This window comes from Ruegeria denitrificans, from assembly GCF_001458295.1.
GTDB classification, from domain to species: Bacteria; Pseudomonadota; Alphaproteobacteria; order Rhodobacterales; family Rhodobacteraceae; genus Ruegeria; species Ruegeria denitrificans.
Window position 1 is genome coordinate 167830 of sequence record NZ_CYUD01000009.1, and the last position, 56358, is coordinate 224187.

Consider the following 56358-nt stretch of genomic DNA (forward strand, 5'->3'; position numbering starts at 1 on the left):
GATAGACAGGATGCGCAACCTGATCGAAGCGCAGCGGGACGAAACTGTTTTCCGAGATAGGCTCGTTCACGTTCTGACACGTTACCAGCGCTATCTTGCCGTAACAAAAACTGTGATGCGTAAGGAACGACGAAAACAGATATCCGCACTTCTTGGCAAGGCGCAGGGTTTTCTTGTCACCATGGAAGCACTGCATCCTGAAGTCAGGCAGTCTCTGGAAAGCGTCTTAGATGCCAACACACTCGATGACAGATGGGAAGGATATGATTTTTTCGACCTCGATCAACCGATTCCAAGCCACGATGATACCTTAGATCAAGCCCAATCGATGACACGCAAGATCATTGAAGCCTGCCATTTAGAACTGGATTTGCTGGACGAGAGCAAGAGTGACAAAAGGGGCAGCCGCAAGCCATCGCTTGATCAGCTGTTGATTGACTTGGCTGGACTTTTCGAAGCAGAAACTGAGCAGCCAGCGGCCTCGAACTGCTATCGCGACGAAACCTCAAAGGACGCGTACAACGGCAAGTTTTTTAATATGGCGAAAACTCTCTTGGATGAGATTGATCCGGGTAGTTACGACACATCAGCGGCGCTCGGTATAAGGATTTTACGTGTAATATAAAGTGCTTATCTGAACCCAACACTAAGGGTCAAAAATAATCCCTTAGTGTTGTTACACTTTGACCTGAAAACGCTGCAGTCTGCCTTCAACGCATTTCAAAACAGTGAGGCCAAGATGCAGACACAACCTAACCCAGACTACTTTGATCAGCTGATCGACGAGAAAGCGGCTGCTGACTACCTGTGCTATTCAGTCCGCGCTTTGCAAAACTGGCGTGTACGCGGTGGTGGACCGCTCTTCATCAAAGTGTCTGGCCGCTCTGTCCGTTACACGCGTGGCGATCTGCAAAAGTGGATTGCTGAAAAGCGCGTCGCCAATACCAGCGCCGCACCTTCCTGACATTCGAGTTTTGCCCGCTCAGAGTTGGCAGCGCTGAGCGGGATTTTGGGGCCGGATGGCTCTAAGGGGCGCGGGGTGTCGCCACCTCGCGCCCTTTCTGTGTCTGTCAAACTATTCAAAGAAGGAGTTCACCATGACACAACAACCTGCATTCAAATTCAAAATCGGGCTGATCACTGCAACGATCTGGGACAATGACGGGTTCTTTTCCGTCGATATCGCACGGTCGTACAAGAACGGGGAAGGCGATTGGTGCACCACCAGCGCGTTCTCTCACAATGACCTACTCAACGTCGCTAAATGTGCAGAGCGTGCAGAAAACTGGATTTCGCGGAAGCAGGCCGCATCTAGCCAATAACATCCGCCGGGCTCGCAGCCCGGCCCCAAAACAATAGCTGCCCCGCCGGAGGCACTATCGAAGGGCGCATCAGCGCCCGCACTTTTCCAAACCTAAACCAAATCGCGCGGCGTCCGCCGAAAGAGGGGGGTGATTGTAGCACCCCCCTCTGGAAATACCGGAACTCAAGGAGACCCCAAAAATGCAAGTTGTTCATCGCGGTTTCGATACCATCGCACTGTCGATTCAGGCGAATATCTCGCAGGAGCTATTCGACCTGCTGAGTAGCGAACGTGACAGAGCCGAGGAAGAACGGCATTCGGTTCCCTTTAGCTATGGCGGTGCAGACTTTGACTTGCTACCCCATGGCGGCAATGGATACCGATTTATCCTCAAAGGCGGGCCATTGGACGTTACTTGGTTTTTCAAGAAACCAAATGCACGCGACCCGTGGGGCATTAGGGTTTCGGTTGGCTCAACGCTTCTTGCGACCCAAGGCCTCGGATACGCGCGATCCTACATCGACAAGACCCTAACAAGGCTCGGAATCCGCTTTGAGTCACATCAAGTTAGTATCAGCCGCGCCGATTTCTGCGTTGATATCCTTGCACCAGAATTCGAACTTGTTCCCGAAAATTTCGTCATTCACAGCCACACCAACCGCGCGGATTATCTGACGGCTCAAGACGACATACGTAGCAACGGAAAGTCAGGTCAGTTTACATCTGTCACGGTCGGCAAAATGCCGGGACGGCAGGTCATCATTTACGACAAGCGCCGTGAAGTTATCGACAAGAAAAAGCCGATTTGGTGGGACATCTGGAACGCCAATCTTGAGCGGTATGATTTGCCCCCTTTGGACTCTTCTGACCCGTCCAGTAGCCGCGTTTGGCGCGTGGAGGTACGAGCCGGGAAGGATTTGCTCAAGGATCGTTGGCAGATCAGGACATGGCCCCAATTCGACGCCATGTTCGGCGATGTCATTGCCGAGGCGTTAAAGAAGATACGTTACTGCAAACCTGATCTTGATGATGGAAACCGTGCGCGTTGGTCCAACCACGAGATTTGGGACTTGGTTGTTGGATCGTCGGATGACGACCTTTTGGAAATGCGCAGCCACATCGATGCCACAAGCGTAAAGCACGTACATCGCGCCGAGCAAATCAGGTTGATATCGACGCAAATAGCGGGCCTTGGGATCACGCTGGCCGCGCTGGAAGATACTCAGGAAAGTGAGCTGGGTAACTACATGGATAGCGTTGGAGGCAAGCTCGCAGAGAACATAAGGGCTGATCCTGAGCGTGCCGCAAACAAGCTGCATGAAGCCAAGAACAGGTATAGATTTATTAGCTAAAAAAATGACTACCCATATCAAAGCCGCACTACTGTACATTTGATCAACGATAAGGAGCGACCTGTAGTCGCTGCCTTATGTCGATCACGCAGAATTTCCTGCAATTGAGTGGAAATTTCAGTCCTCAGAAGAATTCGCTCGAACAAAAAAAGGCGTAAATGGAAGCCAGTAACCGAGTTTTCTTTTTCCGTTAACCACGTTGTTGACGGCTTCGAAGAAGGATCGATCACGTTCTGCCTTCGAAAAAATTTCCATGCATCCTTTGAGCATGTCCTTAGTCGGATCGTCAGACATCTTTATGTAGTCAGCAACTTTGGTGCGGCCGAGCTCAATGAACATGGCCAAAACCTTTTGGTTGTTCGTTTCGAGAGCTGTACAAAGTATATGCCTCACGACATTCCCTTTCTCGACAGATCTAATGGGTCCTCCTTCCGAAAGAGACGATTTCAGTAGGCCTGGAAACGCTTCAGCGGTTCGTTCCATACCGGCAGGGTCCACGTCAGACAATTTCTCGCGAATGCTACGAAACAGGTCTGAATGGAACTCTTCAGGAATTGCAAGGAACATTGCATCGAAATCGACATCTTTCTCCACGGAAGTCAGCTCGCCACGGAGAACTCGAAGGAAAACGGTCAAATAGTTCTTTCGATAGTCGGGTGAACTAATTTTGAATGTTCCTGAAGAAAGCAGTTCATCAAAAACAGCAAGTTCATGTGGTTCCTCTTCGAAGGTTTTGCGCCAGCCCTCTACATCTTTAGAAGTAAACGCGTCCTCAAGGGTGCGACGAAATTTCTTCCACCCGTTTGATTTTGAACCTTGGGTGGCGGTCAAAATTCCGTGGGGTGTTGCGGCAACCTCAATTTCAATAAAATCGTCTTTATGAATGGCATTAGATGCGTACTTTTCTAGCGCCTGAGGGAGATCAGCGCCAAGGAGGCCTTTAAGATACTCAAACGATGTTAGCAGGGTGCTTAGCTTAGTGAACTTTGGCACATTTTCGCTAAACGTTTTTTGGATTACATTGTTTATCAACGCATCGCTACTAGAAGTGGCTTGATTGATCCATGCGGTCACCTGTAATGCTGCAATTACGTTTTCTGCAATGCGGTTGTTAGCTTCATCTCCAAGAATGATGTCTCCAACCAACACTGATTTGAACCAGTCAAATCCTTCACGAGCTTCTTCGGATATACTACCCGAAGCGTGTTCATTCGTTTGAGGGAGTTGGCCATCCAAATGTTGTTGGCGTGCAATAAAAACAGCAGAACCCAGCGAGGTATGTGAAACATCCGCCCAAAAATGCGCATGAAGGTTTTCGTATAGGTTGGCTGATTTAAGGAAATTGGAGATAGATATTTCGTTACGTTTCTTGCTGTCCGTATTGAGCCACACAGCAGCTAGAATATCCAAATAGTCCCCGAACTTCGTACTTTCTTCGAATTCGTAATTTTTGATTTCGTCGATAATTAGGTTACCTACATCAATCCAGTCTTTAGGCTTTGCAAGTTTTGCACGCGCCAATTCCGATACGGACTTAACACCCAAGTGGCTATAGCTGGACACGAAGTTGATGATTTCGTTGTCTTCGTCAGAAAGGCCAAAAAATACATGCTTGTAAGAGACCAACGGTACATCAATTTCACCTGCCATCGAGGCGACACCCAGAGTGAAATTCGTACTTTTGGGCAGACTTATCGTCTTGAGTGCATCACCGAATTGACCGTCAGTTTTGACGAGTCCGAGCTGAGAACGGAGTGTGGAAAGAAAGTCCGACCACGCAAGCCCATCTGAGACGTCCAAACTCGCTACATCGTCTTTCGAGGGCAAACTCTTTTTTATGACTTTCCCAACGAGGTCCGGATGTTTCCGCTCATTCGTCATTGACAACAGCAATAAGTACGGCTCGAAAGACCGGTTTAGAAGCGAGATGGATGTGACCTCTTCGAAGGCTTCAATCATGCTATTGATGATCTGCTCTTTTGAATCGCCTTTGTACTCAGAAAGTAGTTCGGCATAATTGGTAATTGCTTGCTCGAAATCGCCTGCACTAATCCACTCGGAAGCAGTATTCTGAACGACCTCATCTACGCGTAAGTCAAAACCCTTGGAAATGGACAACTCGTAGAGTTCCGCAGATGTTGTTGATATCGACGCAGCGGCAATTCGACTGTCTAGCAAAAGCTCGAGCGCAAGATCTGCGTCAACATTATACAGAATTGCGGCTAGGTTGGCCTCAATATCCGCATCAGGTGCTAGCTTTCTGAGTTTTCTGTCAAGGAAGGAAGGTTCAGTTAGGATCGCAGGATTTGTTTCGATCTTTTCTCTGAAGCAAATATAAACTGCAACGGTGGTCAGCGGGAACTCCCCTTGGTGCATGGAAAACATGCCAGCCGCATCGTTGATAAATGAAATGATCTGCCTAGGAGTGAAATGACCGTTCTTACCGGTGAGTACGGCGCTGAAGATTAGATAGGTTCGAAACAACTCGTCACCGTTCTTGTAGTGAGGAAGGGCTTGGGCAATCTTGGTTTCGAAAAAATCGCGCGAATTCGACATCACAGGTGGAGCAACATACAAAACCTCGTCAAAGGTCTTGGAAAACAGCTCGCGTTTTTCAAGTGAAATTGCGGCATCTGTTTTCGGACTATCGGCGTGACCCCCATCGTCTATATCGCTGCTTTTTAGCAGGTGCTGTCTATCGTAGGGAACAATTGCTGTGATGACCGAGTTTTTGTGCTTTGGCTTGCCGTGCGAGTTGTTAGAGAAGATTGACCTGACGGCCGACCAATATTGGGAGATTTCCTCGGTCGGTAGACGGTCAATGTTGTCCAGCACCATAACGATCTTGTTTTTGTCATTCTGTACGGTCTCAAGAATTCTGTGCAGAGTTTCCTGAAACTCAAAGTCGTTAGGGTCTGTTTCGCGAATGTGCTGGGTAATAGTTTGGTTTTCATACTGCTTGGACGCGATAAGCAGCGTTCTTGACAACGCGTTCCAGAAACCACGAGGCGTCCATTCTGATACTGCTGCCTGCTTGAAGACTGCGCGAACCACCGTGAGAAACAGGAACCCATAAAGGAACAGCATTGGCCAAGAGTAGAGGAAACTGCCCGTTTCAGGTTTCGTGTACTTTTCGTACTCGGTTCTGGCCCAAAAGTAGAAGATGGGAAGGAAAGGCAGCGTCAAAAGGACCAGCACACCATACCAATCCAGCAATGTCTGATTGTCCGTACTAAGTTCGCGCTTTTTGCCTTTCACCTGTTTCTCAATTTCCTCGAGATTAGTCCTTTTATTGGGAAAATTCTGCTTCGACCAATCTAATAGGTGCTCGAGAAAAGTTCGGCGGAAAGCCGTCCCTTGAGACTTCCATATGTCAAATGTAAAAAAATGGAATTTCGTTCCACCCGATTCCGCTTTACCAGCGAGAACATGTTCGGCAATTTCCACGATGCTTGATTTGCCGCTGCCCCATGGTCCGTCCAGGCCAATAGCTCGATCTTGCGATTGAAACTCTGAGATTGCTTGCGACAGAGCCAGAGCTGTCTTCTCGTGCCCTTTTCCTTGGAACAAGTCCTGATCAGAAGGCTCATCAATCAAAATTTCGCGTTGATAATCAGTTCTGTTCATTTTCATGTCCCTTTAGTTCAGCGCAACTATGGAGAAACTAGAGAGACTTTCAATCGCTTCTTGGGAACTTTCTAATTGAGAGATGGTGCAATGTGGTCATACGTGTGCGTCAACCCTTCGCGGGTTACTGACTTTGACACTCCCTGTGTGTTGCCTATCCGAATTTTGGACCTCAAATCTCTGGGCAGATCGGCTATGGGCTTGTTGCGTGATTGCATCACGAATGCAGCACCAAAGTTATTGGTCACGCTGCTTCCGTATTGCTTCCGGAAGGCTGACGGCTCCGGTTTCACTACACGCACCATCCCGCAGAACATTGATTTTATTGAAAAAAGTGGTGAGCCGTGCAGGATTCGAACCTGCGACCCACTGATTAAAAGTCAGTTGCTCTACCAACTGAGCTAACGGCCCACTCTTTTGTTGGATCTTGTTGATCCGTGGCGCTCTGTAAGGCATTTTCCCGTCCGGGTTCAAGACCTTATTTTGCACCTCGTTTCGCCGTCACTTAACTTGTTTCCGGCGTCCCGATAGGCGGCCTAATTAGGCAGGTGCTGCGGAGGGGTCAACCCCTTTTTTCAGGAATCTTCACAGCAGGGTAGATTCCTTTCCAATGCAGGGTTATATGCCCGCCATGCAAGGATTACGGAACGCCGGATTGCCCTTCATGAAGATGCACGGGCTGGGCAATGACTTTGTCATTGTGGATGCGCGCGCGCAATCTGTTGAGATTTCGCCGGCCCTGGCGAGGGGAATCGGGCACCGGCAGTTCGGCGTGGGTTTCGATCAACTCGCGGTGATCGATAACGGCAGCGCGGACGCGCATCTGGTGTTTTATAACGCGGACGGATCGACGTCGGCGGCGTGCGGGAACGCCACGCGCTGTATCGCCCGTTTCCTGATGGAAGAAACCGGAAAAACGGAACTGACGCTGTCCACTGAACGCGGAACGCTTTATGCGCGTGACGCCGGGGATGGGCAAACCTCGGTGAACATGGGGCAGCCGCAATTGGAGTGGCACGAGGTTCCCTTGTCCGAAGAAGTTGACACTCTGGAGTTGCCGATCGAGGGCGCACCAACTGCGACCGGCATGGGCAACCCCCATTGCACCTTCTTTGTCGAAAACGCCGAGGCGATTCCGCTGGAAGAATTCGGCGCGCGCTATGAATACCACCCGCTTTACCCCGAACGCACCAATGTGCAGGTGGCGCAGGTCATCGGACCGGATCATATCCGCATGCGCGTGTGGGAACGGGGTGTGGGGATCACGCTGGCTTCGGGGTCGTCCTCTTGTGCGACTGCGGTCGCGGCAGCTCGTCTTGGCCTGACCGGACGCATGGTGCAGATAGATTTGGACGGTGGCACCATCTGGATCGACTGGCGCGAGGACGGGGTCTGGATGACCGGACCCACCTGCCATGTATTCTCGGGCACTCTGACACCGGAATTTCTGGAGTCGCTGGGATGAGTGCGCCCAAATTCACTACGCTGGGATGTCGTCTGAACGCCTATGAGACCGAAGCGATGAAAGAGCTGTCGCAACAGGCCGGTCTGACTGACGCAGTTGTGGTGAATACCTGTGCAGTGACTGCTGAGGCCGTGCGCAAGGCCCGGCAAGAGATTCGTAAGCTGCGGCGGGAAAACCCCAACGCACGTCTGATCGTAACAGGCTGCGCGGCGCAGACCGAGCCCGAGACCTTTTCCCGGATGGAGGAAGTCGACGCAGTTATCGGCAATACCGAAAAGATGCAGCCGAACACCTGGAAAGGCATGGCGGCGGATTTCATCGGCGAGACCGAGGCGGTGCAGGTTGATGACATCATGTCCGTGACCGAGACGGCCGGTCACCTGATCGACGGGTTCGGCACCCGTTCGCGTGCTTATGTACAGGTCCAGAACGGCTGTGATCATCGCTGTACTTTCTGCATCATTCCTTATGGCCGTGGCAACTCGCGCAGCGTCCCTGCGGGCGTGGTGGTGGATCAGATCAAGCGGCTGGTAGACCGGGGCTATAACGAGGTTGTGCTAACCGGCGTTGACCTGACCTCGTGGGGGGCTGATTTGCCCGCAGAGCCCAGGCTGGGTGATCTGGTGATGCGTATTCTTAAGCTGGTACCCGACCTTCCGCGCCTGCGGATCAGTTCGATCGACTCGATCGAAGTGGACGAAAACCTAATGCAGGCCATCGCGACTGAGCCGCGCCTAATGCCGCACCTGCACCTGTCCCTGCAGCACGGGGACGATCTAATCCTGAAACGGATGAAGCGCCGCCATCTGCGCGATGACGCCATCCGCTTTACCGAAGAGGCCCGCAAGCTGCGGCCTGAGATGACCTTTGGCGCCGACATCATCGCGGGCTTTCCGACCGAGACCGAGGCGCATTTCGAGAACTCGCTAAAGCTGGTCACTGATTGTGATCTGACCTGGCTACACGTCTTCCCCTATTCCAAACGCGACGGCACCCCTGCGGCCCGGATACCGCAACAGATCAACGGAATTATCATCAAGGATCGTGCCGCCCGGCTGCGTGCCGCAGGCGAAGCTCAGGTCGCTAAGCACCTGACCGCGCAGATCGGCAAAACCCATCACATCCTAATGGAGAACCCGCATATGGGGCGGACCGAGCAATTTACTGAGGTTAGTTTCGCCAAGCCCCATACCGAGGGCAAGATCGTTCAGGCGGTAATTGTCAGCAGCGCGAAAACACAGCTACTGGCATAGAGCCTGACGCGCGCCTATCAGAGATAGACAACGCCAAATTCCCGCTCAATCAATTCGAAATCCAGTTCTCCTGTTTCATTCTGCCGGGAAGTCTCCGCCATGAACTCTTCGGCGCGATCGCCGGGAAAGATGTAACTGATCATTCGCACGGTCTGGTCGCTGTTGTTCTTCATGTAGTGTGAAACTCCACGCGGGCAGTGAATGGTATCCCCTGCGTTTGCAGTGACCCACTCACCCCCGATCTTGGCGTCGACTGTGCCGTCAATGATGTGGAACGTTTGATCCTCTCACTTGTGGTAATGGTCCGGCACTGCCCCGCCAGGGGCCATGACACCGTCTGAAATCACGTACTCGCTGTTGGTCGCGCCCTTGCCGACAACAACGCCAACATACTCGTTTGGGGCCATCATATACTTTTTGCTGCCGTCCCAATGCCGAACAACAACTTGCTTATTCGTGGTTTCGATCTGGTCAGTCATTGCTCTTCTCCTTCCGCAAATATCCTTCGTTATTTGGAGATCGAAAATTACGTGTCCAGAGCTGGACAAAAAGAAACCCCCGCGACCATCTGGTGCGGGGGTTCTCATTTCAGTTATTTGAGCAGATCAAGCGGTCTTCTTGCCTTTGACGCCTGCCCACAGGCGCTTGTTGACCAGGTACAGCAGCACCGACAACAGCGACAGGAAGATGACACCGACGAAGCCAGAGTACTTGCGCTCCATCATCTTCGGCTCGGCGGTCCACATCAAGAAGGCCGCGATGTCCTCGGACATGGCTTCGACCGTGGCCGGGTGACCATCGGCGAATTCCACCTGATCTTCGGCCAGCGGCGGTGCCATCGAAATCCAGCCGCCCGGGAAGGCGGTGTTTTCGTACAGAACCGCGCCTGCTTCTTCTTTTTCCTTACCGGTATAGCCATCCAGCAACGAGGCGATGTATTCCGCGCCCCCCATACCTTTGAAGAATTGGTTGATACCCAGACCATAAGGGCCGTGGAAGCCGGCACGGGCCTTGGCCATAAGGCTCAGGTCCGGTGCGCCAACACCGGTATTGGCCGGGAAGTGGTCGGTCGGGATCGCTGGGCGGAAATCGTCCAGCTCGGGATCGAACACTTCGAAATTGTCGGCCGCATAGGCGATGACCTGCTCTTCCGAATAGCCCAGATCTTCGAGGGTCCGCAGAGGCACATATTGCAGCCCGTGGCAGGCCGCGCAGACCTCGGTATAGACCTGCAGACCGCGCTGCAGCTGGTGTTTGTCCCAGGTGCCAAACGGCCCCTCGAACGAGAAGTCGAAGTCCTCGATATGCTGCTCGCCGCCACCTGCTGCGAATGACGCAGCAGGGGTCAGGGCCAGAGCAAACGCGGCGCCGATTGCAAGTTTCTTGAACATGTTTCCGGTCCCTCTTCTTACTCGGCCGGCGTGGCGTCGGCGTCAGCCTTGCCATAATGCGCGTTGAAGTCTTCTTCGATGGTCTCAGGCTGGGCCAGAGGTTTCTCGATCACACCAAGGATTGGCAGGATCACGAAGAAATAGGCGAACCAGTAGGCGGACGCGATCAGCGAGAAGGTCGCATAGGGTTCTTCCGCAGGCATCGCACCCAGCCACATCAGGGCAAAGAAGTCGATGATCAGCAGGTAAAACCACCATTTGAACAGCGGGCGGTATTTGCCCGAACGCACGGTCGACGTGTCCAGCCAGGGCGCCAGCGCCATGGCCAGGATCGCACCGAACATCGCGATCACACCAAAGAACTTAGCGTCGATGATGCCGCCGGTGATAAAGCTGGCGAACTGCACGACCCAGACTTCACCGGTGAAGGCACGCAGGATCGCGTAGAACGGCAGGAAGTACCATTCGGGAACGATGTGCGCAGGCGTCACCAGCGGGTTGGCTTCGATATAGTTGTCCGGGTGGCCCAGATAGTTTGGCATGAAGCCGACAATGGCCCAGAACACCACCAGGATCACGGCCAGCGCGAACAGGTCCTTGATCACAAAGTACGGCCAGAACGGCAGGGTGTCTTTCTCTGCCTCGGCCTTTGAGCCACGACGTACTTCAACACCCGTGGGGTTGTTGTTGCCGGTGGTGTGGAAGGCCCAGATATGCACGATCACCAACGCCGCAATCACGAACGGCAACAGGTAGTGCAGCGAGAAGAAGCGGTTCAGCGTGGCGTTGTCCACTGCGGGTCCGCCCAGCAGCCAGGTCTGGATCGCATCACCCACGAACGGGATCGCGCCAAACAGGCCGGTGATAACGGTCGCACCCCAGAAGGACATCTGACCCCAGGGCAGAACGTAGCCCATGAAGGCGGTGCCCATCATCATCAGGTAAATCAGCATCCCGATAATCCACGTGATTTCACGCGGGGCTTTGTATGAGCCGTAGAACAGGCCGCGGAAGATGTGGATATACACCGCAACAAAGAACAGCGACGCGCCGTTCATGTGAATGTAGCGCAGCATATAGCCGCCATTCACGTTGCGCATAATGTGTTCAATGCTGGCAAAGGCCAGATCAACATGCGGAGTGTAATGCATCACCAGAACGATACCGGTGACGATTTGCAGCGCCAGGCAGAACGCAAGGACGATGCCCCAGATCCACCACCAGTTCAGGTTCTTCGGTGTGGGGATCATGATGGTGTCGTAGATCAGGCCGACGACAGGCAGGCGGCTGTTCAGCCACTTTTCGCCATTTGTCTTCGGCTCGTAATGATCGTGGGGAATTCCGGACATAAATTGGGTCTCCCTTAGCCGAGTCTGATGGTGCTGTTGTCGACCCATTCCGCCGGGGGAACAGGCAGGTTTTCAGGCGCGGGGCCTTTGCGGATACGGCCAGCCAGGTCGTAGTGCGAGCCGTGGCAGGGGCAGAACCAGCCGCCAAAATCACCAGCATCGCCCAGCGGCACACAACCCAGGTGGGTGCAGACGCCCATCTGGACGATCCATGCGCCCGGTGCTTCGCCCTCGGGCGACGGCATCACGCGGTTGGCATCAGTTGCCGGTGCATCTGCGTTCAGGTTGAAGTTACGGGCCAGCGGATCAGGCAGCGCGTCGACACCTTCTGCATCCTGCTCTTGCGCTTCCTGAATCTCGGCACCAGTGCGGTGACGGATAAAGACGGGTTTACCCAGCCATTTCACCGTCAGCTGCGTACCCGGCTCAACGCCGCTCACATCCACGCGGATCGAGGACAGCGCCTGAACGTCTGCCGATGGGTTCATTTGGTTGATCAGGGGCCATACGGCTGCACCCGTCGCAACGACACCTGCGCCGCCTGCGACGTAGTAGAGGAAATCTCTGCGGGTGCCTTCGTGGTCTTCTGCGTGGGACACGAGGTTTTCTCCGATTCCGGCGCCCGGGGGTGACCCGAGCAAACATGCATCAGCACCGCATCAAAGCGGCGTCTCATCGCGGCTATCTAGCCGGGAGAAATCGGTTCGTCCAGCGGTCATAGGCGCGCACTACGCCGCATCTGGGCATTCATGTCACAACGAAGGGGTATTTTTTCAAGATTTGGGCAGGTTTAAGCGGGGAAATCCGCCGATCGCCCGAGATGACGGTTCATGTGATTCGGTTCAGATAAACACCCGGTGGAAGGCGTCGATGAGCTAGATCATGTCGCACAAGAAAATGACTTAGCAGCAAGATTATGACCAGATTCCTCTATGCAAATTCCCACTTCTTGGGAATGTGTGACCATTTTAAAACTGAGTTGAAAATGTATATTTTATAGTGGGTTAGGTGTTATTGATTTCGATTGCACTTTTAACGGGAATCCACGAATGCCCGGGGGAATTTCAACCTCCGCAGGACGTTTCCCATGTCAAATCCCATGTCAAAGCTGTTTGCATCCACTCTGACCCTTGTTCTGGCCTTCGCATCGCAATCAGTGGCCGCCGGTGATCCGGCGAAAGGCGAAAAACTTTATTACCGCTGCTCTTCCTGCCACGCGATCATCAAAGATGGCGAGGTTTTGGTCAAAGGCGGCATTACCGGGCCGAATCTGTACGGCGTCGTGGGGCGAGTGGCCGGGACCGAGACTGATTATCTATATGGCAGCGAGCGCCTGCCCATCGGCATGTTCACCGATGACATGATCCGCGCGGGGGAAGAAGGCCTGGTCTGGACCGAGAACAACATCATTGCCTATTCTCAGGATCCCATCGGCTTCATTCGGGAATTTCTGGATGACGAAAAAGCCCGCCCGAACATGGGCGTAAAGCTGAAGAACGGTGCCGAGGACATCGCCGCCTATCTGGCCACCTTCAGCAGTCAGTAAAGATAGAGGCCCCGCCCTAGCGTCAGTGCGGGGCCCATATCTTAGCTCTCCGGGCGGGTAGCAATCATGCTTGGGCGCTCACTGAAGTCTGCATACCACGCGGCCAGCGCATCATTGCCCTTACGCCAACCACGCGCATCATGCCGCAAGTCCAGATAGCCCAGCGCGCAGGCCACAGCGATCTGGCCCATATCCAGCGGACCGGACAGATGTGCCATCCAACGTTGGTTCAGCGCAGCGCAGGCACGTTCGATCTTGCCCCATTGCGCATCCAGCCAGTCGTCCCATTGCTTGTCCTCGGGGCGGAAGCGGCGTTCATACGTCATCGCCAGAGCTGAATCCAAAATACCGTCTGCCAGCGCTTCCAGCGTCAGCACATCCCAGCGGCCGGCCTCCTCGAGGTACATCCCGGCCATAGCGCGCGTATCCAGAAAGGCGCAAATCACCCGGCTGTCGAACAGAGTCGGGCCATCAGGACGCTCCAACGCCGGAATTCTGTTCAACGGCGCCTTGCCCAACAGAGAATCGGCCGGATCCAGCGGCGTAGTGGCGACGGTCATCACTTCGACATCGCCAAGCTGGTCAGTTTCATGCAGCAAAACCATGACCTTGCGCACATAGGGCGACATTGGGCTGTGATACAGTTTCATTCACATTCTCCTTGGTTGCAGCGACCCTACAACAGGGCAGTTGAAACGAAACCCGTAAAATACCGTACATACCCCTTGCGAAATCACACGCGCATTGGCAAGGTCCCGCCCGTTCTCAGGGCGGGGCGAAATTCCCCACCGGCGGTATGCGGGCCATGACCCGTAAGCCCGCGAGCGGCCTCGGTTTCGGGGTGACAAGCAGATCTGGTGAGAGGCCAGAGCCGACGGTCAAAGTCCGGATGAAAGAGAACGTGCTGGTGCGCCGCCCCGCGGCGTGTCTGCTCGTGATCGCCTTGGGTGACGTGTCTGTTACGAAAGGAGATTACGATGACACACACCCGCTATGCTTTTATCAAAGCCAACTGGCATTCCGATATCGTTGACCGTGCGCTGGACGGGTTTCTGGACCTCATCCCCGCCGAGCAAGTCGATGTCTTCGACGTTCCCGGCGCGTTCGAAATGCCCCTGCTGGCCCGCGACCTGGCCCAGACCGGGCGCTACGCCGCCGTCGCTTGCGCCGCCTTAGTGGTGGATGGCGGCATCTACCGGCACGATTTCGTTGCTCAAGCCGTGGTTGACGGGCTGATGCGCGCTGGGATGGACACCGGCGTTCCGGTCCTTTCGGTGTCGTTGACCCCACACCAATATCAGGAAACCGACCACCACAACGCTATCTACCGCGACCACTTCGTGCAAAAGGGCCGCGAAGCCGCGCAGGCGGCGCTGAAAATCACTGAAACCCGCGCCGGATTGGCTTCGGCTGCGTGATATGAACAAGGTTGGGGTCAAATGACCCCAACCGCAAATCCGCTTGAGGCCGCGGGACTTGACCGCTAATCACATCGTTCAAAGGAGCATGCCCCATGTCGATGAATAGCTTTGGCCATTTTTTCCGCGTCACCACCTGGGGCGAAAGCCACGGGCCCGCTTTGGGTGCCACCGTCGATGGCTGCCCGCCAGGCGTTGCGATTGACGAGGCGATGATCCAGCACTGGCTGGACAAGCGCAAACCGGGGCAAAACAAGTTCACGACCCAGCGCCGCGAACCAGACCAGGTAAAGATCCTGTCCGGCGTGTTCGAGGGCCAGACCACCGGCACACCGGTGCAGCTGATGATCGAGAACACCGACCAGCGCTCGAAAGACTACGGCGATATCATGGACAAGTTCCGTCCGGGCCACGCCGATATCACCTATTGGCAAAAATACGGTATCCGGGATTATCGCGGTGGCGGGCGCAGCTCGGCCCGGGAAACCGCGTCGCGTGTAGCCGCAGGCGGTTTGGCGCGCCAGGCGATCAAGCAGATCGCACCGAATGTGCAGATCACCGGCTACATGGTGCAAATGGGGCCGCGCAAGATTGACCGCACGAATTTCGACTGGGCGCAGATCGAACAGAACCCGTTCTGGACACCCGACGCAGCTGCAGCTGAAGACTGGGCAACCTATCTGGATGACCTGCGCAAGTCCGGCAACTCGGTCGGCGCGGTGGTCGAAGTGGTCGCGCGCGGTGTTCCTGCCGGGATCGGCGCGCCTGTTTATGCCAAGTTAGACACTGATTTGGCCGCTGCGATGATGTCGATCAACGCCGTCAAAGGCGTTGAGATCGGCGAGGGCATGGCCGCCGCCGAGCTGACCGGCGAAGCCAACGCAGACGAGATATTCATGGGCCAGAACGGCCCGCAATACAGCTCAAACCACGCGGGTGGCATTCTGGGCGGCATCTCGACCGGGCAGGACCTTGTGGTGCGCTTTGCGGTCAAACCGACCTCGTCGATCCTGACCACGCGCAAGACGATCACCAAATCCGGTGAAGAGACCGAGATCATCACCAAGGGCCGCCACGACCCCTGCGTTGGTATCCGCGCCGTCCCGGTAGGTGAAGCGATGATGGCCTGCGTCATTCTGGATCACCTGCTGTTGCACCGTGGCCAGATTGGAGAGAGCCGTGGACGGATCGGCTGATCTGCGCGCGCGTCTGCGCGCCATCGTCGCCCAGCGGATGGAAACCGATCCAGCGCATGATCTGGCCCATCTGGACCGGGTTTGGGTGAACGCTCAGGCCATTTCAGACGATCAGACTGACATGCCCGTGTTGCTGGCCGCCAGCTATCTGCATGATCTTGTGAATCTGTCCAAGGACGACCCCGACCGCCATCTGGCATCTCGCCAATCTGCTCAGGAATCAGAGCCTATTCTGGTCAAACTTGGCTATGGTGGGGATCAAATTCGCGCCATACTGCACGCGATTGAGGCGCACAGCTTTTCTGCCAACATAACGCCGGTCTCACCCGAAGCCTGCATTTTGCGCGATGCGGATCGGTTGGACGCGCTGGGCGCGATTGGCATTGCGCGGAATTTTTCCGTCTCGGGCGCTTTGGGACGGGCGCTTTACGACCCGGCAGACCCGTTTGCCGCCAATCGGTCGCTGGACGATCTGACCTATTCGTTGGACCATTGGAAGGTAAAACTGCTGGGCCTGCCTGGTGATATGCTGACCGAGGGCGGAAAAGCCCTTGCACGGCAACGCATCGAACTGATGATCCGGTTTCTGGAGGACTTCGCCCAAGAGATCGGCCAGTCTCTGCCGACGAGCTGGACGAATTCCTAAATCCACGCGTTGATCTTTGCCGAACAAAGGCGCAGGTTCGCGCCGATGGCAAAACCGTTAACATCGCATCGACCACTACTGGCCGTCGCTCTGAAAACGAGCGCGGTGTTTCTGTTCACCGTCATGGCGGGTCTGATCAAGTCGCAGTCCGATCACTTCCCACCTGGTGAGATGGTGTTTTTCCGTTCGCTGTTCGCCATTCCCGTGATCGTCATCTGGCTGATCTCACGTGGAGAATTGACGCAAGGCTTTGTCGTGCGCAAGCCCATGGGTCACTTCTGGCGCGGCGTACTGGGAACCACAGCGATGGGGCTGACCTTTACTGGCCTTGGCCTGATCCCTCTGCCCGAAGCCACAGCCATTGGTTACGCCACCCCGATCTTCACCCTGATTTTGGCGGCGATCATGCTGGGTGAACGCATACGCAAGATTCGAATCGCCGCCGTCGCCATCGGCCTTTTGGGTGTTCTGATCATGATCTGGCCTCGGCTGGGCGGCAACAACATGGAGGCTGCCGCCACCTTTGGCGCGCTTTGTATTTTGGGGGCAACCATCGCCCGTGCCTTTGTGCAGATCCACATCCGACAACTGGTGCAGGTCGATCATCCAGCGGCCATCGTGTTCTATTTCTCGATGACCGCGACCATACTGTCCGGGCTGACCGTGTTCTGGGGCTGGGCCCAGCCCACGTGGGAACAAGCCGCCGTGTTGATTTTGGCCGGGCTTATCGGCGGTGTGGCGCAGATTCTGGTGACCTCGTCCTATCGCTTTGGTCAGGCGTCAATGCTGGCGCCATACGATTATACGTCAATGCTGTTTGCCATTGTCATTGGCTATGTCTGGTTCAGCGAATTACCCACGGCGGTGATGCTGGCGGGTGCAGCGCTGGTGATTGCGGGCAATATCGTGGTGATTTGGCGCGAACATCAATTGGGTCTGGAACGCGGGCGCGCTCGTGCCGTCACCGACCCCAAAGCCTGACCTTTACCTTTGCCAAACTTCCCCTAGGGTGTGGCCCGACACAAAGTGAGGGTTCCCCATGAGCGACGCGCAGGATCACAAGGAAAAGATGCAGAAGGTGCAGGCCCAGCATCGCAAGAAAGTTTCAGAGGCGGTCGATCCCGGCCGGGGACTGGTGCTGATCAACACCGGCAAGGGCAAGGGCAAATCCTCGGCCGCCTTTGGCGTGGTGATCCGGGCCCTGGGTTGGGGTCAGAAGGTCGCCGTGGTGCAGTTCATCAAGGGCAAATGGAAAACCGGCGAGAGGCGCTTCTTTGAGGATCGCGATCTGGTCACCTGGCACACGATGGGCGAGGGCTTTACATGGGACACGCAGGACCGTGAGCGCGACATCGCCGCCGCCAACTCCGCCTTTGAAAAAGCTTGCGCGCTAATGGCCTGCGGAGAATACGATCTGGTGGTTCTGGATGAGATCAACATCGCCCTGCGCTATGAGTATTTGTCGGTTGAGCAGGTGATTGAGGGCCTCAAGTCGCGATCCGACAAAACCAGCGCGTTCCTGACCGGGCGTGACGCCCCGCAGGCGCTGCGCGACTATGCCGATCTGGTCACCGAGATGACCGAAGAAAAGCACCCCTTCCAAGCCGGGATCAAAGCCCAGCGCGGCGTGGATTTCTGAAAACAGTGTCTAAACAGCCCCAAAAAAGGGGCTGTTACCCTGCCCGGTTTTCGTTGAGATACCTGATTGACCCGCGTTGGTTGGCAGCACTGTGTGGCAAACTCTCGGACCGTGCGCCGCTTGTCATCGGTTTTTTCTTCTCGACGTAGGCGCAAAAATCATCGTCACAGCAACAACCGCAGGCCGTGGCGGCCTCGTACCGCGCCATGATTTCATCCAGCGGATCGCCCATGACATACTCTTCCTTACTTGTTGCGCTTCGTTCCCGAGGCGGCGGCGGGCTCTCACCTTTTCATGCGCTAAACCCACAAACCGCCTCGAAACTTGGGGCCGGATGATACCACATCCAGCGTTATCTATTATCTGATTGTTTTAGTCGGGTTTCGCAAGAAAAAAATCTTCGCATGATCTACGTCCTGACTTGCTGACAGCACTGAGCCGCCTGTTGGCAAACAAGCGACTCAGGTAACAGAAGATTTCAGACTCAGGCGGTTACGCCCTCTTCCGGCGAGCTGAGCGAGATAACGGCAACCACCGCCGCGCCGTTCAGCCAGTAGTAAATCGCATCCAGCCCCGAAAACCCAAACAGGCTTGGCGCGGCCAGAAATGTGACACCGACCAGCAGGTCGACAGCAAGGTGGAACTTATAGGGCAGAACCCGCCAAATCCCGAGATGGTGATCCGTCAGAACAGTCAGAACCAACGCCGCGACGCCAGTGACCACCGATAGCCACAAGGCCATCGGGTTAGATTGTCCCAATCCCAGAACGAAAGGTAGCACCATCAGCGCCAGTGCGACCGGGTAATCAAGATATGCGTGCACAGTGCGGGTAACGAAACGGACAGACATTGATTTTTCCTTTCCTAACGTGGCATGGCACCAAATTAGGTCGGTATGTTCGAACGTTTAATTCCGGATCGTTCGTGAGATATTGCAGATCGTTCAGAGATAGAGCGGATCAGTGCATTGACCGATAAGCTGCCGGTGACAAGCCAATCTGTTTCTTGAAGACGCGGGAAAAAGCGGCCTCAGAAGCATAACCGACCTCGGCCGCCGCATCCGCCACGTTCCAGCGATTTTCAGTCAGGCCGTGACAGGCGATCTGCATGCGCCAATCTGTCAGGTATTGCATGGGGGTCGTGTTCATTTTCTCGGCAAAAAGCTGCGCGAAGGCGGTACGGGACATCCCCGCCTCGCGTGCCAGCGATTCCACGCTCCATTCCTGCGCCGGAGCCTGATGAAAGGCGGTTAGCGCGCGCGAAATACGCGGGTCAGCGAACCCGGCCAGCGCGGTATCGCTGGGGCTTTGGTATTCCAGATAGGCACGAATGGCCTGCGCAAACAGCACCTCGGACAGTTTCAGGGCGATCAGGTCGCCCCCAATCCGGGCACCGTTGATCTCGGACCCGATCATGCGCAGTGTGGCCTCGATCCAGGCACCAGCCTCTTCGCCGTAATTTTCGATCAGGATGTAAGGCGGCAACCGGTCAATCAGCATATGACCTGCGCCCCTTCGGCCCGGCGGGCCAGTGAACGAGAAATGGCCGCAGATTAACTGTGTGTCGCGACTTTTATCTTCGCCACCGTAAATCAGGACGCCATCGCCCTGATAGCCCGCCTCCTCCAGAACATGTTCAAGCGGTAAGGCGTCCAGCGGTTTGATTTCATTACACAGCAGCGCGTGCGCGGCCCCGTGCGGGATCAGGATCAGGTCGCCTTGCTTGAGCCGCAGCATTTCCCCTGTGTTAGAGACGTAAACTTTCAGTTCACCGCGCTGAACAAAGTGGAACCGGGCAACGTTTTGATAGGCGGGGACCTGGATACCGAAAGGCGGCGTGAACGACGTGCGGAAATAGAACGTTCCCCGTAGGGACAGACGGGTGAGGATATCGCTGAGCAGGTCCAACATGGCTGTAACCTATACCCGCATGCGCCATCGTCCAGCCTGTTGAACGATCTGCACAAGAACTTGAACGGCAGGCAAAGAAAAACCCCCACGAAACGCGGGGGTTTCTGAATACGCGTTTCTGGTCAGATCAGGCGCGAACCAGCGTCTCGTAATCTGAGGCAATCTCGCGGGTCAGATCTCCGACCTCGAAAGTGTAATCACCGATTTGCCCCACCGGGGTGACCTCGGCCGCTGTGCCAGTCAGCCAGCACTGCTCGAAATCGGCCATTTCTTCGGGCTTGATACGGCGTTCGATCACGTTGACGCCCTTGTCTTTCAGCATCTGGATCACGGTTTGGCGGGTGATGCCGTTCAGAAAGCAATCGGCCAACGGGGTGTGAACCTCGCCATCTTTCACGAAAAACACGTTGGCACCGGTCGCCTCGGCCACATAGCCATTGTAATCCATAAACAGCGCGTCCGAGCAGCCCTTGGCCTCGGCCTTGTGTTTGGAGATGGTGCAGATCATGTAGAGACCCGCCGCCTTGGCATGAACGGGGATGGTTTCCGGGCTGGGGCGTTTCCATTCGGCGATGTCCAGCTTGGCACCTTGCATCTTGGCGTCGCCGTAGTAGGCCCCCCAGGGCCAAACCGCTATGGCCATGCGCACCGGGTTCCGGGCCGAGGCCACACCCATATCTTCACCCGAACCGCGCCATACCAGCACGCGCACGTAAGCGTCTTGTAGACCGCTGGCTTTCAGGGTCTCTTCTTTGGCGGCCTCGATATCGTCCACCGAATAAGGCATCGGCATATCCAGCGCGTCGGCGGAAGCGATCAGACGTTCGGAATGCTCGCGGCTTTTGAAGATCTTGCCGTTATATGCGCGCTCACCCTCGAACACCGAGGACGCGTAGTGCATCGCGTGAGACAGGATGTGCACATTAGCGTCGCGCCAGGGCACCAGTTCACCATCTAGCCAGATTACGCCGTCACGATCATCATACCCCGCCATGCGAAACCTCCTGAACTGGGTTGAATTTTTCGTTTGTTGCGCCATTTAAGTCCGAAGCGGACATAAAGTTGCGCAGAAACTGCGATTCGATACCTGTCCACTCTTGGAATGTCAATAACGCTGACATAAAGTCGGTCCCGAGTAACGAATGAGGCAAATGATGTCGGACACGCGCCCCGCCCAAGTCTTTGGCGGTGAAAGCCTTTTGTTTTTAACCGACGAACAGTTGCGGCAAGGGATCGAGGCGATGTTTTTCGCCTATCGCGGTTTTACCGCTGATCCTGACCGTATTCTTACCCAACTGGCCTATGGCCGGGCGCATCACAGGGCCGTCCATTTCATCAACCGCGCGCCGGGCACAACCGTGAACAACCTGCTGGCCATTCTCGGCGTGACGAAACAGTCGCTGAACCGGGTGCTGCGGACGTTGATTGACGACGGCCTGGTCGAAAGCCGTGTGGGCACGGTGGACAAGCGCGAACGGCATCTGTTTCTGACCGACAGGGGCAAGGCGCTTGAGACCAAACTGTCCGAGGCCCAGCGAGTGCGAATGCGCGCTGCATATAAGGAAGCAGGCCCCGAGGCCGTATCAGGATTTCGTAAAGTACTTGAAGCAATGATGGATACTGATATGCGTCATGCTTACACGAAACTGCGGGATACGACCTCATGAGCGATTTGGATGCCCATCTGCTGATCGTCGACGACGATGAGCGTATTCGTGATCTGCTCAAGAAGTTCCTGATGCGCAGCGGGTTTCTGGTGACCGCAGCCCGTGATGCCGCCCATGCGCGGCGGGTGTTGTCGGGGCTTGATTTCGACATGATCGTTCTGGACGTTATGATGCCCGGCGAAGATGGCGTCAGCCTGACCAGGACCCTGCGCGAAACCCATGCGACACCGATCCTGTTGTTGACCGCACGCGGCGAGACCGAGCATCGGATCGCGGGGCTTGAGGCCGGTGCGGATGATTACCTTGCCAAGCCGTTTGAGCCGAAGGAGCTGCTGTTGCGGATCAACGCGATTCTGCGGCGGATGCCGGAAACACCTGCGCAGGATACAGCGACCAAGATTCTGACCCTCGGCCCGATCCGCTATGACGTGGAACGCGGCGAGATGTGGCAAGGTGAAGAACCGGTGCGACTGACCGCGACGGAAAGCCAGCTGATGAAGATCTTCTCGACCCAACCAGGCGAGCCGATCAGCCGCGCCAAGCTGGTCGAGGATCTGGGCCGCGACAAAGGTCAGGCGCAGGAGCGCGCGGTGGATGTGCAGATCACTCGCTTGCGACGCAAGATCGAACAGGACCCCAAACAGCCGCGCTATCTGCAGACAGTGCGCGGTGCCGGGTATATGCTGGCACCGGATTGATTGGGCCTTCGGCAAAGGTATTTTTAGCCAGATGAACGGGGGACGCTGATGAAAACCGCGCTTTTGACTCATGCGGATTGCCTTGGGCATGTAACGCCCGACGGGCACCCCGAACGGGTGGCCCGGCTGGAAAACATCCTGCATGCGCTCGAGGGATTGGACCTGAACCGGGTGACGGCCCCTTTGGCGGCGGATGACGATCTGTTGCGGGTGCATCCGGAAAGCTACATCCAGGATTTGCGTAAGATGCGCCCGGCAGATGGGTTCGTCCAGATCGACGGGGATACGTTCATGTCCCCGGGCTCGGTCGATGCAGCCTATCGCGCGGCGGGGGCTGTGGTGCGGGCGGTGGATATGGTTCTGGGTGACGAGGCTTCGAACGCATTTTGTGCGATTCGACCGCCGGGACACCATGCCGAAACCGATACTGCGATGGGATTTTGCCTGTTCGGCAATGCCGCCTTGGCAGCAAAACATGCTTTGGATCATCACGGGCTAAGCCGGGTCGCCGTGGTTGATTTCGACGTCCATCACGGCAATGGCACGCAGGATTTACTATGGGATGAGCGGCGCGCGCTGGTGATCACCAGCCAGCAGATGCCGTTATGGCCCGGATCGGGACGCCCGGATGAGACCGGTACGTATGAAACCATCCTCAACATCCCTCTGAACCCCGGTTCCGGCGGGGCCGAAATGCGCGCGGCCTATGAAACACAGGCCTTTCCACGCCTGCGCGTCTTCAAACCCGAACTGATCATTATTTCCGCCGGGTTTGATGCGCATCGGGATGATCCGCTCGCCAATCTGAACTGGTCCACCGGTGACTTTGCGTGGGTTACGGCCGAACTGTGCAAGATTGCGGATGAACTTTGCGATGGCCGTATCGTCTCGACTCTGGAAGGCGGGTATGATCTGAACGCACTGGCTCAGGCCACACGCGCCCATGTGGAAGAATTGATGAAGGCAGCCCGATGACCGATACCCCAGTAGACCAGATGACATTCGAACAGGCGATGAAAGAGCTTGAGGCCGTTGTCGGCCAACTGGAACGCGGCGATGTGGCGCTAGACCAGTCCATCGCGCTGTATGAACGCGGGGCGGCGCTGAAAAAGCGCTGCGAGGAGGAGCTGAAGCGGGCCGAGGAAAAGGTGGCCGCCATTACTCTGGACGCCAACGGTCAACCGACCGGGACGACGCCTGTCGAAGGTCAGTAAATGTTTCGCGATAGACTAGCGCAGGATGCAGCGCGGATTCAGGATCAGTTCGATCTGGTTCTGGGGGCGCTGGACGATCTGGATGTGACCCGGGCGATGGCCTATGCCACAGAGGGTGGAAAGCGCCTGCGCGGGTTTTTGGTACTGGAAAGCGCGCGCGTGCATGGCATCGAAGAAGCCCGCGCAATTTGGCCTGCCGTCGGGATTGAAGCGCTGCATGCCTACTCGCTGGTGCATGACGATCTCCCCTGCATGGACAACGATGACCTGCGGCGTGGACGTCCAACCGTTCACATGAAATGGGATGAAGGCACCGCCGTTCTGGCCGGTGATGCGCTGCAGACGCTGGCTTTCGAACTATGCACCCACACCGAGGTTGGCAATGCCGAGGTTCGGGCGGAAATGGCTCTAACACTGGCCAAAGCCAGCGGAGCGCAAGGCATGGTGCTAGGTCAGGCCTTGGATATTGCGGCCGAAACGGCCGTCGCGCCATTGACGCTGGACGAGATCACGCGGCTACAGGTCGGCAAGACCGGCGCCCTGATCGAATGGTCCGCATGCGCTGGCGCACGGTTGGCGCAGGCCGACCCCAAGCCATTGCGCCAATATGCCCGGGCACTGGGGCTTGCTTTTCAGATCGCGGACGACATTCTGGATGTCGAGGGTGATGCCGAAAAAGCTGGAAAGCGTCTGCAAAAGGATGCACAGGCCGGTAAAGCCACATTTGTTTCATTGTTGGGGCTGGACGTGGCCAAAACCCGCGCCGCCGAGCTAATTGATCAAGCATGCGCTGCGCTGGACGGGTATGGCGCATCGGCTGAAACCTTGAAGGACGCCGCCCGCTTCGTTATTGCCCGGGACAGCTAAGCCAGGAACGCCAAATGTCTGACCGCCCGAAAACGCCTTTGCTGGACCTTGTGAACCGCCCCGCGGATCTCAAGCAGTTCTCGGACGCGCAGCTGCATCAAGTGGCACAGGAATTGCGAACCGAAACGATCTCGGCCGTGTCCGTCACCGGCGGGCACTTGGGCGCCGGTCTGGGTGTGGTCGAACTGACCACCGCGCTGCATGCGGTGTTCGACACGCCCCGCGACAAGATCATCTGGGATGTCGGCCACCAGTGCTATCCGCATAAGATCCTTACCGAACGGCGCGACCGAATTCGCACCCTTCGCATGAAAGGCGGTCTAAGCGGCTTCACCAAGCGCAGCGAAAGCCCTTATGACCCGTTTGGGGCAGCGCATAGTTCAACGTCGATCAGCGCCGCGCTTGGGTTTTCGGTGGCCCGCGATCTGGGCGGTGTCACACCCGAGGGGCTGGGTGACGCGATTGCGGTGATCGGCGATGGCTCGATGTCCGCAGGTATGGCGTTTGAGGCGATGAACAACGCCGGTCACCTGCGCAAACGCCTGATCGTCATCCTCAACGACAATGAGATGAGCATCGCCCCACCCGTTGGCGCGCTATCCAGCTATCTGTCGCGTATCTACGCCGAGGCCCCGTTCCACGATCTGAAAGCCGCTGCCAAAGGCGCAGTATCACTGTTGCCCGAACCGTTCCGCGAAGGTGCGAAAAGGGCCAAGGAAATGCTGAAAGGCATGGCTGTGGGCGGCACGCTGTTCGAAGAGCTGGGCTTTTCCTATATCGGTCCGCTCGACGGTCACGACATGGATCAGCTGTTGCCGGTTCTGCGCACCGTCAAGGCGCGGGCGACCGGCCCGATCCTGATTCACGTACTAACCAAAAAGGGTAAAGGTTATGCCCCCGCCGAGCAGGCCCGCGACAAGGGTCATGCCACGGCAAGGTTCGACGTGGTCACGGGTGAGCAGAAAAAAGCCCCGTCAAACGCGCCATCCTATACTTCGGTCTTCGGCAAGGCACTGGTTGATGAAGCCGGACGCGATGACAAGATCGTTGCCGTCACGGCCGCAATGCCGGACGGTACCGGGCTGAACCTGTTTGCCGAACGCTACCCGTCGCGCTGTTTCGACGTCGCAATTGCGGAACAGCACGGCGTGACCTTCGCGGCGGCGCTGGCGGCTGGCGGTATGAAACCGTTCTGCGCGATGTATTCGACCTTTTTGCAGCGCGGCTATGATCAGGTGGTGCATGACGTGGCCATTCAGCGCCTGCCGGTGCGTTTTGCCATCGACCGTGCAGGGCTGGTGGGTGCTGATGGCGCAACCCATGCGGGATCCTTCGATATTGCCTATCTTGCCAACCTGCCCGGCATGACCGTCATGGCCGCTGCGGATGAGGCCGAACTGATGCATATGGTTGCCACGGCGGCAGCCCATGACGACGGACCCATTGCCTTCCGTTATCCGCGCGGCGAGGGTGTGGGCGTCGACCTGCCTGAACGAGGCGAGGTGCTTGAGATCGGCAAAGGCCGCATGATCCAAAAAGGAGCGCGCGTGGCGCTTTTGTCCTTTGGCACCCGCCTGGCCGAGGTGCAAAAGGCCGCAGAAGCACTTTCCGCCCGCGGGATCACACCCACCATCGCCGATGCCCGTTTCGCCAAACCACTGGATCGCGATCTGATCCTGGATCTGGCCGCAAACCATGAGGCCCTGATCACCATCGAAGAAGGTGCCATTGGTGGATTCGGCAGCCACGTGGCGCAGCTATTGGCGGATGAAGGCGTGTTCGATCACGGGCTGAAATACCGCTCGATGGTGCTGCCCGATACCTTTATCGACCAAGCCAGCCCGGCAGATATGTACGCCGTTGCAGGTATGAATGCCGAGCAGATCGAAGCCAAAGTCCTGTCCGTTCTGGGTGTCACCACAATCGGTGAAAAACGCGCCTGAGCGGAAATACGTTACGAGTTGGGGATATTCGTGGTGCCTCAAGAGGGCATTGAACACTTCACTCACAATGCCTCTCAGTGTGTCACTGTCTTAAGTTTTTCCGCTTAAAAACAAGATACTTGCAGCTCACAGTCGCCTTTGTGCGTCAGAAAGCGTCTTGATACCGCACAAAAAAGAGGGGATAAAACGGGGGATATAGTACGTCACGAGGGTGTATGGCAGGTTCACTGTACAAACTGAGCGCCGCAAAGGTCCGTACCGCTGGCAAGGGTAAGCATAGCGATGGTGGCGGACTGTATCTCTATCGACTGGCGTCCGGGGACCAGTGGGTGTTCCGCTTCACTTACTTAGGCAAGCGCCGTGAAATGGGATTAGGCGGCTTCCCCAGCGTGTCTCTGGCTCAGGCTCGTGAAATGGCGGACGCCTATCGCGGGATGGTAAAGCGCGGCGGCAACCCCATAGAGTTGCGGAACGCGGAGAAAGAACAGGCTGCGGCGAACCAGATAGCCAATGATCCGCAGGCCCGCGAAAAGCGACTGTTGAAGTATATCGCCCCATTGGCCTTTGAGGCGCGGAAGGCACAGCTAAAAGGTGATGGTGAGGCCGGGCGCTGGTACAGCCCGATTAAGACCCATGTCCTGCCTGCTCTGGGCGACAAACCGGTTGAGGATATCACCGGCACCGCCATAGCTGATGCACTGCGCCCGATTTGGCACTCCAAGACTGACGTAGCCAGGAAGGCACTAACCCGGCTCAAAGCCTGCCTGAGTTATGCCAGCGCCAAACGATACGAAATCGACCGTTATGCAATAGAGGATGCCCGCGAACTTCTGGGAAAACAGGTTCACAAGCCTGAGAACATACCTTCGATGAATTGGCGGGATGTCCCGGCCTTCTATCAGAGCCTTGAAGGCGGCAGCACGGTCCAACTCGCTTTGCAATTGCTAATCCTGACCGGGTTAAGGTCAAAGCCCGTCCGGTTCGCGCAGACCAGCCAGATTGAGAACAACATCTGGACCGTACCGGCAGAACTGGTGAAAGGCCAACGCGGCAAAACGGATGATTTCCGTGTACCGCTGTCGAAAGAGGCGTTGCGGATCTTGGAAAAAGCAAGCGAAACCGCCCGCGATGGGTACCTGTTCCCCGGCGTTCGCACTGTTGCCATCAGCGACGCCAGCATGTCCCGCCACATGGAGCGATTGGAGTTGGACGCCCGACCCCATGGCTTCCGCGCCAGCTTCAGAACCTGGGCCAATGAGGCAACCAGCACCGATTATGAAATCAAAGAAACCGCGATAGGCCACAAGGTCGGATCAGCGGTTTCACGCGCCTATCAGCGATCCGATTATTTTGATGAACGTCTACTGCTCGCCGAGCGCTGGGCGGAACACGTGACCGGCATAGAGGCTGATGTGATACCGATTCGAGGTTCAAAAAATGCGTGAGGTCCGGCCAGTTATCCACAACCTTATCCCAGAGTCACGTAGGGGCTTTCCCCTATTTTCATACCCATTTTCGCACCACATCTTGTCAAGATAAAAGATGCACTGCCAAACTGTTGTGCTACGGGGTCCCGCGATGTAAATTGAATATGTCATTACTCATCAGGGTAACGCAAAACACCGCAGAGGGCCGCCCTCCTTCACCAAAAGTAACGGCGGCCCCTGCTCAAACCGCAACCAACGAACAGAAGGCACGGATTAGAATGTACTCAGGGAAGAAGACGGACTACCCCATCGATAAAAATCGGTTGGTCCGTTCTGTTCTCCCATTCAGGGCAAATGACATTCGTCACAAACCCAATGGTTATATGTACGCCCCTGCGGATAGGAATGTAAATAAAAAAATTAGCAGCGAGCGAACGCTCATTGCGCACTCCTTACCACAGGTTGCGGGCAAAATTAGCCAGCGTTCTTTCCTAAGCCTTCTGCCAATTTACAGGAAACTGAAATGGCAGACGATAACGTCAAACCTAAAAACCTGATCCGACTTAAAGATGCAATTCAGCGGTATTCGCTGAGCCGTTCCACCTTCGACCGTGCGGCCAATGCCGGTGTGATTACCAAACACACCGTAGGCCGGGCCGCGTTCGTGGACACGCATCAGATTGATGCCTGGATCATGGGTGAAGGCCAGAGCATATAACGAAAACCCGCGCCAATGGGACAACATTGGACACGGGTTTTTGCATTGTTCGATAACGGCTTAAGATGCCCCCAAGTCTACGGTGTTCGTCCCTTCGGCGCAAGTCGAGGATAGAACTAATGGCAATAGTAAGCACCCACGCTTCAAAGCAGACAGCTTCAAAGAAACCCAACGAGCGCCGGTACTACTGGTCGCCGCAAAGCAACTCGGTCGAACGGGTGATCGTACGGAAAGGACGGATTGAGCATGGCTGATATGTCCTTTTCCAAGCCGAACAGCACGAGTCTCGACAGGGGGCCAGACACTGGCCTTCTTTCCCGAACCGATCATCGGGAAACTGCTGAAAACTACAGCGGCGAACTCTTTCGCCATGATATCTACCGAGTCTCTGCCTGCAGGGATGGCATCCAATGGTTGTTCCAGCGCCAGAGACCCCGATTTCCGGCCGGGGGAGCGGCCTGGGACACGCTCGGGTACTGTGCGTCCAAATCCGGCCTGACCCGGCTCGTCCGGGCGCATATCGGCTGTCACATTCCCGAACTGGATGCTTTGCCCGAACATTTCCAGCGGAGGTGTCGCGATGAGTAGGCGCCGGTCTCCCAAAGGCAAACGATCGGATGAGGGGCAATACATCCCTCTGCCCTATGCCATGATCAAATCTCCGGCGTGGCGGGCATTGTCCGGACCTGCAGTGAAGCTCTGGCTGGAGCTTCACACCCGATACAACGGCGGCAACAACGGCAAGGTGTTTCTGTCGATGAACGAGGCGGCAGAGATACTGGGATTGGGCAAGGCCACGGTTCAGCGGGCTTTCGAGGATCTGCAGGACAAAGGCTTCCTTGTGCTGGAGCGAGAAGGCAACTGGTATCACCGTCGAGCCCATGAGTGGCGATTGACGACCAAGGCGACACAGACCCGATCCGGTAATAAAGCCGCCACCAATGACTGGCGGTTCTGGCAGCCCGAAAAAACAAAACGCGGTTCTGAGACGGACCCGTCAGCATCCTCTGTAGTTCCGTTTGAGAACCCAAAGACTTCCAATGGTTCCAAGTCAGAACCCGTCAGGCCGGTTTCTCGCCGGTCCGTCGGTTCTGAAACGGAACACTAATACTAACCACTCCCTGTTACGCGAGGCGGACATGAGCAAGACACAGAAAGACAGTGGCAGCGATCTGCAGACAAAGAACTCCGAGCTTACCGAAACGGAGACCAATGCGATTGCGGATTTGAAGGAACGGAAGAGATCACGCGTTCGGGCCCTGGACATCAAGTTGGACTTCGAAGAAGAAACGCGACGGCTCACCGTCGGGCACAAAGGGAAAGACCCAAACGCAGCCTGTGCATTGGCAATGCATGAGCTGGGCACAGCAGACGATCGGTTCTTCGAAGGTGTCATGGATCAAGTCGCGACTCTCGGGCAACAGGGCAGCTCTGTCTCAGAGACCGCGTCGAACTTCGTGATGTCCGTTGTTGCCGGGGTCAGGCCCCAAGACGAGATCGAAGCCATGCTTGCGATTCAGATGGGCGCAATCCATCAGGCCACAATGATTATGGCACGGCGCCTGAACCATGTAAAAACTCTCCCGCAGCAAGATTCAGCGGAACGGGCGCTCAATAAACTTGCGCGGACCTTCACAAGCCAGGTTGAAGCGCTGAAACGGTATCGATCCAAGGCGGATCAGACCGTCAGGGTGGAACGCGTTGAAGTCAAAGAAGGTGGTCAGGCCATTGTCGGCAACGTTCAAAACGGGGGGGCGGTCGGATGACAAAAAGCGACGATAACCTCATGGACCCCACGAAACGGCTCAGAAAAGCGCCCAGATGCAAAGCTACGGCAAAGTCTACAGGCCAGCGATGCCGCGCACCCGCCGTTCGAGGCTGGAGTGTCTGCCGCATGCATGGGGCTAGAGGGGGGCACGCTGCTGGGTCAAGCCATCCGTCGTGGAAGCACGGAGAAAGATCACGAAGTACCGAGCGGACCCGCAAGGCGATCAACGCACTGATCCGCGCCGACAGGGAACTACAGAAATTGATCAACTGACTCGGCGCCGACCAGTACAAGGCAAAAGCAGTCGTTCGACTAACCGAAATTGCGTTGCTGGTGCGTTTCACGCTTTCGGCAGGTACTGGTTAAGCAGAGCGTCCACGAGACCTTCTTGTAGCCGGTACCCCTTTTGCTGATCTACGCGCAGAATATCTTCCAATATCACAAACTGCTCTATGCCTGTTGTCATGGCCAAACGTAGTGTCAGATCTTCGTAATCGCTCAGTTTCATCGAGCTGCAAACGGGTTCAAGGGCCTTTCCAAATGCCGCGACCCTTCTCGCTCCACGCATTTTGACAGTGCCGTCTTGCAGTGATGCCTTCAGCGATTCAGCCAGAAACTGGCGAAAGAAAGCCTCATGTTTGCGAGAGAAATCCAGATAGTAGCGCGCAACCGCGTGCACACGGTTGCGCACATCCTCAAGTCCTTCCAGCAATTCTGCGGTCGGCATCACCTCTATGTCGAGGGTCGCGTCGAGGGCCAACACGCCGGGATCGGAGAAGTACCGGTATACCGTTGCCCGACCGGTTTTCGCGCGCTCTGCGACTTTGGCAAGCGTCACATTTTCCCCCTCTGACATAAGCTCACGTGCCGCCGCCAGCAACGCCTCTCTAGTCCTGTTCTTTTGATTGGTTCGAGGGGCCACACCGATGTTCCTTAATGATACACTTGTCTCATGAATAGATATGTGTATCATAAAAGTACATTCATCGAAGTAAAGGGAGTCGTTGAAATGACGCAATCTCGCCCTCGCACATATCACCTTCTAGGGAACCTTCTGAAATTCCACGCATTTCCAGCCGAAACCGGAGATCGCTGTACAATCGTTGAAATCAAGACCGCCCCGGGTGCCGGCGCCCCCCCCAATCATCACGCTGGCGAAGATGAGAGTTTCTATGTGCTCGAAGGCGAGTTTGAGTTTTTCCTAAACGGCGAGACAAAAAAGGTAAGCAGTGGCGATTTCGTGAAAGTCCCCGATGGCGCGGTGCACGCGTTTACTTGTATTGGGCAAACTCCAGGTCGCTTGCTATGCATCAACGCTCCGGGAGCCATGCATGATACATTCTTCACCGAAGCGGGCGAAGCAATGCCGGACGGCACAACGGATATTCCTGCACCCGATGGGCCACCCGACATTCCGGCGATCATGGCGGTGGCGGAAAAGGCCGGCATGACGATCCTGGCCCCTGAAGACGCACCCGCTTGAAGCAACCTAAGCCACGCACTCAAGTCTGGGCGGTAAGCTGACATATTATCCCTGCTGATATATCCTGCCATCATCACTATTGGGGAGGCTATGTCATGACGAACCTGCAAGAGGTCGCCCAACACTATCATTCAGGACATCTGCTTAAACGTATCTCTGACGGCTGCGCGGCGCTGGATCTGACACCACCGATTGCGCACGACGCACTCGCTCCGGTGGACGAATTTCATATTGGTGGCCGTCGTGCAACCGAACCGTTTGTTAAGTCGTTACAGCTTTCCAAGGGTAGTCGCGTCCTGGACCTCGGCTGTGGTCTGGGAGGCCCAGCCCGCTTTGTCGCTGCAACGACAGGAGCTCATGTCACCGGCATCGACCTGACGCCCGAATTTGTAGAAACCGGGCGCGCTTTGACCGAGTGGACGGGATTGAATGACAAGATTGAATTGGTTGTAGGCAGCGTGCTCGAATTGCCTTTTGAGGACGCATCAATGGACGCGGCCTACATGATCCACGTCGGCATGAATATCGCCGATAAAACTGGGATCGCGCGAGAAGCGGCGCGGGTTCTCAAGCCTGGCGGCATCTTTGCGATCTACGATGTGATGCAGGTCGGAAGCGGACAAATGGATTACCCGGCGCCGTGGGCATCATCTCGTGAACTAAGCGCGTTGGACCCGCCCGAAACCTATGAGGCGGCCTTAAAATCGGTGGGGTTTGAGGTTGGGGAACGCATTGACCGTACAGCGTTTGCTAAACAGTTCTTCACTGATCTTGCTGCCGCACAAAGCCAGGCCGACGGTCCCCCGCCACTCGGGCTACATCTCATCATGGGCGATGACACCGCGCTGAAAGTGCGTCACATGGTGCACAACATTGAGAGTGGTTTGATTGCGCCGATTGAGTTGCACGCACGGCTGCATAGCTAGCAGCGGCCCTCGAGCAGTTCGTGTCTTTTTGAAGTGGCCGCTTTGGGCTCGAAGCAGTCATTCGCAGCGCTAGCTTAAGTGTCCGCGCTGCTGGGCCAAGCCATCCGTCATGGAAGCACGGTGAAAGATCAAGTGAAGCTGAGGAAGCGCGCAAGGCTATCAGTGCACTTATCCGCGCCGACAAAGAACTGCAGAAGCTGATCCATTGACTTGGAAAGGCATCGTAAGCGAGGCAAAAGCAGTCGTTCGACTAGACTGTTTCGAAGTCTGCTTTGAGCCCTTAGTGACCAATGCTGCGCCTCGCTCATTTTGAAGCGATGTGCGGAAAGCCGTCATTGGTCCAGTTCGGGATAGTAATTTGGCAGTATTGCCGCGTGAATACCGCATGTTTCGGGTCGATGAACTTATTCAGCACGGATAGTTTCACACCAAACAACCACAGGAATTCCCGATGCACGGACGCGACGCACTCTTCCCGGATTTTGACCAAATAACAGACGCGGAAAACGCGTTGACCGAGCGCTTGAGTCAGGCGCGCCGCGACTATGCCAATCGCAAGGCGACCTCGGCTGAGTTAACGCCTGACTGGTTGGGAGAGTTGAAATCCAAACAGTTTGATCAGGCAGAAGAACTCGAACCCCTGATGGATTGGGTGATTAATGCACTAGATGTCGGCAGCGTTCAGATGACTCATCCGGGATATCTTGGTCTGTTCAATCCCGCGCCAACCTTTGCCTCGGAATGTGCCGACCGGATCGCGTCAGCCTTCAATCCGCAAATCTGTGTGTATTCTCATGCGCCAGCCGCTGTCGAAATTGAACAGCATGTCATCAATGAACTGGCCAGGCGCGCCGGGCTTCCCAAGGGGTCCGGGGGGCATTTTACCAGTGGTGGGGCTGAGGCCAATTCGGCGGCTGTTTTATGTGCCTTGCAGGCCAAATGCCCGGAGTACAGCGACAAGGGTATCTATGAGTTCGGTGGCCAACCAACGATTTACGTTTCGAAGGAAAGCCATCTTGCATGGTTGAAGATGGCGCATTCGGCGGGCATCGGGCGCAACGCCGTTCGATTGATCGCAACTGACGGCCAAGGCCAGATGGACGCAAGTTGTCTTGCGACCGCCATTGATGAGGATTCGAAAAACGGTTGTGTCCCGGTCCTGATCGTAGCTACGGCTGGCACCACGAATGCCGGGATGATCGACCCCCTCAAACCTTGCGGTGCTCTGGCGCGAGAGCAGGGTATGTGGTTTCACGTCGATGCGGCATGGGGTGGGGCGATGATCGCCAGCACTGAAGGGCGAACCGCACTGGACGGCATTGAACTAGCGGATTCGATCACGATTGACGCCCACAAATGGTTCGCCACCACGATGGGCGCAGGCATGTTCCTGACCTCGCGCCCCGACATACCCGCACAGGTTTTCCGTATCTCGGCCAGTTACATGCCGGAAAGCGAGGCAGCCAAGGATTTCTATGTGAATTCCAATCAGTGGTCACGCCGCTTCGTAGGATTGCGCCTGTTCCTCGCCCTTGGTGCCGCCGGATGGGACGGCTACGGCGACCATGTCGAGCGTACCATCCGACTGACCAACCGGTTCACGGAAAATCTTAGAAATGCGGGTTGGACAAAGGCAAACCAGTCTCTCATGGGGGTAAGCTGCATGGTTCCGCCGGAAGGGCACGACGCCGTGCAACGCTATGTCGATGCGGTTCACGAAGATGGGCGTTTCTGGATTTCCAAGGCGATGTTCGAGGGCAAACCGGTTTTGCGGGCCTGCGTCACCAATGGACGTACGGATGAAGCGATAATTGATCAGTTGACGGAATTTCTGACGACGGTTTGAGGCAAGGAAACATGCATCCGCCGCAAGAAGGGCGGGTGCTTTCCAGTTGGTCAACCGGCGCGCAGATGCGTGGTTGTCATGTCGATCAACAGACGCCCTGTTTCTCCGCGAACCTCGGTGCGAATGACAATGAGCTTGCCACCGCGTTTGACCGTTGTGGAGGTTGCAATCAGATCGCCTGCCTTTTCATTGCCCGACAGCACGGTATGAAGATCAACGGCGAGCGGAAAGCCTGACCCGTCTTCACCAATACTGTCCAGATCGCCGATGGCACACAAGGTTGCTGCGATATCGGCAAACCAGATCAAAGCGCCCGCGTGCATCGTTTTAAACGGGTTCTTTGCAGCTTCAGTTACCGGCATTCTGGCAACCACGCGTTCAGGCTCGCGGCTTTCAATGGTGAAGCCGATTTCGCCCTTCCATTCATTCTCAGCCAGTTTTTGTCTGATGTTCAATTCCATACCCTCAACTTACAGTGGCAAGAGCAGGCTTGCATCTGAGATACCTGAATTCGACCCAGAACTTGCGCATTTGGTCTTACCGAAGCGGTTATGAGAGCGCTGCAACCTGACACACGAGCAACTGCGGTGAAGGTCCGGAAGGTCCGCAAAGTGGAAATGCATCGTGATTTTGCGAATGACCGCGTGGAGCCCAGAGCAGTTTTTTTGAAAGACAAAACAAACGTCTGAATGATCATCTCTCGGGCTATGGCGATTTATGTTAAGCTTTAAAGAAACCAGCAGAGACATAACAGTTCTAAGGAATAGAGATGGAACGCAAATTGGCGGCCATACTGGCCACGGATGTTGTTGGTTTCGCGGGGCTGGTTTCGCGCGACGAGAGCGGAACATTGGCCGAGTTGGTACGTCTGGAACGTGAAATCATCCGCATGCAAGTTGAGGCGAACCGAGGCCGTGTTTTCAAGTCTACTGGCGACGGATTTTTGGCTGAGTTCTCCAGCGTTATTGAGGCGGTCAACTGTGCAATTGGCATTCAAAAAGCGTCCGCGCTCGAAGCCCGTCAGTCGAACACGGATAATGCACTCATCTTGCGTATCGGGGTCTCTCTTGGTGATGTCGTTGTACATGGGGCAGATATATTGGGAGATGGTGTTAATATTGCCGCTCGGCTCGAAGCAATGGCCGAGCCAGGAGGAATAGCGGTCTCCGGCGAAGTGATGGCGCAAATAAATGGTAAGGTAGACATTCCACTTGCGGATTGCGGGCACAAAAAACTGAAAAGCACGGATACTTCAGTCCATGTTTACATGACCCAGTCAAAGCACGGCGAAGAAGGCGGGTTTCTGGATTTCGACAAGGATGAATTGGCAAAGACTATGGTAAAGGGCGGCTGCATTTGTGGAGCCGTCCGGTACGAAGTCAATGCACCAGCGATCAGTACAGGGTATTGCCATTGCAGCTGCTGTAGAAAATTCTCTGGGTCAGCGGTCAATGCGTGGACGGCTTTTCCCGTTTCTGCTGTTCGATTTCTCGATGAAGAGCCCGTGTATTTCGCGACTACGCCAATAGCCAAACGGGGCTTCTGCGCCAAGTGCGGAGCAAGCCTGACCTACCAACTCGTTCAGCCGAGGGAAACGGCTTACTTGGTTATGCACACTTCGAGCCTCGATAACCCAGAAAACTTCGCTCCATCGGTCCACTCCGGGATAGAAAGCAAAATGCCTTGGTTCGACATCTTGGATGACTTGCCTCGTACACGGTCAGCAGATTCCAAAGTATTACTGGAGGCATGGTCAAGTGTCGGCCTACCTGACCCGGAAACTTGGGGGCCTCTGGCCAAACCGCCTGAAGTTTTCTAGAACCCGCGCGATGTCGGCTTTGTCCGCAGAGCGGTCTTTCGCTGCAACTTGCTTCAACTTCTACTTTGCGGACAAAGCGCCAATTCGCTGCGGTTGCGCCTATGTCCGCTTACGGTGCGCCAAGCTAGAGCTCGACTACTTTTGATCATCAATTGATTTAGGATTTCAGCAAATAGATCTCAACCAGGGAATTTTGTTGATATTTTTGGACGGTGCTTTACAAAATCGGCCATGGAAAGCCAAGATCTCCAAACATTAGAAGTCGTTGCTTTGGTGAGCCCGCACTTCAATGTTTCGGCAACTACGTCTTTTGTTGATCCTTTCCGCATCGCGAACTACCTTTCGGGATCATCTCGATTTTCTTGGACTTATGCCTCTGATGTTGGCGGCCCAATCGAGTCAAGCAGTGGCTTAGTCGTTGAAACTGCTCCACTGCTGAATGTGACCAATCGCACACCATGGCTGGTTCTCGTCAGCACAAGTTGGACGCCCGAACGTCACGTGACACCTCAGTTTAAGATCGCACTTCAGAAATGGCATGCGGCTGGCGCGATCATTGGTGGGTTGGATACTGGTGGGATTGTTCTTGCACAGGCTGGGTTGCTTAAAGGCAAAACCGCAACGGTTCACTATGAACATATTGATGCGTTCGCCGAAATTGCGCGTGACACCACAGTTTCGGAAAACACGTTCATAACGGATGGTAGGATTTTTACCTGCTGCGGAGGGACAGCCGCAACGGATCTGGGATTGCGCTTTATTCATTCTGTGGCCGGTGAAAGCATCGCCAATGCGTCTGCGCGATATCTTTTCCACCACACGGTACGCGGCGAAGGGCAATCTCAGAACCCCAAGGATATGGAACCACTGGGGTATGTGACATCCAGCATTGTCCGAAAGGCTATTGATCTGATGGAAGCCCATTTGGAAACGACTTTGTCGATACCATCAATATCGGCGAAGTTGGGTGTTTCACAACGGCAATTAAGTCGCTTGTTCCGGCAATATGTCCAAAAATCTCCAGTTGAGTATTACCGAGATATCCGCCTTGATCGCGCTCGTGGGTTGGTCACTCAAACCGAGTTGAAATTCAGCGAAATCGCGCAGGCGTCAGGGTTCAATGGACAAGTCCATTTCAGCCGCGCCTATCGCAAGCGGTTTGGTTTGACACCAAGTTCTGATCGCATTGAAGGCCGTGTCCCTTTCGAGTTTCGCGCGTGGCCGATGTTCAAGCCCGATATCAAGTCCGAAGGTGTCTCGTAGCTCTTTGCATGGCTACGAGCATCTCATCGCGCTGCGCTGATAACCCCTCGGTGCTTTGTCCTTGCGCTTGCGCATCCATCCCATCGACCAATTGTCTGATCACATCATCATTCAAGCGTGGATCACCAAGATCGTCCCACCAACCGTTGAACGTGTCTTTGAAGTGGTCACAAAAGGCCTTTAGGCCTCCTTTGCCAGCGCCCAAGTGGAACAGAGAAGTTGGCCCCATCGCGGCCCATCGTAATCCTGGCCCGGCCCACATCGCTTTGTCGATGTCTTCGATACTTGCGACACCTTCAACCGCCATATGGACGGCCTCGCGCCAAACAGCGGCTTGCAATCGGTTGGCAACATGTCCTGGCATGCCCTTATTGATCCGGATCGTCACTTTGCCGATATCGCGGTAAAACGCTTCTGTGCGGTCAAGAACATCTGAGCCGGTGGCGTGGTTCGCGGTAAGTTCTACCAGTGGGATGAGGTGCGGCGGGTTGAATGGATGGCCAAGGATCAGCGGGCTTGGATCACTCCAGCCTTCTTGCAGAGATTCCAATGTCAGACCTGATGTTGAACTTGAGACGATGGCGTGGGTGCACAACTCCGGTTCAATTTCTGCGTAAGTTGCATGCTTTATCTGCAAGCGCTCTGGTACATTCTCTTGAATGAATTCTGCATCTGCCACGGCTTCTGCGGCCGTTGGTACGAAACGGATGGCATCAGGTGTCGCGTGGTCAGTAAGCCCCAGTTCTTCCAGCGCAGGCCAGGCTTTCTTAACGTAGGCGCGTACGGTGCCTTCGGTGTTTGGATCAGGGTCAAAAACGCTCACACTTCGGCCCGCTGCAAGGAACAATGCGGCCCAGCTTGCCCCGATAACGCCGCCGCCGAGAATAGCCGTTCTTTCTATCTGTGACATCAGAACAATCCCGGATTTAGGGGGGAGGCCGCTGTCATGCCGCCGTCCACGGTGAAAAGCTGACCCGTTGCAAAGGAGGACTCCTCAGAAGCCAACCAAAGCGCCATCGCTGCGATATCCGCGGGTTTGCCGAAACGCCTTACCGCATGCCGTGCCAACGCATCGGTCTTGGCTTGTGCTGGGTCATTGGCCAAATCGAACCCGGCGTCCAGCATGCCAGTTTCAATCCACCCTGGGCAGATTGCATTGCAGCGAACCGCCGGACCATGATCCACCGCGATCGAGCGGGTAAGCCCATGCACGAACGCCTTTGATGCATTGTAGAGCGCCATCGACGGATCAGCGACATTGCCCGAGATCGAACCAATGTTGATGATCGAACCACCGGCTCGCATGTGCGGGATCAATGCGCGACAGACGTTAAAAACACCCTTGGCGTTGGCCCCCATGACCAAATCCCAATCCGCATCGGTGCTATCCACGACAGTTTTCTCGACTTGCACACCCGCGTTGTTCACGACAATATCCAATGCACCAAGTTCTTGCGCGGCGGTACCAACGGCCTTGGCATCAGACACGTCCAGTGACAGCCAGCCAGCCCCTAAACCATCCGGTGCTGGCCCACGGCCACAGGTGATGACTTTGGCACCTTCTGCTATAAATTGATCAACAATTCCGCGACCAATCCCTTGCCGACCGCCGGTCACAAAAGCACGCTTGCCAGTCAACCGCATCAGTGGGCCACCATAACATGACGGATCGCTGTATAGGCATCCAGCGCATAGACGGACATGTCACTGCCGGTGCCAGAGCCTTTCATTGCAGCCCAGGGCATCTCGGGTGTGGCGACCCCATGCGTGTTGACCCATGTGAACCCATAACGAAGTTTTGAGGTCATCTGCATCGCGCGCCCGACATCGCGCGTCCACACGGATGACGCCAACCCATAAGGGCCGGAGTTTGCGATTTTCAGCGCCCCGTCTGCGTCTGAGAACCTTGAAACCGTGACAACTGGGCCAAAGACCTCATTACAGGCAACCTCGGCATCATTATCGACGTTTGCGATGACTGTTGGTTCATAAAAGAACCCGTTTCCTTCGCCTGCGTTTCCGCCTGACACGACCTCGGCCGCACTGCGTGCACGATCCACAAATCCCGCGACCCGATCTCTTTGAGCCGCCGAAACAAGCGGCCCCATTTCGGTTCCTGTCGCTTTTGGCGCTCCGATCTGGATTTGACCAACTTGATCTGCAATCGCCGCGACAAGTTTGTCATGGGCTTGATCCGACACCATCACACGACAGGGCTGGGCGCAGTCCTGACCCGCATTAAAGTAACTGCCATAGCGGATCGTTTCAGCGACAGCATCCAAATCAGCGTCATCAAAGACAATGACCGGAGCCTTGCCGCCAAGTTCGAGATGCACATGCCTGATCTGCTGCGAAGCTGCCCGCATCGCTGCCATGCCTGTAGCAGGCGATCCAGTCACACTGATCCCTTCCATTTGCGGGCTGTTGATCAAGGTATCGCCGACGCTGGCCCCACGGCCGTGAATTACATTCAACACACCCTTCGGCAAAACATCTTGCAACAACTCGGCCAGCCGCAGCGTAGAAAGCGGTGTAATTTCAGAAGGCTTTAACACAACTGGACACCCTGCAGCGATGGGTGCGGCGATTTTCCAGGACGCCATCATTAAAGGGTAGTTCCAAGGTGCGATGGCCGCAATTGGGCCAATTGGATCGCGCCGGATCATAGATGTGTGGCCCGCGACATATTCCCCTGCGGCGGAACCTGTCAATGTGCGCGCAGCGCCCGCAAAAAACCGGAACACATCTATTGTCAGTGGCATTTCGTCGTCATGTGCCGAAGGCCACGGTTTGCCCACATCAAGGCTTTCAAGCTCTGCCAATTCTTGACTATTCGCCTCGATCACATCTGCAATTTGCAGCAGAAGTGCCGCGCGCTCAGCCGGTGGAACGGCCGAGAAGGTTTCAAATGCCTCTTCTGATCCGCGCACGGCGGCTGCAATCTGTGCATCGCTAGCCTCGTTTACCTTATGGATGGTCTCACCGGTCGCGGGGTCAATAATCGCCAGAGCTTCCCCGTCGCCTTCAACCATTTCACCGTTGATCAACATTTTCGTTTGCATGTGCGTCTCCCTAGAACCCAACCTGATCGCCGCCCTTAAGCGCGAGCCGCGCCCGTGCCTCTGCCGGTGTGGCCACTGTGAGCCCGAGGTTTTCGATGATTGTGCGAATGCGGGTCACTTGTTCCGCATTCGATTTGGCCAGCTCACCTTTGCCAATGAACAGGCTGTCCTCTAGTCCCACCCGCAGATTACCGCCGCGCATCGCACTTTGCGTGGCAAAAGGCATCTGATGGCGGCCAGCCGCCAAGACCGACCATTCGTAGTTTTCCGCACCAAACAGTTTGTCTGCGGTATTGTGCATGTGGGTCAGGTGGTCGGGGTCGGCCCCCACACCCCCCAGAATACCAAAGACCATCTGGATGAAAAACGGCGGTTGGATCAGCCCCTGATCAATGAACCATTTGACGTTGTAGAGATGGCCAAGGTCATAGCATTCAAACTCAAACTTCGTCCCATGATCCCCGCCCAGCTTTTCAATCGCATAGCGGATTGTTTTGAACGTATTGGGAAAGATGAAATCTTCGGTCATCTCTAGGAAAGGACGTTCCCAATCATGCTGAAACTCGGTGTACTTCTGCAGCATCGGGAAGATACCAAAGTTCAATGACCCCATGTTCAGCGAGGCCATTTCGGGGCTGGTTGACGTTGCCGCCAGCAGTCTCTCGTCCATCGACATGCCCAAGCCACCACCGGTTGAGACGTTCATCACCGCATCTGTGGCCTGCTTGATCACCGGCAAAAACTGTTTGAACAGCTCTGGTCGGGGATCGGGTTTGCCCGTTTCTGGATGCCGCGCATGAAGGTGGATGATTGAGGCGCCTGCTTCGGCCGCCTCAATGCTGGCTGTCGCGATCTCGGCCGGTGTGATTGGCAGGTAGGGTGACATGGATGGCGTATGAATACCGCCCGTCGGCGCACAGGTTATGATGACGGATTTGGGCATCAGAGCTTCATCTGTTGCACTTGTGCGGACAGTCCCCCGTCAAGCACCCAGAGTTGGCCTGAGGCATATCGTGCTTCATCGCTTGCCAACCAATTGACCAGGTTTGCAATGTCTGTTGGCGTGCCATAGGTGCGCATCGGATGCACATCACGAACAGCCTTTTGCAGTGTTTCAATGTTGCCGCCGCCGCCACCTGATCCATCGCCTTCAAAGAAACTTTGCAACATCGGGGTGTCGATATAACCGGGGCAGATCGCATTCACGCGGATGCCTTCAGGACCATGATCGCAGGCCATGGCGCGGGTCAGGGCATGCACGGCCCCTTTGGTCGCGCAATAGGCGGCAAGGCCTGGATCAGCGATGAAACCATCGTAGGAGCCAAAATTGATCAGGCTTGCACTATTACCCGACTTGGCCGCTTCGCGCATCAAAGGCAGGGCGTATTTGGAGGTCAGGAACGTGCCTGTAGAATTCACCGCAAAGCTTTGGTTCCATTCCTCGAGCGAGGTTTCTTCGACTGTCTTCTCAATCTCGATACCAGCCGCATTCACAAGGATATCAAGTTTTCCGTGTGCCGTGCGGACATGATCCATCGCCGCAATCGCATCTGCTTCTTGCGTCACGTCCAACTTAACGAAATGGCTGCCATCATCGTCATGCGCGGCAAGCGATCCTTGAGGCGTAAGATCGCCGGCATAAACGGTTACGCCTTCTTTCAGAAAACGCGCAACAATGGCACGGCCAATCCCGCCTCTGGCGCCTGTAACAAGGGCGACTTTTCCGTTTAGTGTCATTGGTCCTGATCCTTCAGTGGCGGATAGCGATAGCGGTTGGCCGCAACCGTCCAATCCATGTTGTTGCGAACATATTGCTGGCTCGCGTCCGACGGCGGATTGTAGTCCCACGGCTTGCTCGCGCCTGCCTCCATCGCCGCATGAAGCGCGCGACGCGATTTCTGGGTTGCTATGATTTGTTTGCGTAAGGCTTCGCCGTCCCAACGCGTGGCGACGTCTTTGGCAAACAAGTGCACCGCGTTTTCATAGGCTGGGTCGGCGGCGCGATTGGTCGTCTCCATTGGATCAACGCTTAGGTCATAGAGTTGCGGCGGATCACTATCGCAGTGGATGTATTTCAATGGACCGCGTCGGATCATGATGACCGGATAGCCCGTCATTTCAGCGCAATATTCACCAATCGCTTCGTCAACCGGATCGGTCTCACCGCGCGCCAAAGGCATTAGGCTGCGACCATCAATTGGCTCCCCGATCATGCCCATGTCGCCGCCCGCTATCTCGATAAAGGTCGGCAAAAGGTCCACTAAGGACACTGCGTTTTGTGCCGTGCCCGTGGCGACACCGGGTCCAGCCATGACCAATGGCACACGGGCCGAGTGTTCGAAGAAGTTCATCTTGTACCACAACCCACGCTCGCCCAGCATGTCGCCATGATCCGCTGTGACAATCACGATCGTGTTGTCCAGCTCGCCAGTCTCTTCGAGCGTTTGAACCAGCTCACCAATCTTGCTGTCAAAGTAACTCACATTTGCTAAGTAGGCGCGACGGGCACGACGAACCTCTTCATCGCTCAGCGAGACGTAAGACGCTTCGATCCCGTCCATTAATCGTTGTGAAAACGGGTCTTGGTTATCCAAGGCCGGTACAAATGCCGGCATGTCAATTTCTTCGTCCGTGTATAGGTTCCACCATTCGGGCCGTGCCACATAGGGATCATGCGGGTGGATAAAGCTTGCCACCATCGCAAAGGGCGCATCCTGTCCAAGCGCCTTGTCTCGGGCCGCATCAAAGAGCCAACGCTTGGCTGCGAAGGCGACTTCATCATCATAATCAATCTGGAACGTCGCATGGGCCAAGCCGCTTTCCTTGACGGTTTGCATGTTGTGATACCACTTATCGATCCGCTCATCCGGCGCTTCCCAATCGGGTGTCCACGCAAAATCCGAAGGGTAGATGTCTGTTGTTACCCTATCTTCAAACCCATGCATCTGATCAGGACCGACAAAGTGCATCTTGCCTGAAAGACACGTTTGGTAGCCCAATGACTTGAGATAGTGCGCAAACGTCGGAACGGATGCCTTGAACTCGGACGCATTGTCATACGCTGCAATCCGGCTGATGTGCTGGCCTGACATAAATGCAAACCGCGACGGTGCGCACAAAGGTGAATTGCAATACGCAGCATCAAAGCGCATCCCGTGCGCAGCCAACGCATCAAGATGCGGAGTTTTTGCAACCTTGTGTCCGTACGCCCCCGTGAAGTGCGGAGCCAACTGATCCGCCATGATCACAAGGAAATTCGGACGCGTCACGCAACACCTTTGGCATAGGCATCCAGCACGAGACCGTGGAAGTGATGCACAGCATGTTCAGATTTTCCCGATCCATCCGGGTCATTGACGATCCGGCCTTGCGTGAAAGCAGGTGTGTTCATGCCGCGCTGGACGCTTTCAACCAAACCGATGTCCTCGACCTGCAGCACCTCGTCAAGATAGCGAATGGCGTCCAACTCCATCGCGTCTGGCTCTGGTGTTTCAAGGAAGAAGTCATAGGTCTCTAGGGTCCGATCGGGACCAACTGGAATGATATTCAACACGATCATGCTAGACCGTCCGGGATAACGCATCAGGCAAGTTGTCGGGAAAAGCCACCAAACGGCATGCGTCTTAACGGTCGCATTCGAGACGTCATACGCGGCATTCGGACTATTGCCAGCGTCGGCCATGTGGCTGGAATAGATGTCATAGGTCGTAACCTTGTAGGTATCCATATCCACCAGATCGCAGAAGTCTTTATGCGCCGTCGGGCAGTGGTAGCATTCAAGGAAGTTATCCACGACGTTCTTCCAATTGGACTTGATGTCGTAGGTCAAACGGTGCCCGAAAGTCAGTTGATCAACATCCGGTGCCCAATGGCGCACTTCGGTTTCCAAATCTCCAGACTGGTCAGACAATGACGCGGCGTTCGGGTCCAGATTGACGAATACAAATCCACAAAATTCTTCTACCTGTACCGCATCGAGACAAATTTCATCAGTTCTAAAGTCCTCAAGATTTTCAGTATGAGGTGCTCGGGCCAGTTGCCCATCCAGTTTGTAAACCCATGCATGGTACGGGCACATGATCCGCGACGTATTGCCTTCACCGGAAAGCAATTCATGCGCTCGATGTTTGCAAACATTATAGAAGGCGCGAAGCGTGCCTTCCTTATCTCGTACCACCGCGATCGGCTGGCCAGCTATTTCGACGGTGACAAAAGAACCCGGTTCACGTGTTTTTTCAGCATGACAAACCCATTGCCAAGTTTTGGACAGGACAGAACGGAGGTCAGTGTCAAACCATTTCTCTTCGGTGTAGGCTGCTGCCCGTAGAGAACTCGAGCGCGATGGATCTTGATCATATCCAAGAGAAATTGATTCTATATCTGTCATGTCGTCCCTCCCAAGGTCATGACAAGTTATTTCAAGTACCGTTCTACAATGTGCGAATTTGGCCGCCAATTTGATCTTTTTGGAGGCAGGCATCTCAATGTCAGCCAACCCTGAGCTCAATTTCGCCCACAAAGATCAAGATTCCGCTCGCATATGCAATGCGGTCGTTCGCGCGCGCTGCGGCATCTGTCAATTTGGGCTCAGTGCAGACGTTCGCACAGTTGCTGCGAATGACCGCTACGCGGACGAAGCGGACATGACTCGTGCTACATGGAACTGCCCCTAAGAGCCACTCTTACTGAGGTACTCTGCCGCTTCTAAAGCGAGCGGCATCCAGTGCCTATTTTGGGATACAGGAACCATTACCCAGCTTCTGGGCGGATTTTTCCTTCCTTTAGGATTCCAAGTCTCCGCTCCGTCAATCGAATATGCCTGCCTCAATTGGTCTTCCCCAAGTTTAAACGACATGTCCAACTCCGAGAATGTTGCAAACATCTTCCGGTCTAGCATTAGTTGACGTCGCCCCCAGCGTGAGGAGACGGAAAAATTCGAATACTCTCGCTCTATTCGCTCGATGATCAACTCAAGGCTTGCTTCGGCACTGTCGGTCATTGAGTCCCCCGTTCATGGTCGCCTGACTCACGATGAAATGCATAAGTGGGCGTATGTGGGGTTACAACACCGCCGCCTATACAAATCCGCAACAAACGATCAACAAACCTGGATACCCAGGCGGTTGCTTTGGGCTCAAGGCAGTCATCCGAGTCTTTCGGTCAGATGGACCACTCAGATCGATGCGCGATGGCCCAATCAAAACGGGAGGACGAACAGCTCTTTATTCGCGTCAACCAGCTTTAAAAATGAAAGTACCGGAGCGGGCTCGAAGCAGTCATTCGCAGCGCTAGCTTAAGTGTCCGCGCTGCTGGGCCAAGCCATCCACCGTGAAAGCACGGAGACAGATCGCGACGGGCTGAACAAGCCCGCAAAACCATCAGCGAACTGATCCGCGCCAACAAGGAACCACAGAAATTGATCAACTGACTAGGGAATGAAAAATAGAGAGCAGAACAGACTTTTGCGCCAAATGCAGCAAATGACTGCTCAGAGCCGATTCCGACCGAACGCTGCATTGTGCAAGGGTGTCCACGCATGTCCTATCAGCGAAAATTCGGGGGACAAATCAGGGGACAGAAACTGTCTAAAACGATTATCAAAATAAATTCAGCATCTTGCGGAGTTATTTGGTGCCTCAAGAGGGACTCGAACCCCCGACCTTGTCCTTACGAAGGACCTGCTCTACCAGCTGAGCTATTGAGGCGGCGACACGTCGTTTAAACCCAGGCCCTGCACATGTCCAGAGGGGTCAGTCTCTTGTTCTGAAATGAGGTTTCGTGAGGATCAAGGGAACGGTGGAAAGGCAACAATTCCCGTAGCCTATGTGCTTTTTTTGACAGGTATCTTGACGGTGGTTGATCAGCACGCGCTCACAGGACATTTTTTCCATCACTGACTCTGCGAAAAATTAGGCTGTCATCTTCCGATTTTCTGCATGGCAGGCACCCCGGCATAATTCAACACATGTAATCGTCTTGCCATTGGGTTCGTGTCTGAGGCAGGTCTTGGGCACGGCGCTCCCATTGAAGACTATGGATCACCCAAGTCGTTTAGATTGAACATCATTTCGGAAAACTGGCGACCCCGGCAGGATTCGAACCTGCAACCTGCCCCTTAGGAGGGGGCTGCTCTATCCAGTTGAGCCACGGGGCCATGCAAGGCTCTCTGTACCTTGGTTTTTCGGGGTTGTCATGACCTTTGCACAACAGTTGTAAATTGCGTCCTGTTCACGCTACCATCAGGCAAAACAACAGTGCAGGTGCCCTCCGTGACCACAGAAACAAAACGCCCGCTTACCCTTCGTGATGTCTCGGAAGCATCAGGCGTGTCCGAAATGACGGTCAGCCGGGTTCTGAGGAACCGGGGCGACGTGTCCGATGCCACCCGCACCCGCGTTTTGGCTGCTGCAAAAGAACTGGGATATGTGCCCAACAAGATTGCAGGCGCGCTGGCGTCGAGCCGGGTAAACCTCGTGGCGGTGATTATTCCGTCGCTATCCAACATGGTCTTCCCCGAGGTTCTGACCGGCATCAATCAGGTGTTGGAAGACACCGAATTGCAGCCCGTGGTCGGCGTTACCGACTATCTGCCCGAAAAAGAAGAAAAGGTCCTGTACGAGATGCTCTCTTGGCGGCCATCGGGCGTGATCATCGCGGGGCTGGAACATACCGACGCCGCCCGCGCGATGTTGGATTCAGCCGGAATTCCAGTGGTTGAGATCATGGATACGGACGGCAAACCAGTGGACGCTATGGTCGGCATATCGCACCGCCGTGCTGGGCGCGAAATGGCTGCTGCGATCCTGAAGGCAGGTTACCAACATATCGGTTTCATGGGCACCAAGATGCCATTGGACCACCGCGCTCGGAAGCGCTTTGAAGGTTTCACCGAAGTGCTGGGCAAGAACGGGATCGAGATCGAAGATCGCGAGTTCTATTCCGGTGGCTCGGCTCTGGCCAAAGGGCGTGAGATGACGCAGGCCATGCTGGACCGCTCACCCGATCTGGATTTCCTGTATTATTCCAATGATATGATTGGGGCGGGTGGGTTGCTGTATCTGCTGGAGCAAGGCATCGACATACCAGGTCAGATCGGTCTGGCCGGGTTCAACAATGTCGAATTGCTACAGGGGCTGCCGCGCAAACTGGCCACTATAGATGCCTGCCGTCATGAGATCGGTCGCAAAGCGGCCGAGATCATCGCCGCGCAATTGGTCAATCCCGAAGCCGAAATTGACACCCGCGTAACCCTGACCCCCAAGATCAGCTACGGCGAAACCTTGAAACGGCGCTAAGCCTGTGGCGCTGCGACGGCTGGACAATAAAACGGCCCGTACCCTGTTCATGGATCGCCATGCGCTGGCCGAGCCGCCTTCGGGCGGGGCGAAAGGTGCGGATTTGTTGGCGCTGATCTACCGGCTGGGCTTTGTGCAGCTGGACAGTATCAACACCGTGGCCCGCGCCCATGACATGATCCTGTACTCGCGCAGGCCATCTTATCGCACCAAGAACCTCAAGCACCTTTATGAGCGTGACAAGGCACTGTTCGAACACTGGACACACGACGCCGCTGTGATCCCGATGGAATTTTACCGTCATTGGCATCTACGGTTTCAACGCGACGCGGCTCTGTTGAAATCCCGCTGGAAAAACTGGCGCCGGGATGGGTTTGAACAGCAGTTTGCCACCGTTCTGCAGCATATCCACGACCACGGCCCGGTATCGTCGTCGGACGTGGGCAAAGACGAAAAGAAGGGCTCGGGCGGTTGGTGGGACTGGCACCCGTCGAAAACAGCGCTGGAGTTCCTGTGGCGATCGGGTGCGTTGACAGTGATTGGCCGCAACGGGTTTCAAAAACGATATGACCTAACCGAACGGGTCATCGACACTCATCTGTGCCCGGGCAACATGGTTTGCGACACCAAAGAAACTGTGGATTGGCTGTGTAACGCGGCGCTGGATCGGTTGGGATTTGCGACACCCGGAGAACTGGCCGCATTCTGGGACACGGTTAGCGTTAGCGAGGCTAAAGATTGGTGTAATAAGGGTCTAAAACAAGGGATTTTGGAGGAAATAGAAATCACTTGCGCCGACGGAGGAAGGCGGAAGCTGCTCGCCCGCCCAGATTTGGCTGAGAGCGATCCACTCTCACCCTCCGGTCGCATCCGGGTGCTCAGCCCTTTTGACCCGATGCTGCGCGACCGCAATCGGGCCGAACGCCTGTTCGGGTTCCACTACCGGATCGAAGTCTTTGTTCCCGCCGCCAAACGAACCTATGGCTACTATGTGTTCCCTCTGCTGGAAGGCGATCGGATGATCGGACGGATCGACATGAAAGCGCTGCGCGACCGAGGTGTCCTATTTATCAACGCGCTGTGGCCGGAACGATCGGTGCGTTGGTCCGATGCGCGGACCCGCAGACTGGAATCCGAACTGGATCGAGTCCGTCGGTTTGCTGGATTGGACGTCGTTGAATTTGCCGCTGACTGGCTGAAAGACCCTAAATAGGGGCTATGTCGCGCCTCCCAGTTTCAGTTGGATCGGCTGCAACCCGTCAATCCCACCCTCGATCACATCGCCAGCCTTTACCGAACCAACCCCGGCAGGTGTGCCAGTCAGGATCAAATCTCCGGGGCGCAGATGATAATATCCAGACAGATGGCTGATAATCTCGTCGATTTTCCAGATCAGCTCACTCAGCGTCGCATCCTGACGAATGTCGCCGTTCACACTCAGATGAATGCGCGTGCCGTCTTGTGGTGACCAGTCTGTAGCAGAAGTCAGTGGGGCAAACACCGCGCCGGCCTCTAGGTCCTTGCCCAGATCCCAGGGGCGCTGCTTGTTGCGTTCACGAATCTGCAGATCGCGGCGGGTCATATCCAGAGCACAGCCATAGGCATAAACGGCTTCCCAGGCCTGCGCGCTGCTGGCACGAAAGACGGGTTTACCGATGGCAACAGCCAGCTCCATCTCGTAATGGAAATTCTCTGTCCCCGGCGGATACGGCACGGTTGCCCCAGTCAAAACTGCGTTGGGCGCGGATTTGGTGAAATAAAACGGGGCCTCTCGGTCAACCTCATGCCCCATTTCCGCGGCGTGGGCAGCATAGTTGCGACCCACGCAAAATATCCGCCCGACCGGATAGGCTGCATCCTGTCCCTGCACCGGAATTGCAATTGGATCGGGAAGAGAAAACAAACTGTCTGACATCGCTGCCCCCTAATCTATCAGGCAATGCGCATCTTACTGCGGTGATCTGTGGTAACAAGTCGCCCTTTACCTCGGATCGCGCTGAAAAACCCGCAATATAGCCTAACAAACAGCTAAGCCCCGATGGCTGTTGTTCACAATCCGGGTGCATCACCTTGGAAAAGGCTGGGACAGCTCTAAGTTGAATACTGGCAGAGCGGCCAATGCTGGCAAATCGGGGTGCCGCACGCTCTGACCACCACTCGCAAAGACGGCGGGGACCCAAGCACCCGCCGCCACGTCAAGACATCCTCTGGGGTCGCAAACCAAGCGGCACTAACGGGTGCGAATATTTCAGAGAACTATGGCCAAAGACGTTACCCCCAAGGTCTTTGCCCCAGAATGCCGGTCATATTACAGATCAGCGCGTTCTCTGAAACGCGGGTCGGACCGTCGGGACCTATCCGTCGCAACCGGCCTCGGGCCAGGCAAATAATCCAGTACACGTCTGGCCGCCCCGTCAGAGACAACACCGGTCTCTGGCGGGGTTCGAATAAGGAAGGTCACGTTTCCAAATCGCGCAATTCGTTCAACAGGTCCAGCAGGGCCTCATGCCTGTCGGGGCCCAGTTTGGTGCGCAGGTCTTCGGCCAGATGAACTGTCACCTGGATATTGTCCTGGATGATCTGCCGCCCCTTGGCTGTGATATCAACGATCTGACGGCGCTTATCGCAGGGGTGCGCCCGTCGCAGGATCAGGCCCTTGGCCTCAAGCTTTTGCAGGATACGGGTGAGGCTGGGCAACAGCAGACAAGCCCGATCCGCAATATGGGTCGGCTCCTGCGGGCCTTCCTCATTCAGGACACGCAGCACGCGCCATTGCTGTTCAGTGACACCAACATCCGCCAGCATCTTGCGAATGGGCCCCATGACCCGTTCCCGCGCCCGCAGCAACGCAATGGGCAATGAACGTGACGTCAATGGTACATCATTGGTCATACGAAATTCTTGCCGAAATCCACTGATACTGCAACGGGACTAGCAGTTTTTCTGGCTGTTTTTACGTATTTAGCGTCGAATTGTCACCTTGAGACCGCGAAATTTTGGCTGTGCTGACCGTTCCGGCGACGGAAATCAAGCGAAAGATCGTTGACCTTCTGCGCGCGTTGCTCATCACTATGAGCAACGCAAATCCAGCCGGGAAAGTCCCGCACCAAACGATGTTGAGGATCGCGATGAAATGGGATGAGTTTTCGGACTGGGGTAAAAAAATATCCGAATGGGCGCAGGACTATCACCTGACCGTAGGTGACAAACCGGTGCGCGCCCAGACCGAACCGGGTGATATTTTGAACGCCCTGCCTGCCCAACCACCGGAACAGCCACAGGCGATCGAGGATATCTTCAGCGATTTCGAAGACATTGTGATGCCCGGAATCACCCATTGGCAGCACCCTCGGTTTTTTGCCTATTTCAACTCAAACGCTTCGGCCCCGTCTGTGCTGGCCGAGTTTCTGGCCAGCGCCATCGCGCCGCAATGTATGCTTTGGCAGACCTCGCCCGCCGCGACCGAGATGGAGACGCGGATGATGGACTGGCTGCGGCAGGCGCTAGACCTGCCCGAAGGGTTCGCCGGTGTCATTCAAGATTCCGCGTCCTCGGCAACGCTGGCTGCTGTGCTGACCATGCGGGAAAAGGCGTTGAATTGGCAGGGCAATCATCAGGGGTTGTTCGGACAGAAACCGCTGCGCGTCTATTGCTCTGCCGAGGTTCATACGTCGGTAGACCGCGCCATCTGGGTGGCAGGGATCGGGCAGGACAATCTGGTTCGCATTCCAATCAAGGGGGATTGGCGCGGGATGGATTCTGAGGCTTTGGAAAGGGCAATTCAGTCCGATTTAGATTCTGGTTTGCAGCCTGCTGGTGTCATTATGTGTGTGGGCGGAACAGGAACCGGCGCCACCGATCCTATCGATGAATGTCTGAAGGTCGCGCAGAGATACGGGCTTTATACGCATGTGGATGCGGCTTGGGCCGGGTCGGCGATGATCTGCCCGGAATATCGCCATTATTGGCCCGGAGTAGATCAGGCCGATAGCATCGTCTTCAACCCACATAAATGGCTAGGCGTGCAATTCGACTGCTGCGCGCATTTCCTGAAAAACCCGGATGATCTGGTGCAGACGCTGGCTATAAGCCCGGAGTTCTTGAAGACTCATGGAAAGGACGGAATCATCAATTACTCGGAATGGTCCGTGCCGCTTGGCCGTCGGTTCCGTGCGCTGAAACTCTGGTTTGTGATGCGCGCCTATGGGTTGGAGGGGCTGCGCGAGCGGCTGCGCAACCATGTGAACTGGTCCGTCGACCTGCATGATCGGCTGGCGGCCGAGTCGGATTTCCAGATTACTACCCAACCGATGTGGTCACTGTGGACATTTCGCTATGCGCCCGACGGACACCCCGATCTGGACGCGCTGAACTTGCGACTGGTCAATGCCATCAATGACGATGGCCGCATTTACCTGACCCAAACGCGTGTGGACGGTAATATGACGATCCGTTTTCAAGCCGGTCAGTTCGAAACCACCGAAGATGATGTTCGGATGGCCTATGATGTCATCACTGAAATCGCTCGCTCATTTAGCTAGAGGTCCCGCCATGTCTGCATCCGAAAATCCGTTTAAACAGGCTCTAATTAGCGGAAACCGCGTGATTGGCTGCTGGAACAGCTTCGCCGAACCCGTCGCGACCGAGATCATGGGTACCGCCGGATTCGACTGGCTGGTGATCGACGGTGAACATGCCCCAAACGACATCCGATCGATCCGTGATCAACTTATGGCGCTGGCGGCCAGCCCGACTCATCCGGTGGTGCGTGTGCCCGTGGGTGATACGGCGCTGATCAAAATGGTGTTGGATGTCGGTGCGCAGACCATTTTGGTGCCAATGGTAGAAAGTGCCGAACAGGCGCGGAACTTGGTGCGCGCCTGCCGTTATCCGCCCGAAGGCGTACGCGGTGTCGGTGCAGGGGCCGCACGGGCGACTGGCTATGGGTCAGTCACGGATTACATTCAAACGGCGGATGCGCAGATTTGTTTGTTGGTACAAGTGGAAAACCGCGCCGGGATGGCAGCATTGGACGATATTCTGACGGTTGACGGTTTTGATGGTGTGTTCATCGGCCCGGCGGACCTGTCCACCGACATGGGCTATCAAGGCAACAGTGCCGCGCCCGAGGTGCAGGCCACCATCGCCGACGCTATTGCACGCATCAAAGCGGCCGGTAAGGCGCCTGGAATTCTGGGCACCAATGATCTGGCAAACCAGACCTATATGGACATGGGCGCGCAGTTTCTGGCAGTGGGAATCGATGTGATGCTATTGGCGCAGGCGGCGCGGGCCTTAGCGACCAAATGGAAAGTGAAGTAACGCCTTAGCCCTGCATCCCGGCAGCGGCCTGCGCGTAACCGCCCGAGGCCCCGTCGACGAAATGCACATGATCATCGCGCGTGGCCGAGGGCACAAAACAGGTCATCATCGCTTCGTCCTGCGCATGCAGGCCATAGCGGACCTTGCCCTGCCCGCGCGCCTGCTCCAGCATTATTTGGATTTGCGACAATGTGGTCGGATCGCAATCCAGCGTCATTTTCAACCCATCATCGAATTTGCGGAAATCAGCGTTGCGACTTACCATGTGTTTGTAATGCTCGGGGTCGAACTGACCCAATTGCTTGCCGGTCTTGAACAGCAACGCAATCAGCAGGTTTTGCCCCAACAGTTTGAGCTTTTGCGCTAACAGGTTGCGTCCGGCCCGTGAAACTCGGGCATCCAACTCAGTATCCGGTGGCGGCCAATTGATCGGTGGGCCGTTTTCCGGCACAGGGTGACCTGCGCGCTCCAACCGCTCGGCCGCGGACAGGACAGATTGGGCCAGGTCGGCAAAATCGCTTTCGGTCGCTTTGGATGTCGGCTGCACCACGACCGAGACGATCATTCCATGCCGCGCCCTACTGTTGGACCAGCGGCAGGACAAGCCCGTTAGGTCGGGCTGAGCACCCGGATCCGCGAGCGGTACTTCGAACCGACCTTCTTTCATCTGCGCCTCGGTCCAGGCCAGCCCGCCACCCGAAAACATGGCGTAATCCACCCCATCTGAGGGCGCATAGCGTGCCACCCGCAGGTCTTTACCTACCGAGCGGATTTCCGAAACGGGCACCAAAGCCCCACGCAACGTGATTGAAAACTCTTCGTCCGCCCAGCGCCGCAGCTGGGCCAGCACCATGCGAGCCGTATCAATTGCGCTGGCGGGTATGGCGAATCCGGCTCCGTCGCCGCCAAAAACGTAAGGAAACTCTTGCCCTTTCAACCCGTTGATCATGCCTGAAATTACCGCCGCGCCGACCATATTGACCGTTTTATAGCGCCCCTTGGCGATCTCACCGGTGGAATCAACGATATCGGCCACGCCCAGCGCCCAGTCATCGGGCACCGCCGTAAACCGCGCGGGCTGGGCCAGGCGAGTAAAGTCCCTCTGCAGGGGAAGGCTGTCATAAAAGGCGGCCTGTGCGTCTTTCATCTGCACCTCGGGGTGATGGGTAATTGTTAAGATAGCCCGAATGTGAACACTGTCCGGTGAAAACATCATAGCACACATGCTTGTGTGATGCATCGCGACGTGCCAAGCATTTCCGCGCAGGCTGAAGAAAAGGGGCGTTTAATGCAGGCAAGTCTGGTGGTTTTGTGCCTGGGCTATGTGCTCAGCCAGTTCTTTCGCGCCTTTCTAGCAGTGCTCAGCGTCGATTTGGGCCGCGACATCGGCGCCACGCCTGAAGATCTGGCCTTTGCCTCGGGCCTTTGGTTTCTGATCTTTGCCGCCATGCAACTCCCGGTAGGTTGGGCGCTGGACCAGATCGGGCCGCGCTTGACAGCAGCCGTGCTGCTGTTGGTCGGGGGCGCGGGTGGTGCAGTTCTGTTCGCCGTGGCGAACACGCCGTTTCATATCGCCATTGCCATGGGCCTGATCGGGATCGGCTGCTCTCCGGTGCTGATGGCATCTTATTACATCTTTGCCCGCGAATACCCGCCGGCGCGCTTCGCGACTTTGGCCGCGGTGATGCTGGGCGTCGGGTCGGTGGGCAATCTGGTCGCGTCATACCCTACCGCACTGGCGGTCGAACTGGTCGGATGGCGGGCGACGATGTGGGTATTGGCGCTGGTCTCGGGGGCCATCGCGCTGGGCATCTGGATCGTCGTGCATGATCCCAAACGGGTCGAGACCGAACACAGGGGGTCTGTGCTTGACCTGTTGAAAGAACCCGCACTCTGGGCAATTCTGCCTTTGATGTTGGTGGCCTATGCACCCTCGGGCGCTACGCGTGGGCTGTGGGCCGGGCCGTACTTGAGCGATGTTTTCTATCTCAGCACCACTCAGATCGGGACGGCAACCCTGATCATGGGCGCGGCAATGATTGCAGGCACCTTTGTATATGGGCCGTTGGACCGGATGTTGAGCACACGGAAATGGGTGATTTTCGGTGGCAATTCGCTGGGTGCGGTGGCGCTGGTCCTGTTGAGCCTGTGGGTCGACAATGCGGTCTGGGTCTCCGTGCTGCTGATGGCGGTGTTCGGCTTTCTGGGGGCCAGCTTTCCGGTCATCATGGCGCATGGCCGGGCTTTCGTTGCTCCGCATCTAGTGGGACGTGGCATGACTCTGCTGAATCTGTTTGGTGTTGGGGGTGTTGGTCTGGCGCAATTTGTCACTGGACGCATCCACGCAGCCACGGTGGACATCAGCCCAACCGCACCCTACACAGCAATATTCGGCTTTTTCGCGGTCGCGCTTGCCATCGGATGCGTGATCTATCTATTCAGCCGCGACAGCATGGATTGATCCCGCTTCGGATCGTCCGACATGGAGAGCTCAATGCAGGATATCGAAGTTCTGGCGCCGAACCTGAAACATAGCCTTTCGGGTGTGACCACAACTGTTATCCGGCTGCTACCCATCCAGGCAAAGATGATCAACATCCGCGCCACGGGGCCGGGACTGTCCGAAAATATTCCACATATTCGCCTTTGGAAGACTCTGTTTTTGCCCAATCGCAAACCCATTGTCTGGCATGCGCGCCGCAACACGGAAATGCTGATGGGGCTGTTTCTAAGGTCCGTGTTTCGCCGCCACTACAAGCTGCTGTTCACATCTGCCGCCCAGCGCGACCATTCGGAATTTACCAAAAAACTGATCTCGAAAATGGATGCTTTGATAGCCACCACACCGCAGGCGGCCTCGTTTCTGGAACACCCGTCAAAGGTCATCATGCATGGTGTTGATACGCAGATCTTCCACCCGGCCGAGGATAAGGAAGCACTGCGCG

The 56358-nt window shown here is 55.7% G+C and carries 58 protein-coding genes, 3 tRNA genes and 1 riboswitch (2 of these 62 cut by a window edge); of the genes, 34 read left to right on the forward strand and 27 right to left on the reverse strand.

The window, feature by feature from the left end; translation table 11 throughout:
• The 4 genes from RUE5091_RS23105 to RUE5091_RS14965 form a co-directional block, all read left to right on the forward strand.
• On the forward strand, nucleotides 1–625 hold the 3' portion of the coding sequence (locus RUE5091_RS23105) for a hypothetical protein (RefSeq protein WP_131726319.1). 68 nt of this gene lie to the left of the window's left edge; the window shows 625 of its 693 coding nt (coding positions 69–693); the start codon falls outside the window, past its left edge; it ends in the stop codon at nucleotides 623–625.
• Between the two features lie 114 nt (nucleotides 626–739).
• Complete coding sequence (locus RUE5091_RS14955) at nucleotides 740–964, forward strand: helix-turn-helix transcriptional regulator (RefSeq protein ID WP_082643676.1); 225 nt, start codon at nucleotides 740–742, stop codon at nucleotides 962–964.
• 133 nt (nucleotides 965–1097) lie between these two features.
• Nucleotides 1098–1322 (forward strand): hypothetical protein, encoded by a 225-nt coding sequence (locus RUE5091_RS14960; protein ID WP_058282812.1) that lies wholly within the window; start codon nucleotides 1098–1100, stop codon nucleotides 1320–1322.
• A gap of 181 nt (nucleotides 1323–1503) precedes the next feature.
• Nucleotides 1504–2655 (forward strand): hypothetical protein, encoded by a 1152-nt coding sequence (locus RUE5091_RS14965; RefSeq protein ID WP_058282727.1) that lies wholly within the window; start codon nucleotides 1504–1506, stop codon nucleotides 2653–2655.
• 117 nt (nucleotides 2656–2772) lie between these two features.
• Here RUE5091_RS14965 and RUE5091_RS14970 read toward each other — a convergent pair whose 3' ends face one another.
• Nucleotides 2773–6282, reverse strand: coding sequence for a P-loop NTPase fold protein (locus RUE5091_RS14970; protein ID WP_165590786.1), 3510 nt, complete (start codon nucleotides 6280–6282; stop codon nucleotides 2773–2775).
• 335 nt (nucleotides 6283–6617) lie between these two features.
• Nucleotides 6618–6693, reverse strand: a tRNA-Lys gene (locus tag RUE5091_RS14975).
• A 211-nt stretch (nucleotides 6694–6904) separates the two neighbouring features.
• On the opposite strand from RUE5091_RS14975, the gene dapF reads away from it, so the two are divergent.
• Nucleotides 6905–7747 carry a diaminopimelate epimerase gene (dapF, locus tag RUE5091_RS14980; RefSeq protein WP_058282813.1) on the forward strand — a complete coding sequence of 281 codons (843 nt, stop codon included), beginning with the start codon at nucleotides 6905–6907 and terminating at the stop codon, nucleotides 7745–7747.
• A complete protein-coding gene (mtaB, locus tag RUE5091_RS14985) occupies nucleotides 7744–9000 on the forward strand; it encodes a tRNA (N(6)-L-threonylcarbamoyladenosine(37)-C(2))-methylthiotransferase MtaB (RefSeq protein WP_058282729.1) in 1257 nt (418 codons plus the stop codon). Before dapF ends, mtaB begins: the two co-directional genes overlap by 4 nt.
• Nucleotides 9001–9017: 17 nt before the next feature.
• Here the strand turns inward: mtaB and RUE5091_RS22690 are convergent, their stop codons facing one another.
• From RUE5091_RS22690 to petA, 5 genes are all read right to left on the reverse strand, one after another.
• Nucleotides 9018–9269, reverse strand: coding sequence for a cupin domain-containing protein (locus tag RUE5091_RS22690; protein ID WP_082643671.1), 252 nt, complete (start codon nucleotides 9267–9269; stop codon nucleotides 9018–9020).
• 18 nt (nucleotides 9270–9287) lie between these two features.
• A complete protein-coding gene (locus tag RUE5091_RS14990) occupies nucleotides 9288–9479 on the reverse strand; it encodes a hypothetical protein (RefSeq protein WP_058282730.1) in 192 nt (63 codons plus the stop codon).
• 126 nt (nucleotides 9480–9605) lie between these two features.
• Nucleotides 9606–10391 carry a cytochrome c1 gene (locus RUE5091_RS14995; RefSeq protein ID WP_058282731.1) on the reverse strand — a complete coding sequence of 262 codons (786 nt, stop codon included), beginning with the start codon at nucleotides 10389–10391 and terminating at the stop codon, nucleotides 9606–9608.
• 17 nt (nucleotides 10392–10408) lie between these two features.
• Nucleotides 10409–11740: a cytochrome b gene (gene petB, locus RUE5091_RS15000; RefSeq protein WP_058282732.1), complete on the reverse strand. Its 1332-nt coding sequence runs from the start codon at nucleotides 11738–11740 to the stop codon at nucleotides 10409–10411.
• 14 nt (nucleotides 11741–11754) lie between these two features.
• Entirely contained in the window at nucleotides 11755–12339 is a 585-nt protein-coding gene (petA, locus tag RUE5091_RS15005) for a ubiquinol-cytochrome c reductase iron-sulfur subunit (RefSeq protein ID WP_058282814.1), read from the reverse strand.
• 488 nt (nucleotides 12340–12827) lie between these two features.
• On the opposite strand from petA, the gene RUE5091_RS15010 reads away from it, so the two are divergent.
• Complete coding sequence (locus tag RUE5091_RS15010; RefSeq protein WP_243470793.1) at nucleotides 12828–13286, forward strand: c-type cytochrome; 459 nt, start codon at nucleotides 12828–12830, stop codon at nucleotides 13284–13286.
• Nucleotides 13287–13327: 41 nt separating this feature from the next.
• Here RUE5091_RS15010 and RUE5091_RS15015 read toward each other — a convergent pair whose 3' ends face one another.
• Nucleotides 13328–13936, reverse strand: coding sequence for a glutathione S-transferase (locus RUE5091_RS15015; protein ID WP_058282734.1), 609 nt, complete (start codon nucleotides 13934–13936; stop codon nucleotides 13328–13330).
• A 107-nt stretch (nucleotides 13937–14043) separates the two neighbouring features.
• Nucleotides 14044–14191: riboswitch (FMN riboswitch) on the forward strand.
• A 72-nt stretch (nucleotides 14192–14263) separates the two neighbouring features.
• Here RUE5091_RS15015 and RUE5091_RS15020 point away from each other — a divergent pair.
• From RUE5091_RS15020 to cobO, 5 genes are all read left to right on the forward strand, one after another.
• Entirely contained in the window at nucleotides 14264–14704 is a 441-nt protein-coding gene (locus RUE5091_RS15020) for a 6,7-dimethyl-8-ribityllumazine synthase (RefSeq protein WP_058282735.1), read from the forward strand.
• A gap of 95 nt (nucleotides 14705–14799) precedes the next feature.
• Complete coding sequence (gene aroC, locus RUE5091_RS15025; protein ID WP_058282736.1) at nucleotides 14800–15900, forward strand: chorismate synthase; 1101 nt, start codon at nucleotides 14800–14802, stop codon at nucleotides 15898–15900.
• Nucleotides 15884–16546, forward strand: coding sequence for an HD domain-containing protein (locus tag RUE5091_RS15030; RefSeq protein WP_058282737.1), 663 nt, complete (start codon nucleotides 15884–15886; stop codon nucleotides 16544–16546). The genes aroC and RUE5091_RS15030 overlap by 17 nt, the downstream gene beginning before the upstream one ends.
• 45 nt (nucleotides 16547–16591) lie before the next feature.
• Entirely contained in the window at nucleotides 16592–17527 is a 936-nt protein-coding gene (locus RUE5091_RS15035; RefSeq protein ID WP_058282815.1) for a DMT family transporter, read from the forward strand.
• Between the two features lie 58 nt (nucleotides 17528–17585).
• Nucleotides 17586–18185, forward strand: a complete 600-nt coding sequence (cobO, locus tag RUE5091_RS15040) for a cob(I)yrinic acid a,c-diamide adenosyltransferase (protein WP_058282738.1) — start codon at nucleotides 17586–17588, stop codon at nucleotides 18183–18185.
• Nucleotides 18186–18219: 34 nt separating this feature from the next.
• Here cobO and RUE5091_RS15045 read toward each other — a convergent pair whose 3' ends face one another.
• From RUE5091_RS15045 to RUE5091_RS15060, 4 genes are all read right to left on the reverse strand, one after another.
• Nucleotides 18220–18417: a hypothetical protein gene (locus RUE5091_RS15045; protein WP_058282739.1), complete on the reverse strand. Its 198-nt coding sequence runs from the start codon at nucleotides 18415–18417 to the stop codon at nucleotides 18220–18222.
• Nucleotides 18418–18669: 252 nt separating this feature from the next.
• On the reverse strand, nucleotides 18670–19035 hold the full coding sequence (locus RUE5091_RS15050) for an SPW repeat domain-containing protein (RefSeq protein WP_058282740.1): 366 nt from the start codon (nucleotides 19033–19035) through the stop codon (nucleotides 18670–18672).
• A gap of 109 nt (nucleotides 19036–19144) precedes the next feature.
• The gene (locus RUE5091_RS15055; protein ID WP_058282741.1) at nucleotides 19145–20095 is read right to left on the reverse strand and encodes an AraC family transcriptional regulator; all 951 of its coding nucleotides are present in this window, start codon (nucleotides 20093–20095) and stop codon (nucleotides 19145–19147) included.
• 127 nt (nucleotides 20096–20222) lie between these two features.
• Nucleotides 20223–21089: a branched-chain amino acid aminotransferase gene (locus RUE5091_RS15060; RefSeq protein ID WP_058282742.1), complete on the reverse strand. Its 867-nt coding sequence runs from the start codon at nucleotides 21087–21089 to the stop codon at nucleotides 20223–20225.
• A gap of 160 nt (nucleotides 21090–21249) precedes the next feature.
• On the opposite strand from RUE5091_RS15060, the gene RUE5091_RS15065 reads away from it, so the two are divergent.
• From RUE5091_RS15065 to RUE5091_RS15115, 11 genes are all read left to right on the forward strand, one after another.
• Nucleotides 21250–21762, forward strand: a complete 513-nt coding sequence (locus tag RUE5091_RS15065) for a MarR family winged helix-turn-helix transcriptional regulator (protein WP_058282816.1) — start codon at nucleotides 21250–21252, stop codon at nucleotides 21760–21762.
• Nucleotides 21759–22460 (forward strand): response regulator, encoded by a 702-nt coding sequence (locus RUE5091_RS15070; RefSeq protein ID WP_058282743.1) that lies wholly within the window; start codon nucleotides 21759–21761, stop codon nucleotides 22458–22460. The genes RUE5091_RS15065 and RUE5091_RS15070 overlap by 4 nt, the downstream gene beginning before the upstream one ends.
• 48 nt (nucleotides 22461–22508) lie before the next feature.
• A complete protein-coding gene (locus tag RUE5091_RS15075; RefSeq protein ID WP_058282744.1) occupies nucleotides 22509–23435 on the forward strand; it encodes a histone deacetylase family protein in 927 nt (308 codons plus the stop codon).
• Nucleotides 23432–23674 (forward strand): exodeoxyribonuclease VII small subunit, encoded by a 243-nt coding sequence (locus RUE5091_RS15080; RefSeq protein ID WP_058282745.1) that lies wholly within the window; start codon nucleotides 23432–23434, stop codon nucleotides 23672–23674. Before RUE5091_RS15075 ends, RUE5091_RS15080 begins: the two co-directional genes overlap by 4 nt.
• The gene (locus RUE5091_RS15085) at nucleotides 23675–24541 is read left to right on the forward strand and encodes a polyprenyl synthetase family protein (protein ID WP_058282746.1); all 867 of its coding nucleotides are present in this window, start codon (nucleotides 23675–23677) and stop codon (nucleotides 24539–24541) included.
• 14 nt (nucleotides 24542–24555) lie between these two features.
• Nucleotides 24556–26484 (forward strand): 1-deoxy-D-xylulose-5-phosphate synthase, encoded by a 1929-nt coding sequence (gene dxs, locus RUE5091_RS15090; protein ID WP_058282747.1) that lies wholly within the window; start codon nucleotides 24556–24558, stop codon nucleotides 26482–26484.
• Between the two features lie 215 nt (nucleotides 26485–26699).
• Nucleotides 26700–27929 carry a tyrosine-type recombinase/integrase gene (locus RUE5091_RS15095; protein ID WP_058282748.1) on the forward strand — a complete coding sequence of 410 codons (1230 nt, stop codon included), beginning with the start codon at nucleotides 26700–26702 and terminating at the stop codon, nucleotides 27927–27929.
• Between the two features lie 505 nt (nucleotides 27930–28434).
• Nucleotides 28435–28629: a helix-turn-helix transcriptional regulator gene (locus RUE5091_RS15100; protein WP_058282749.1), complete on the forward strand. Its 195-nt coding sequence runs from the start codon at nucleotides 28435–28437 to the stop codon at nucleotides 28627–28629.
• 246 nt (nucleotides 28630–28875) lie between these two features.
• Entirely contained in the window at nucleotides 28876–29217 is a 342-nt protein-coding gene (locus RUE5091_RS15105; protein WP_058282750.1) for a hypothetical protein, read from the forward strand.
• On the forward strand, nucleotides 29210–29737 hold the full coding sequence (locus RUE5091_RS15110) for a helix-turn-helix domain-containing protein (RefSeq protein WP_058282751.1): 528 nt from the start codon (nucleotides 29210–29212) through the stop codon (nucleotides 29735–29737). The genes RUE5091_RS15105 and RUE5091_RS15110 overlap by 8 nt, the downstream gene beginning before the upstream one ends.
• Before the next feature lie 31 nt (nucleotides 29738–29768).
• Nucleotides 29769–30395 carry a hypothetical protein gene (locus tag RUE5091_RS15115; protein ID WP_058282752.1) on the forward strand — a complete coding sequence of 209 codons (627 nt, stop codon included), beginning with the start codon at nucleotides 29769–29771 and terminating at the stop codon, nucleotides 30393–30395.
• A 342-nt stretch (nucleotides 30396–30737) separates the two neighbouring features.
• On the opposite strand, the gene RUE5091_RS15120 is transcribed toward RUE5091_RS15115, so the two are convergent.
• Nucleotides 30738–31415, reverse strand: a complete 678-nt coding sequence (locus RUE5091_RS15120) for a TetR/AcrR family transcriptional regulator (protein ID WP_243470794.1) — start codon at nucleotides 31413–31415, stop codon at nucleotides 30738–30740.
• On the opposite strand from RUE5091_RS15120, the gene RUE5091_RS15125 reads away from it, so the two are divergent.
• The 3 genes from RUE5091_RS15125 (at nucleotide 31407) to RUE5091_RS15135 (ending at nucleotide 34652) form a co-directional block, all read left to right on the forward strand.
• The gene (locus tag RUE5091_RS15125; protein ID WP_058282754.1) at nucleotides 31407–31880 is read left to right on the forward strand and encodes a cupin domain-containing protein; all 474 of its coding nucleotides are present in this window, start codon (nucleotides 31407–31409) and stop codon (nucleotides 31878–31880) included. The genes RUE5091_RS15120 and RUE5091_RS15125 overlap by 9 nt on opposite strands.
• A gap of 95 nt (nucleotides 31881–31975) precedes the next feature.
• On the forward strand, nucleotides 31976–32806 hold the full coding sequence (locus tag RUE5091_RS15130; protein WP_058282755.1) for a class I SAM-dependent methyltransferase: 831 nt from the start codon (nucleotides 31976–31978) through the stop codon (nucleotides 32804–32806).
• Nucleotides 32807–33257: 451 nt separating this feature from the next.
• Nucleotides 33258–34652: a pyridoxal phosphate-dependent decarboxylase family protein gene (locus tag RUE5091_RS15135; RefSeq protein ID WP_058282756.1), complete on the forward strand. Its 1395-nt coding sequence runs from the start codon at nucleotides 33258–33260 to the stop codon at nucleotides 34650–34652.
• A gap of 50 nt (nucleotides 34653–34702) precedes the next feature.
• Here RUE5091_RS15135 and RUE5091_RS15140 read toward each other — a convergent pair whose 3' ends face one another.
• Complete coding sequence (locus tag RUE5091_RS15140) at nucleotides 34703–35107, reverse strand: PaaI family thioesterase (RefSeq protein ID WP_165590788.1); 405 nt, start codon at nucleotides 35105–35107, stop codon at nucleotides 34703–34705.
• A 314-nt stretch (nucleotides 35108–35421) separates the two neighbouring features.
• Here RUE5091_RS15140 and RUE5091_RS15145 point away from each other — a divergent pair, with 314 nt between their 5' ends.
• Both RUE5091_RS15145 and RUE5091_RS15150 read left to right on the forward strand, forming a co-directional pair.
• A complete protein-coding gene (locus RUE5091_RS15145; RefSeq protein WP_058282758.1) occupies nucleotides 35422–36471 on the forward strand; it encodes a GFA family protein in 1050 nt (349 codons plus the stop codon).
• 231 nt (nucleotides 36472–36702) lie between these two features.
• On the forward strand, nucleotides 36703–37734 hold the full coding sequence (locus RUE5091_RS15150; RefSeq protein ID WP_058282759.1) for a GlxA family transcriptional regulator: 1032 nt from the start codon (nucleotides 36703–36705) through the stop codon (nucleotides 37732–37734).
• Here RUE5091_RS15150 and RUE5091_RS15155 read toward each other — a convergent pair.
• The 10 genes from RUE5091_RS15155 to RUE5091_RS15205 form a co-directional block, all read right to left on the reverse strand.
• The gene (locus tag RUE5091_RS15155) at nucleotides 37712–38644 is read right to left on the reverse strand and encodes a 3-hydroxyacyl-CoA dehydrogenase NAD-binding domain-containing protein (protein ID WP_058282760.1); all 933 of its coding nucleotides are present in this window, start codon (nucleotides 38642–38644) and stop codon (nucleotides 37712–37714) included. The two genes, RUE5091_RS15150 and RUE5091_RS15155, sit on opposite strands and share 23 nt — an antisense overlap.
• Nucleotides 38644–39378, reverse strand: coding sequence for an SDR family NAD(P)-dependent oxidoreductase (locus RUE5091_RS15160; protein WP_058282761.1), 735 nt, complete (start codon nucleotides 39376–39378; stop codon nucleotides 38644–38646). The genes RUE5091_RS15155 and RUE5091_RS15160 overlap by 1 nt, the downstream gene beginning before the upstream one ends.
• A complete protein-coding gene (locus tag RUE5091_RS15165; protein WP_058282762.1) occupies nucleotides 39378–40796 on the reverse strand; it encodes an aminobutyraldehyde dehydrogenase in 1419 nt (472 codons plus the stop codon). Before RUE5091_RS15165 ends, RUE5091_RS15160 begins: the two co-directional genes overlap by 1 nt.
• A gap of 10 nt (nucleotides 40797–40806) precedes the next feature.
• Nucleotides 40807–41739: a 3,5-dioxohexanoate:acetyl-CoA acetone transferase gene (gene kce, locus RUE5091_RS15170; protein WP_058282763.1), complete on the reverse strand. Its 933-nt coding sequence runs from the start codon at nucleotides 41737–41739 to the stop codon at nucleotides 40807–40809.
• The gene (locus RUE5091_RS15175) at nucleotides 41739–42533 is read right to left on the reverse strand and encodes an SDR family NAD(P)-dependent oxidoreductase (protein ID WP_058282764.1); all 795 of its coding nucleotides are present in this window, start codon (nucleotides 42531–42533) and stop codon (nucleotides 41739–41741) included. Before RUE5091_RS15175 ends, kce begins: the two co-directional genes overlap by 1 nt.
• Nucleotides 42530–44065, reverse strand: coding sequence for a choline-sulfatase (betC, locus tag RUE5091_RS15180; RefSeq protein WP_082643673.1), 1536 nt, complete (start codon nucleotides 44063–44065; stop codon nucleotides 42530–42532). Before betC ends, RUE5091_RS15175 begins: the two co-directional genes overlap by 4 nt.
• Nucleotides 44062–45291, reverse strand: coding sequence for an aromatic ring-hydroxylating oxygenase subunit alpha (locus RUE5091_RS15185; RefSeq protein WP_243470795.1), 1230 nt, complete (start codon nucleotides 45289–45291; stop codon nucleotides 44062–44064). Before RUE5091_RS15185 ends, betC begins: the two co-directional genes overlap by 4 nt.
• 174 nt (nucleotides 45292–45465) lie before the next feature.
• Nucleotides 45466–45795 carry a hypothetical protein gene (locus RUE5091_RS15195; protein ID WP_058282768.1) on the reverse strand — a complete coding sequence of 110 codons (330 nt, stop codon included), beginning with the start codon at nucleotides 45793–45795 and terminating at the stop codon, nucleotides 45466–45468.
• Nucleotides 45796–46425: 630 nt separating this feature from the next.
• Nucleotides 46426–46501, reverse strand: a tRNA-Thr gene (locus RUE5091_RS15200).
• Nucleotides 46502–46873: 372 nt separating this feature from the next.
• Nucleotides 46874–46950: transfer RNA gene (locus tag RUE5091_RS15205), tRNA-Arg, on the reverse strand.
• A 115-nt stretch (nucleotides 46951–47065) separates the two neighbouring features.
• On the opposite strand from RUE5091_RS15205, the gene RUE5091_RS15210 reads away from it, so the two are divergent.
• Nucleotides 47066–48091: a LacI family DNA-binding transcriptional regulator gene (locus RUE5091_RS15210; RefSeq protein ID WP_058282817.1), complete on the forward strand. Its 1026-nt coding sequence runs from the start codon at nucleotides 47066–47068 to the stop codon at nucleotides 48089–48091.
• A gap of 4 nt (nucleotides 48092–48095) precedes the next feature.
• Nucleotides 48096–49304 carry a winged helix-turn-helix domain-containing protein gene (locus tag RUE5091_RS15215; RefSeq protein ID WP_058282769.1) on the forward strand — a complete coding sequence of 403 codons (1209 nt, stop codon included), beginning with the start codon at nucleotides 48096–48098 and terminating at the stop codon, nucleotides 49302–49304.
• A 3-nt stretch (nucleotides 49305–49307) separates the two neighbouring features.
• On the opposite strand, the gene RUE5091_RS15220 is transcribed toward RUE5091_RS15215, so the two are convergent.
• On the reverse strand, nucleotides 49308–50006 hold the full coding sequence (locus RUE5091_RS15220; RefSeq protein WP_058282770.1) for a fumarylacetoacetate hydrolase family protein: 699 nt from the start codon (nucleotides 50004–50006) through the stop codon (nucleotides 49308–49310).
• A gap of 542 nt (nucleotides 50007–50548) precedes the next feature.
• A complete protein-coding gene (gene hpaR, locus RUE5091_RS15225) occupies nucleotides 50549–50983 on the reverse strand; it encodes a homoprotocatechuate degradation operon regulator HpaR (RefSeq protein WP_058282771.1) in 435 nt (144 codons plus the stop codon).
• A 236-nt stretch (nucleotides 50984–51219) separates the two neighbouring features.
• On the opposite strand from hpaR, the gene RUE5091_RS15230 reads away from it, so the two are divergent.
• A complete protein-coding gene (locus RUE5091_RS15230; protein WP_058282818.1) occupies nucleotides 51220–52632 on the forward strand; it encodes a pyridoxal phosphate-dependent decarboxylase family protein in 1413 nt (470 codons plus the stop codon).
• A 10-nt stretch (nucleotides 52633–52642) separates the two neighbouring features.
• A complete protein-coding gene (locus tag RUE5091_RS15235) occupies nucleotides 52643–53413 on the forward strand; it encodes an HpcH/HpaI aldolase family protein (protein WP_058282772.1) in 771 nt (256 codons plus the stop codon).
• Nucleotides 53414–53417: 4 nt separating this feature from the next.
• On the opposite strand, the gene RUE5091_RS15240 is transcribed toward RUE5091_RS15235, so the two are convergent.
• On the reverse strand, nucleotides 53418–54560 hold the full coding sequence (locus tag RUE5091_RS15240) for a DUF3095 domain-containing protein (protein ID WP_058282819.1): 1143 nt from the start codon (nucleotides 54558–54560) through the stop codon (nucleotides 53418–53420).
• A 141-nt stretch (nucleotides 54561–54701) separates the two neighbouring features.
• On the opposite strand from RUE5091_RS15240, the gene RUE5091_RS15245 reads away from it, so the two are divergent.
• The gene (locus tag RUE5091_RS15245) at nucleotides 54702–55874 is read left to right on the forward strand and encodes an MFS transporter (RefSeq protein ID WP_058282820.1); all 1173 of its coding nucleotides are present in this window, start codon (nucleotides 54702–54704) and stop codon (nucleotides 55872–55874) included.
• Nucleotides 55875–55907: 33 nt separating this feature from the next.
• On the forward strand, nucleotides 55908–56358 hold the 5' portion of the coding sequence (locus RUE5091_RS15250; protein ID WP_058282773.1) for a glycosyltransferase family 4 protein. The gene runs 587 nt beyond the window's last position; 451 of the gene's 1038 nt are visible here — the first part of the coding sequence; it begins with the start codon at nucleotides 55908–55910; the stop codon falls past the right edge of the window.

Coding starts and splice junctions, on each gene's coding strand:
- RUE5091_RS15035 (WP_058282815.1), top strand. CDS start 16,592: ATGGCAAAACCGTTAACATCGCATCGACCACTACTGGCCGTCGCTCTG.
- RUE5091_RS15235 (WP_058282772.1), top strand. CDS start 52,643: ATGTCTGCATCCGAAAATCCGTTTAAACAGGCTCTAATTAGCGGAAAC.
- RUE5091_RS15110 (WP_058282751.1), top strand. CDS start 29,210: ATGAGTAGGCGCCGGTCTCCCAAAGGCAAACGATCGGATGAGGGGCAA.
- RUE5091_RS15095 (WP_058282748.1), top strand. CDS start 26,700: ATGGCAGGTTCACTGTACAAACTGAGCGCCGCAAAGGTCCGTACCGCT.
- RUE5091_RS14970 (WP_165590786.1), bottom strand. CDS start 6,282: ATGAACAGAACTGATTATCAACGCGAAATTTTGATTGATGAGCCTTCT.
- RUE5091_RS15080 (WP_058282745.1), top strand. CDS start 23,432: ATGACCGATACCCCAGTAGACCAGATGACATTCGAACAGGCGATGAAA.
- RUE5091_RS14955 (WP_082643676.1), top strand. CDS start 740: ATGCAGACACAACCTAACCCAGACTACTTTGATCAGCTGATCGACGAG.
- kce (WP_058282763.1), bottom strand. CDS start 41,739: ATGCCCAAATCCGTCATCATAACCTGTGCGCCGACGGGCGGTATTCAT.
- RUE5091_RS14995 (WP_058282731.1), bottom strand. CDS start 10,391: ATGTTCAAGAAACTTGCAATCGGCGCCGCGTTTGCTCTGGCCCTGACC.
- RUE5091_RS14965 (WP_058282727.1), top strand. CDS start 1,504: ATGCAAGTTGTTCATCGCGGTTTCGATACCATCGCACTGTCGATTCAG.
- hpaR (WP_058282771.1), bottom strand. CDS start 50,983: ATGACCAATGATGTACCATTGACGTCACGTTCATTGCCCATTGCGTTG.
- RUE5091_RS15230 (WP_058282818.1), top strand. CDS start 51,220: ATGAAATGGGATGAGTTTTCGGACTGGGGTAAAAAAATATCCGAATGG.
- RUE5091_RS15045 (WP_058282739.1), bottom strand. CDS start 18,417: ATGGGCGATCCGCTGGATGAAATCATGGCGCGGTACGAGGCCGCCACG.
- RUE5091_RS15155 (WP_058282760.1), bottom strand. CDS start 38,644: ATGTCACAGATAGAAAGAACGGCTATTCTCGGCGGCGGCGTTATCGGG.
- RUE5091_RS15060 (WP_058282742.1), bottom strand. CDS start 21,089: ATGGCGGGGTATGATGATCGTGACGGCGTAATCTGGCTAGATGGTGAA.
- RUE5091_RS15020 (WP_058282735.1), top strand. CDS start 14,264: ATGACACACACCCGCTATGCTTTTATCAAAGCCAACTGGCATTCCGAT.
- aroC (WP_058282736.1), top strand. CDS start 14,800: ATGTCGATGAATAGCTTTGGCCATTTTTTCCGCGTCACCACCTGGGGC.
- RUE5091_RS15050 (WP_058282740.1), bottom strand. CDS start 19,035: ATGTCTGTCCGTTTCGTTACCCGCACTGTGCACGCATATCTTGATTAC.
- RUE5091_RS15150 (WP_058282759.1), top strand. CDS start 36,703: ATGGAAAGCCAAGATCTCCAAACATTAGAAGTCGTTGCTTTGGTGAGC.
- RUE5091_RS15220 (WP_058282770.1), bottom strand. CDS start 50,006: ATGTCAGACAGTTTGTTTTCTCTTCCCGATCCAATTGCAATTCCGGTG.
- dxs (WP_058282747.1), top strand. CDS start 24,556: ATGTCTGACCGCCCGAAAACGCCTTTGCTGGACCTTGTGAACCGCCCC.
- RUE5091_RS15245 (WP_058282820.1), top strand. CDS start 54,702: ATGCAGGCAAGTCTGGTGGTTTTGTGCCTGGGCTATGTGCTCAGCCAG.
- petB (WP_058282732.1), bottom strand. CDS start 11,740: ATGTCCGGAATTCCCCACGATCATTACGAGCCGAAGACAAATGGCGAA.
- RUE5091_RS15085 (WP_058282746.1), top strand. CDS start 23,675: ATGTTTCGCGATAGACTAGCGCAGGATGCAGCGCGGATTCAGGATCAG.
- RUE5091_RS15195 (WP_058282768.1), bottom strand. CDS start 45,795: ATGACCGACAGTGCCGAAGCAAGCCTTGAGTTGATCATCGAGCGAATA.
- RUE5091_RS15125 (WP_058282754.1), top strand. CDS start 31,407: ATGACGCAATCTCGCCCTCGCACATATCACCTTCTAGGGAACCTTCTG.
- RUE5091_RS15135 (WP_058282756.1), top strand. CDS start 33,258: ATGCACGGACGCGACGCACTCTTCCCGGATTTTGACCAAATAACAGAC.
- RUE5091_RS15075 (WP_058282744.1), top strand. CDS start 22,509: ATGAAAACCGCGCTTTTGACTCATGCGGATTGCCTTGGGCATGTAACG.
- RUE5091_RS15130 (WP_058282755.1), top strand. CDS start 31,976: ATGACGAACCTGCAAGAGGTCGCCCAACACTATCATTCAGGACATCTG.
- RUE5091_RS14990 (WP_058282730.1), bottom strand. CDS start 9,479: ATGACTGACCAGATCGAAACCACGAATAAGCAAGTTGTTGTTCGGCAT.
- RUE5091_RS15105 (WP_058282750.1), top strand. CDS start 28,876: ATGGCTGATATGTCCTTTTCCAAGCCGAACAGCACGAGTCTCGACAGG.
- RUE5091_RS15165 (WP_058282762.1), bottom strand. CDS start 40,796: ATGCAAACGAAAATGTTGATCAACGGTGAAATGGTTGAAGGCGACGGG.
- RUE5091_RS15070 (WP_058282743.1), top strand. CDS start 21,759: ATGAGCGATTTGGATGCCCATCTGCTGATCGTCGACGACGATGAGCGT.
- RUE5091_RS15100 (WP_058282749.1), top strand. CDS start 28,435: ATGGCAGACGATAACGTCAAACCTAAAAACCTGATCCGACTTAAAGAT.
- RUE5091_RS15175 (WP_058282764.1), bottom strand. CDS start 42,533: ATGACACTAAACGGAAAAGTCGCCCTTGTTACAGGCGCCAGAGGCGGG.
- RUE5091_RS15015 (WP_058282734.1), bottom strand. CDS start 13,936: ATGAAACTGTATCACAGCCCAATGTCGCCCTATGTGCGCAAGGTCATG.
- RUE5091_RS15065 (WP_058282816.1), top strand. CDS start 21,250: ATGTCGGACACGCGCCCCGCCCAAGTCTTTGGCGGTGAAAGCCTTTTG.
- dapF (WP_058282813.1), top strand. CDS start 6,905: ATGCCCGCCATGCAAGGATTACGGAACGCCGGATTGCCCTTCATGAAG.
- RUE5091_RS14960 (WP_058282812.1), top strand. CDS start 1,098: ATGACACAACAACCTGCATTCAAATTCAAAATCGGGCTGATCACTGCA.
- mtaB (WP_058282729.1), top strand. CDS start 7,744: ATGAGTGCGCCCAAATTCACTACGCTGGGATGTCGTCTGAACGCCTAT.
- RUE5091_RS15010 (WP_243470793.1), top strand. CDS start 12,828: ATGTCAAATCCCATGTCAAAGCTGTTTGCATCCACTCTGACCCTTGTT.
- RUE5091_RS15115 (WP_058282752.1), top strand. CDS start 29,769: ATGAGCAAGACACAGAAAGACAGTGGCAGCGATCTGCAGACAAAGAAC.
- RUE5091_RS15145 (WP_058282758.1), top strand. CDS start 35,422: ATGGAACGCAAATTGGCGGCCATACTGGCCACGGATGTTGTTGGTTTC.
- RUE5091_RS15240 (WP_058282819.1), bottom strand. CDS start 54,560: ATGAAAGACGCACAGGCCGCCTTTTATGACAGCCTTCCCCTGCAGAGG.
- RUE5091_RS15160 (WP_058282761.1), bottom strand. CDS start 39,378: ATGCGGTTGACTGGCAAGCGTGCTTTTGTGACCGGCGGTCGGCAAGGG.
- cobO (WP_058282738.1), top strand. CDS start 17,586: ATGAGCGACGCGCAGGATCACAAGGAAAAGATGCAGAAGGTGCAGGCC.
- RUE5091_RS15055 (WP_058282741.1), bottom strand. CDS start 20,095: ATGTTGGACCTGCTCAGCGATATCCTCACCCGTCTGTCCCTACGGGGA.